Here is a 57519-nt window from a genome sequence, read left to right on the forward strand (position 1 = left end):
GGCCAGAAGCGCCGGTATTCAATCACGAATCCGCCAATTGAGCGCGAAAGATACGTTCTTGCGGTCAAGCGGGAAATCAATGGCCGCGGGGGGTCCGTAAGCCTCGTTGACGAAGTCGCAGAGGGCGATCACATCGATGTTTCTCCTCCTGCGAATAATTTCGAGATGTCGGCTCGCGAACCCAGGAGTTACCTTTTCGTCGCCGGAGGCATCGGGATAACGCCGATACGATCGATGATCTACCATCTCCTGGCCCAGGGTAAGACGAACTTCCGCCTGTACTATTTCACCCGCTCTCCTGATCTCACTGCATTTCGTGAGGAATTTGCCGATCATCGCTTCAAAGGCAAGGTTGTCATCCATCACGACAACGGCGATCCGGAGCAGGCCTTCGATCTTTGGCCGATACTCGGCGAACCGAGAGGGGCGCACCTCTACTGCTGCGGTCCACAACCACTGATGAACGCCGTAAAGGACATGACAGGGTTCTGGTCTGATGACGCCCTGCACTTTGAAGACTTCGGGGCAGTGGCAACGGCCCGTGCTGACGATACCGCATTTACCATCCGCCTTGCCGCAAGCGGCGAGTGCTTCAATGTCGAGCCGGGAGTCTCTATTCTCGATACGCTGCGGCTCAATGGACATCGTGTCCCAAGCTCTTGCGAGAGCGGTACGTGCGGAACGTGTCGCGTGCGTTTCCTCGCTGGCGATCCGGAGCATCGCGACCTCGTTCTATCCGAGCAGGAGAAGAAGACGGAGATCATGGTGTGCGTTTCCAGGGCAAGATCCGACGAGATCGTCCTCGATATCTGACGAATTACTTAGGTCACGAATTATCTGGATCGAAACTGGGTCCGAGGTTAAAGTAGGCAGCATTATCGGCGGAAAAAATCGAGAACCCAAAGAGGAATGGAATGGACAGTAGCGAACACCTTCGAAACGGCAGTCCGGCGTCGCTGCCATTCGAGGAAAGTGTGGGATATCAGATCAGGCTGACCCACAGGCTGTTCCAGCGGAATCTCCAGCAAAAGATTGAGCCGTATGGGGTGACCCTTGGGCAATGGTACTTCCTTCGCGCGCTCTGGGATCAAGACGGACTTACGCAAAAGGAACTTTCGGTGGTCGTCGGGACCATGGAACCGACCACGCTTTCGGCGATTAAGTCGATGCTCGAGGCCGGGTTCGTGCGTCGGATTCGCAATCCCGAAGACAATCGCAAGATGAACGTTTACCTCACTGATCGTGGCCATGCGCTCAAGCACGAACTGCTGCCGTTCGCCCGGGAGATTACTGAAGATTCCTTTGACGGTTTCTCCGCCAGGGAACGTGAGTCTCTTCTGACACTGGTCGGCCTCGTACAGGACAATCTCAGACGACGGCTTGGCGTTGAAAGCGGACCGGGTCAATCGGACATGGATCCGACATTCTGAAAATCTGTTCTATGAGATTGCTATCGTGAGTCTTGCAGCCATCCGGTCGCTGCGCTCTGAAGAAACAGATGCACCGGTTCCCACGCCAAGGTATCGTTCGGCGATATCCGGAGACTCTGCCAAGGTTGCCGCCAGGCCCGAAATGGAGATCGCGCCGTTTTCCAGGACATAGCCCCGGTCGGCGATGCTGAGCGCTTGCCGCGCGTTTTGCTCGGCAAGCAAGATCGAAATTCCCTGGTCGCGGAGTTTCTTGATCAACTCAAATATTTCCGCGACCAGAAGAGGCGCGACGCCCAAAGAGGGCTCGTCCAGAACTAGAAGGCGCGGTTTCGACATAAGACCCCGCGCGATGGCAAGCATCTGCTGCTGCCCACCCGAGAAATTTCCTGCGATATCGCTTAGTCGCGGCTTCAAGACCGGAAAGAGACGGAAGACGAATTCCATTCTCTCCTGCAATGCTGTTTGGTCGGTCGCCGCCAGGCTATGCGCCCCGAGCATCAGATTTTCCGAAACAGACATTCCGCTGAAGATTTGTCGCCCTTCAGGTACATGCGCGACTCCGAGGCGGAGGCGTTGTGCGGCCGTCATACCCGCGACAGATTTGCCATCAAGCAGGACGTCGCCACTTAGAGGTCTGACGATACCGGAGACGGTTTTGGCGATAGTGCTTTTTCCAGCTCCGTTGGCTCCCACTAAAGTGACGATTTCACCTTCGTCCAGGTGAATGGATACCTGTTCAAGCACTGCGGTGCGCGCGTAGCCTAGCGAAACCTTCCGTAGTTCAAGCAACGGCATGTTCTTGCCTCCCCAAGTAGGCTCCTATCACCTTCGGGTCTTGCTGTACCTCCCCAGGCGAGCCTGCCGCGATCACCGAACCGGCATCAAGCACGACGACGTGGTCGGCGACGTTCATGACCAGCGACATGTTGTGTTCCACCACCAGAACGGAAATGCCTGCAGTCCGTACAGCCCTTAGCAGCGTGGCAAGTTCTTCGGTTTCGCTGTCGTTGAGACCGGCTGCCGGCTCGTCCAGGCAAAGAAGCTTGGGCTGACCCATCAACGCTCTGATAACGTCGAGAAGCTTCTGATTGCCCATCGGCAGGTCTATAGCATGCATGTCAGCCAAGCGAGCCAACCCAACGAGGTCCAGCAACTCGATCGCCTTGCCGCGAAGGCGATGTTCTTCTCGACGGCTCGACGGCGTCCAGAACATCTGACTGAAGCCGGAATGCCTAACCAGCCGATGCCGACCGACGAGCACGTTCTCAAGAACGGTCAGTCCGGGAAAAACTCGTGCCGACTGAAATGTCCTTATCAGACCCAAATCGGCGATTTTCGTAGCGCTGCGGCCGCGAATATCTATCCCATCATACCGTACCTCGCCGGCGTCGCTCGGAAAAATGTTGGTCAGCAGATTGAAAACCGTGGTCTTCCCGGCTCCGTTCGGACCAATCAAAGCCGTGATGGTTCCGGCAGGAACCACGAAGCTGATGTTATCGGTTGCTTTCAAGCCGCCGAACCGCTTCGAGAGCCCTCGAACCTCGAGGATGTTTCCATTGGCTTGAGGGTAAATGCCTCGTCTATCGCCGGTCATTTGCAACTCCACTCAGCAGCGCTTTGCCGCGAAAGCCCACCTCGAAGAGCCTCGCGGCCCGGTTCAACGCATGTACGATCGAGCCGTAGATTCCTTGAGGTAGGTAAAGGAAGCATATGATCAGCAGCGTCCCGCTGAAGAATGTCTTGTAGATCGCCAGCGGCTGGAACAGGGTCGGAAGCAATGTCATCAAGATGCTGCCGAAAGCTGGTCCAACAAGAGTGCCTTCGCCTCCTATAACCAACATCGCAACCAGCTCCAATGACCTTGCGCTGCCGATCATCTCCGGAGCCAGGAAATTGAAAGAGAATGCCATCAGACTTCCCGACAGAGATGCCAGGGCCGCGCTGATCAGGAACACGACAAGTTTGTATCTGACAATGTTGATACCAAGTGCGCTTGCCGCCATCTGGTCGGTGCGGATAGCCTGAAGCGCCCGCCCGAAGCTCGAACGCAACGCTCCGAACAGAACGAAGAGGATGACAATGTTCACGCCGGCAACAAGGTAGTACATCCGCAGCGGGCTGCTGAAATCGATCGGCCCTATCGAGAAGCTCGGGATGCCAACCATTCCAGATGGGCCTCCGGTGATATCGACGAGCCCGATGGCGAAGGAGTCAATCAGAAGGCCGAAGGCGAGAGTTGCCAGCGCAAGATACAGTCCTCGGAGCCTTAGCGTGACCAACGAGAGCACGAGCGCGCAGAGTAATGACAAGGCGATACCGACCAGAATGCCAAGTATCGGTTCTACTTCGTAGTTGATCGTCATATACCCGGCGACATAGCCACCAATAGCCATGAACCCTGCCTGGCCGAGGCTAACTTGACCAGTATAGCCCATCAGCAGGTCCAGTCCGATCAACGCGATGAATATGATCGCGGCCATTGTCAGACTGGAAATGACTGTCAGATCGATCATCCAAGGCAGAGCGATGACGAATGCCACGCCGAATGCCGCCGCCGGCCACACGATCTGCGGAGCGAGCCGGGTGATGTGGTTCGTCACCCTATTGTCGTCCCGCACGTCCTGACGACGCACGACCCGGGAAGGGATGATTCCTGTGGGGGCATAGATCAGGACGACGAGGAGGATGAATAGTGCGACGGCGCTGCTGAAGAGGGAGGATACGTATGCTGTTGCCAGTTGGGTGATGAGGCCGAGTAGAATTCCGCCCGCAATCGCGCCTGGGAATGATGAGACCCCGCCGATTACCACTGCGATGAATCCGGAGATGGTAAAAAGCGATCCGGAATTGAATTGCAACGTTGTCGTCGGCGCGACCACCACACCCGCGACCGAAGCGATCATGGTCGCCAGTCCAAAGCTGAATATCGCCATCCGGGGGACGTCGATACCCACCAGCGTGGCGGCATTCTGGTGCTCCGCACAGGCACGCAGTGATCGGCCAAGTCGCGTTCTGTTGACCAGGAACCACAGGCAGAGGACGACGACGATCGCAGTGCCGAAGATCCAGAACGCCTGACTGGGGACATGGATCTGTCCAAAACCGAATGGTTCTTCTCCTGTAAACGGTGGCAATGTGTAGGGCTGGCTTCCCCAAGCGACGAGCACGAACCCTTCGAGCATCGTGAGGATGCCGACGGTCAGCATAAGAAGGTTGGCGTTGGAGAGTGAGCGTAAGGCGGGGACGAATGTGAAGGCACCGAGCAACGTTCCTGCCGCCGTGGTCGTCAGCACGGCGGCGACAAGAGAAATCGCCAGAGGAAAGCCCAGAGACTGATTGAATGTATAACCGATCAGTGCACCGACGAGGGCGAAGCCGCCCTGGGCAAGGTTGATCGCACCTGTCACGCGGTGGATCAGAGAGAATCCGAGGGCGATCAGGGCATAGATCGTGCCGACCAGCAGGCCGCCAATGCATATCTGGAGAAACTCAGCCATTGGTGAGATCCTTTGATTTAAGGTTCATTACTTGAGCGGGATGCCACCCAAGTCGCTAACCGCCTTCCAGTTCTTGATGCCCGGATCCCAAATGGTCACGACTACGTTTGATTTGTCGAGACCACGTTGCGGGTCCTTCTTAAAATCGTAGACTCCATTAATGCCGCCGATACCCTGCATGCTGTTGATATGGTCACGCAACTGCTCCGCGGACGCGCCTTCGGGAAGTTGACGTAGCGCTTCAGTCACGACAAGCGCCGGATCCCATGCAAACGTCGCGGAGCCGTCCGGAACGAGGTTCGCGTCCTTAAATGACCGGAAGAACGCGTGCTTTGCCGTGACGGCCTGCTCTGATTGACCAAGGGTATTCGCTTCAAGCCACTGCGGCGCAGGAATATAAAGCTCTTTCGGCATGAACGGCGCATATTGCGTCATCTGCGCGAAGGTCATGTTGCCGTCCGTGGTGCCAATAGGCTTGTCCAGTCCTGCGTCCCGAATAGCCTTGAGAACGGTTCCGACAGGGCCGCCTGTCGTCCAGACTATAACAGCGTCCGGATCAGCACCCTTAATTCTCTGGACTTGGGCCGAGGCGCTCACATCGGTGGGGTTGAACTTCGCGTCTTCAACGATGGACATGTCGGCATAGTCGCCCTTCCCAGCAAGTGAAGTGATGATCTTATAAGCATCCTGACCGGAAGCGTCGGTCGATGTGATCAGGCCGATCTTCTTCCAGCCACGCTCACCAAAATAACGCAGCAATGCTTCACTCAGTCCAACCGTCGAAACGCTGGAGCTAAAAACGAAACCTCCCGTCTGAGGCCGAAGGGCCGGGGACAAACAGTACATTACCGGACCCTTCTTGACCAATGGTGCCATCGCATTGCAAATGCCGGCCAAGGTGGAGCCTATGATTACTGGCGGGCTTGCGGCCTTGATCTTGTTTGTAAGCTGAACCGCAGTCTGCGGATTTGACTGGTCGTCGTGAAAGACGAATTTAAGGGGCTTTCCATGTATGCCCCCGCTTTCCGAAACAAGTTTCTCATAGAGCATGAAGGCTTCTTGCTCGGCCTTGCCGAGAAAGGATGCTCCCCCGGTCAGCGGAAGGACAACATCGATCTCGAATGCGTCGGACGCCCGCGCTTGACCCGTTGAAAGACAGTGCACGGCGATGATGGCAAATCCAGCGATTCGCAACAGCTTGGCGATCATTAATGGTCCTCCCCTTTTCTTGTGAGTGACCTCCCCATAGCCTCCTCGCCTGGAACAGATCACGAAGCCAAAAATACTTAGGCTTCTAATTGATGCATTATGACGAGGTTTTGATTGATGTCGAGGAAAAAAATGCAGAAGTCAGCAACTCGACCTGAAACTGGAAAATTGAACGTTTCACTCCAGCGGATGGTGGGACGAAGCGGAGGGGATATCCATGTGTTTGCCGGCTTTTAAGCCTAACAACCACCGCGTGCCAATGGTTAAAACATCAATTTCTGGCTTGCCGTCCCAACGCGGCGCACCAAACGGCATCAGGGCGAATTCGAGCTTGAATACGCCATTAAGTTAGGAGCCTAAGTAAATGTGATTCTCCTTTCGAGTGCCGACGGAGGACATATCGCGAGGTTCCTACCCTGTAACGCGATGAGTTGGAATCTGCTTGCCGAGATCATCATCCATGAACTGCCGCCGCCGTAAGTCACTGAAAATTCGTTCTCATTGTTGGAAAGCCTTTCGACCGCTTCCGAAAGTGGCCTCCGGAGGCCGAGCCTTTGCGACAAGGCAAAGCGCGGCAATCACGATTGCAGGAAAAGTTCTCTCCTCTCAGGGCTTTCACCTTCTCAAGTCGCTCGTAACGATAACAGCATGCCTCGCTTCTCTTTAAACCGGTCAGACGGAAGTCCTTCGCCAGGCGCCGATGTTTCTGTGGAACGACAAGAAACCAAGCAGTATCCATCTGGGGATCCCAACGGCCCGGTCGCCTCTCATTGTGGGCAGTCGCGTGCTGTGAATGTTGTTTGTTACAAAGCCGTGCGACAGGCTCTGCGAAAATGGGGAAAACTTTCGTTAGCGCAATACAATCATCCCGACGGCGACAAGCATGACCAGCGCGGCAAAACAGCTGTTGAGGATCGATCGACGATGTTTGAGCACATGCACTGATCTGCATCCGCCAAACGCGCCCAAAGCGCCACCCGCGACGAAGGCTGCTGCCAGCGCCCAGTCGACAAGGCCAGACAGGGAATAGCTCAGCGCCGTCGTCATTCCGAAGGCCACGATCGCGACAAGCGAAGTGGCAACCGCGTTGATCGTTGCCATGCCGGTTGAGATCATCAACCCGGGAACGATCAGGAAACCGCCGCCAATGCCAAAGAAACCCGAGACGGCTCCGGTTCCGGCGCCCATGGCGAGGATCTTGGGCAGGTTACTCACCGAAAAAGGGGCGACGGGCTCGCACACCACGTTACGGCGCCGAAACATGGTAATGCTGACAAGGATCATCAAGCCGCCAAATAAGATCAACAAATGTCCGCCTTCAAGAGCCTTGCCGAGCGACGCACCGATCCACGCGCCAACGACACCAGTCACGCAATAGAGGCCGGCATATTTCCATCGGACGGTCCCGTGCCGCGCGTGCATCATCAGGCTGATAAACGCGTTTGCCGACACAGCGACGGCACTCGTTGCGATGGCCACATGAGCGTTTCCAACCCCCACCAGATGGACGAGCAAGGGTACGGCGAGGATCGAGCCGCCGCCTCCGAACAGACCGAGCGTAAAACCCACCACGCTTCCCGAAAAAGCGCCAAGAACATAGTGAAGCAAGTCGAGCGACATCGCGAGAGACCTGGCCAATGAGCGAGTTCAACGTTACGTTCCGCGTATGGGCGAAGCGCGAGGGTCACAAATTCGGGGTCTGAATTGAGACCCTCAGCCCCAGGCGACCTTGCCGAGCGCATTCAAGGGAAAACGGAGGTACCGCTGGCCATTGGATTCCGGTTCAGGGAGCCTGCCGCCGTTAATGTTGATTTGAAGCGCGTGGAGGATCAGTTTCGGCATTGGAAGGGTTTTGTCTCTTGCCTCCCGCAAAGTGACGAATTCGCTGACGCTGGCGCAACGCGACAGATGAATATTGGTGGCCCGTTGCAAGTGAACCGTGCTTTCCCATTGTGGTTCCCTTCCTCCCGGCTGGTAATCGTGGCCGACGAAAATACGCGTGTCGTCAGGCAGCGAGAGGATTCTCTGCATGCTTGACCAGAGACTCTTTGCACTTCCACCGGGGAAGTCGGCTCTCGCCGTCCCGCTATCGGGCATGAACATCGTATCGTGGACGAAGGCGCAGTCGCCGATGCAATAGGTGACCGATGCGAGCGTGTGGCCAGGAGAAAAAAGGACCGTAGCTTTGATATTGCCGACGCAGAACGCTTCACCATCGGAAAACAGATGATTCCACTGCGATCCGTCAGTTGGAAAATCGGGCAAATTATAAGTGTCCCGCCACAGTTTTTGAACATCGACCACGTGCTCGCCTATTGCGGTCGGCGCCCCGGTCTTGTCCTTCAGATAGGCGGCGGCTGAGAAATGGTCGGCATGGGGGTGAGTGTCGAGAATCCACTGAATATGCAGTTGCCGCGCGGCAACGTAATCCAAAATGACGTCCGCACTTTCGGTTGCTATGGAGCCGGATTTCTCGTCGAAATCCAGCACCGGGTCGATGATGGCGCAGGCTCCCGTCTCCGGATCGCTGACGACATATTGCACAGACGACGTTCGCCGATCAAAAAATGCCGCTACGTCTGGCTTTTGCATGATCATGCCTCGACCGAAGCGCGACGAGGAAAGAAAATTGCCCTCGAGGGATCGAAATCGTAGTCGGGCGCGAATGTTAGTGCATCCTTGGCCAACTGTGCCACCGACCGCAGTATGAAGCCCACTTTGTCCTCCGACAGCAGCACGCTGAAGTTCAAGCGCGTGAAGCCTGGCTTCTTGATTTCATCCCCGGAAAGGATGGCCTGCCGCATGAGGTCCGATGCCTCGTCATCGATGGACAATAGCCTGTGAACATAGGGGCCTGCGCAGGCGCATCCGCCACGGGCCTGGATGCCAAAACGGTCGCTGAGCATCCGGGTCACCAGTTGCTGATGCACGTAACCGCCCTTGCCATCGATGACACGGAACGAAAATATCGGCAGCCGATCTTGCTGCTGCAGGCCTAACAATTCCAACTGCGGAATCGACCTCCACGCGTGGAATGCAGCGATCGTCAAATCTTGATTGCGCAGCCGCATTGCGTCAAGCCCGATTGCATGCTTGACGATGAAGGCGAGAGCCGATCGTATATCGCCGATGACATTCGGCGTCCCGGCCTCTTCGCGAGACTCCAGGCTGTCGCTGTAGTCGTGGGAAGTGGGCGAAACGAATTTTACGGTTCCGCCGCCTGGCCATGAGGGTTTGCCGGATACGACCGCATCGCGACGCACGATCAGGATGCCGGACGAGCCAGGGCCTCCGATGAACTTGTGGGGTGACACGACAATAGCATCGATTTCAGCCTCTGCGCTGGGCGACATGGCGATTGGCAGATAGGGGCCGCCGCCGGCATAGTCCCAAATCACTTTGGCTCCTGCTTCCTTGGCCTGTTCGGTAATGGCTTTCACGTCGGTGACGATGCCAGTGACATTCGAAGCAGCCGAAAATGCGCAAATGATGAGATCCGGCGTCCCCTCACGCAATGCCTCTTCCAGCCGGACAGGATCTGGCCCACCGGTCGGTGCCTCCGGTATTTCGATGATGTCAGCACCGCTTTCGCGCCACGGGAGAATATTCGAGTGATGTTCGTAGGGGCCGATGATGACGCGAACGGATTTATCCGCTGCCACGGCCTCCGAGACGCCGAATAGCGTCACCAGGCGGTTGATGCCGGCCGTCGCTCCAGAACCGGTGAAAATCACGGCATGGCGTGCGTCTGCCCCGCAATACTGAGCAATCAGCACGCGGGCTTCCCCCCGAAGTCTGGTCATAAAGCTCCCGCAGTACGAGGCCTCGGTATGGCTATTAGCGTAGTAGGGCAGGACCTCTTCGAGGATAAATTGCTCGACCTGACGCAACGCGCGCCCTGACGCGACGTAATCGGCATAAACCAGGGGCTTGCTGCCATAGGGGCCGGTGATGGTCGCCGATGAACCGACAAGCCCGTCGCGGAGGTTGTCGATCAGATCCCGGCCCACCAGGCTTTTACGGAAGCGGCCAAGCGGACTTGAACTGTCGCTCGCTTGATAGGCAACTGCGGACATGATCGTCTCCCTGCATTAAGCGTTGACAGGGAGCTTATTGTGCCTCACTTGTGGAAACATCACCTATATTTTCGCATTTTTGGCAGTCTATGTGTCAAATGATCACGAAATCTGAAAAAATCGACATTTTTGATCTGAAGATTTTAACTTGCCTTCAGAACAACGCGAATTTGTCGCAGCGCGATCTCGCCGAAGAGGTCGGACTGTCACAGAACGCCTGCTGGCGTCGGCTCCAACGCTTGCACACGATCGGCATGATCCAGGGGTCTTACGGCAAGATAGACCTGCCGGCTCTTGGATTGGATTTGACGGTCTTTGTTATGGTTCGCACACGTCACCACTCGAAAGAATGGGCTGATGATTTCCGTGCCCACGTCGAGCGGCTTCCCGAAGTCATCGATTTTTACCGGATCGGCGGTGATTGGGATTATCTGATGAAGGTCGTCACGCGGGGCATGTCCGGATATGACGCCTTTTACCAAAAGCTGATCACTAACTTCGATCTAGCGACAGTGACTGGCTTCTTTTCGATGGAAGCGATTATCAATAATCGAGCCGTCGATCTGAACCGGATAAGATAATCGCTTGCCGCCGGACGACGGCAAACCCGTCAGACGAGACGCAGCAAGCCCCATCTCGACAGCAAGGTCCTTCGAGTCGCGGACCGGAACTCCATCAGGGGAACAGCATGTCGGACCGACGTAATCGAAAGCGCCTCGACTATTAAGCAAAGACGAGGTAGCGGCCTGACCCAGCTCATCGATTGGTCGATCATCGACATCGCCGGGTTAAGATCACAATGACCAGCAACATGAACGGGCCGGGACGCTCGCCGTTCCCGGCTGGGCGATTTTCCCTCCTTGAAGAACCGCTGTAGCGTTTGAGGATCCAGTCTATAAGTCCCAGTCGCGCGCCCGGCTCCGACGCCAATGTCGCCACCGAAACCGGAGTGCCGACCCCCTGGCTGGCCTGGGCGCGCCGCGCTCAAGATCCGCAGCAGACGAAAAGCCGGATTGGTCTCCTCGGTTACGATCAGGGAGCGATTTTCGCCGGGTGATTGGCGCTGCCGCACAGGGCGCATGCCGCCCTGGTCGAAGTCTGAGGGACAAGATCCGTTTGAAATTCCAAAGTCGCCCGCGAATCGAACGCCGCCTTTCGACGGCATTCGATCTTCTGCCTTTCGCGGCTTCGACGCCTAGCTGAGCGCGATGACTGCCTCTATCTCGACCTTGGCGCCGCGGGGCAAGGCAGACACCTCGTAGCAGGCGCGAGCGGGGTAGGGCGCGGCGAATGCCCGGCCGTAGATTTCGTTGAACTCCGAGAACCGCGACAGGTCAGTCACTAGCACCGTCGTCTTGACGGTCTTTGCAAGACTCGTGCCGGCTGCGATGGCGATCGCTTCGACATTGGCGAGGCACTGGCGCATCTGCTGCAGCATGTCCTCCGGCAGCTCGCCGGTCTTCGGGTCGATCGGCAATTGGCCTGAAACAAAGAGCAGCCCGCCGGCGACGATGCCTTGCGAATATGGCCCCACCGCTGGAGGTGCCTTGTCTGTTGTTATCGCTGCCATTCTCATTCCTTTCTACTCATTGATTGGGAGTGGTCTACTTCACCACGCGGATGAAATGATTGTACCAGGGAGCGCTGGGCTTCAGACGCCCGCTCTCGTCCCAATCGCTCCAGCCGTTGAATTTCAGCGGTTCCTCGTTTGATACCCTCTGCAACTTCTGTCGGAGCGCCTCGGCGCAGGCCGACAGACCCTCAGGAGGTCCTAACTTGGCATCAACGCCGAACACGGCGTGCTGTGGCAGGACGCTGTAGCCCATGTAGTGTAGGGTGAAGTTGACCGGCCACAGCACGAGATCGATGTCGCCATTTCTGCCGTCGTGCCGAAACGAGGTCTCGGGACCTCCTGCCGTGACCGACACGAACGCCTTCTTGCCCTTGAACAAGCCGGCGTCATAGCGTCGGCGACTTGAATAGAGACCGTACACGAAGACACGATCGAGCCACCCCTTCAGGATCGCGGGTGCCGCGAACCACCAGATCGGAAACTGAAGGATCAAAAGATCGGCTCTGCTGAGCTTGTCGATTTCGGCTTGCACGTCGGGCGCCGTCCTTCCGGTGTCAAAAGCGTGCCTTTGCTCCGATTGGACATCGAACCTGTCCCTCGATACCCTGTCGGTGAAATGGCGCGGCGCCTCGACAGGATCGAAGCCCGCCGCATAAAGATCAGAAACCTCGACCGTGTAACGAAGGCGCCTCAGCTCTTCGATCGCCACATCCTTCAGATGGCCGTTGAGCGAATGCGTCTCAGGATGGGCGAGAACAATCAAAGCGTGCATTAACTCCCCCCAATATCAGTTGGCTCGACAAGGCCTAGGCTGCGTCGTAGCCGCCTTGGTCATTGTGCCGTTCCCCACCTGCCAAGGGCGGATTGAAGACGCAGATCAGATGCAGTTCGCCCTTTGTCGCCCTCAGCACATGTTGATCGTGCTTATCGAGTGCGTACATAGATCCGACGCCGATTGTGTAAGTCTTGCCGGTCGCCACATCGAAAACCTCGCCTTCGCCGGCGATGCAGTAATTGGTCTCGAGATGATCCTTGTAATGACAATGGATCTCAGTGCCTTGCGGCACACGCGTGTGGTGGACCGAGTAGCCCATACCGTCATTCTTGACGATCAACCGTGTGCTGATGAACTTCTCCGTGGCGACAAACTGTTCGCTGTCCTTCAGGTCATCGATATGACGAACGATCATGGCTGTTGCTCCGCTGTTGGCCGTGTATTGCGAAAAACTGCTTCGATTGCTCTGGAGACGGCCAGCAACCTGGCATCTCGGCCCCGATAGCCCGTCGTCATGAAGCCGACGGGTCTCGACGGATCCGGCGCGATTGTGACACTCGGTGCATCCACCCTGTTTGCCACTTCCGTGAGCCGGAATGTCAGTCGGTTGAAGCGATAATATGACTCGTCGGCTTCGACATCTTTGACGCGAGGAGGGATGATCGGGACAGTGGGCGTCAGCAGTGCATCAAAACTGTCGAGACGGCGATGATAGGCGTCCGCCGCCTTGGCGAGCTTGTCCAGGGAAGATGCGTACGCGCTTGCCCGTACATCGGCGCCGAGCTGGATGCGTGGCCCGACACGGGGGTCATAGAGATCCTTAGACTGCTCGAGATAGGGCCGATGCCAGGCATAAGCCTCGGCGATGATAATACCTCCCTCGACTGCAATGGGACCGTAGGTTGAAAGTTCGGGGAACTCCTTTTCGACGATCGTCGCCCCAGCAGCCCGCAAAGCTTCCAGAGAGGCGCGGAACGACGATGCGATCTCCTCGTCGGTATCTGCGTAGGCGAATTGAACGGGAACCAAAAAACGCATGCCATCGACCGCGAGGGTTTCGTCGGGATGGTGCATTCCTGTGACCGCCGCGTCGACGCGTTGGAGCATCGACACGTCCCGCGCGATGAAGCCAGGAATGTCGAACGTTGGCGAAAGAAACAGCATGCCGTCCCGGTCGTAGCGATGGTGACTGGGCTTGAAGCCGGCAAGTCCACAAAAGGCTGCCGGGATACGGATGGAGCCGCTTGTATCGCTTCCGAGCGCGACATCGGCGAAGCCGAGCGCTACAGACACCGCCCCCCCAGACGTGGATCCTCCGGCAGTGCGCTCGCGGGCCGGATCAAGGGGTGAGCGCGGCGTTCCGAACGAAGCGTTGATCCCCAGAGCGCCAAACGCGAATTCGGTCATGTTGGACTGATTGACGATGACCGCCCCCTGACGGCGCAACGCTGTCACGAGACCTGCGTCCCTTTCAGCCGGCGGGGCCTTCTCCATCACACGAGACGCTGCCGTAGTGACCCAGCCGGCAACGTCGAAGCAGGCCTTTACGCTGAGCGATATCGGCAGGGATGGACACAAGCCGGTCGATGCAAGTGCTTCCCAGGCCTGAGCCTCCGACAACGCCTGCTCGTCCCGCCGGTGGAAGACCGCAAGTCGTGCATCCTCGGCGCATTCGTCCATCCGCTCCAGCTGGCCACCGATCCGGCGCCGGAACCCCTCGATCATCGGCTTTCGATTGGTTTGCATGTCGATCTCCAGATTCAGCTAAGGTGCACGGCGCGCAGGAAGGCGCGGGTGCGCTCATTCTTGGGCTGCGAAAGCAAGGCCTCGGGCCCCCCTTCTTCGACCACCCTGCCGCCTTCCATGAAGCAAACGCGGTCGGCAATGGCCCGCGCCACACCCATCTGATGGGTAACCACCAAGACGGTCAGATCGCGAGCGCTCGCAAGATCACGCATGACGCCAAGGACCTCGCCGACAAGTTCCGGATCGAGAGCAGAAGTTGCCTCGTCGAAGAGCATGACCTTCGGTTCGAGCGCCATGGCACGCGCGATCGCGACTCGTTGTTGTTGCCCGCCCGACAGCCTCGACGGATAGTCGGAAAGCTTTCCGGACAGCCCGACCCGGGCCAGCAGCGCAGAGGCTCGCGCCTCCGCTTCCTTTTTCGACAGGCCAAGCACATGACGTGGCGCCGCTGCAACATTTCCGAGTGCGGTCAAGTTGGGAAACAGGTTGAAGTTCTGGAACACCATACCAGTCAGAGACCGCATCTCACGCAGATGCTGGCGCGTCGGCTGGACCAGATGTTGTCCGCGATTGAGGTGCCAGAGCGGGCGACCGCCAACCGATACTTTGCCGTGGTCGATGTCCTGCAGCGCCATAATGATACGCAGCAACGTCGACTTGCCAGAGCCACTGGGGCCGATAATAGCGACCTTCTCGCCCTTCATTACCGTGAAGTTGAACTCATCCAAGATGACGGTCGGTCCGAACCTTTTGCAGACGTTCTCGAACGTAATCATCTCGGTCATTTGTATCTCCCCAGATTGTTCTGCAGCAAGTGAATGAAGCTGGCAGCAATACAGCTCATGATCAGGTAGCCGATCGCAGCCAGCGTTATGGGTTCAATGTAGCGGAACGACTGTGATCCGACGTCATTGGCTTCGAACATCATTTCGGGGACGGTGATCGCCGCCAGGATCGGCGTGTCCTTCAGCATGGTGATGAAAGTATTGCCCAAGGCCGGGATCAACGGGATGATCGCCTGGGGAAGGATCAGATGACGGAGGGCGGCATAGCGCGAGAACCTCAAGCTTTCCACCGCATCCCACTGTCCCCGCGGGATACTGTCGAAGCCGGCACGATATGCTTCGGCGACGTAGGCACCGTGGTAAAGACCGAGCGCCACTATGCCCGTAACAACCGGGTCCAGAACGATGCCTGTTTCCGGCAGAACGAAAAACAGGAAATAGATCTGGATTAGCAACGGGGTGGATCGAAGGAGCTCGACAAGGCTCCTGCCGAACAAGGCAATGGGCGCTGCCGAGGATCGGCAGAAGCCGAGGAGGACGCCTCCAACGATCAGGGATGCTGCGAAACCGCCAACCGTCGCCAGGAATGTTACGACCGCCCCTCTGAGCAAGGGGGGCATCACCTCCAATGCGAAATCCCAGGAAAACAATTCGGTCATCTCACACCTCTCACCACTCGGCCGTGTGAGAGCGCTGTCTCGATTCTCTTCATGCCGGTCGATGCGGCCAATGAAATGGCGAGATAGATTGCGAGGGTGACGAGCAGGACATTGCCGGAGCTGTAGCTTTTGGAAATAATTGCCTTTGCCTGAAACGTCAGATCAGGAATGGTGATGAGAGAGACAAGCGACGTGGCTTTGATCAGTTCGATCAACAGGTTTGCAAAGAGCGGCATCATCATGATGAGCGCTTCCGGCAATATGACGATCCGCATGGTGTGGAACCAGCTGAAGTTTAGCGCGGCGGCCGCATCGATCTGGTCTTTTGGAACCGCGTCAATGCAGCCGCGCACGACCTCCGCGCCATATGCGCCAAAACACAGACCGAGCCCGAGGGTCGCGCACTGTGTCGGTGACAAATTCACTCCCAGATAGGGCAGCACGTAAAACAGCCAGAACAGCTGGGCAAGGGCTGACGTACCTCGGAAAAATTCAACGTATATTGACGCGGGGATCCGCACGAAGCTATTTCGTGAAGCCCGACAAATACCCGCAAAGATCGACAGGACGAAAGCCAGTGCCGCAGACATGACGGATAGCTTCAGCGTCCAGAGAATCCCGATCAGAAAATCAAACCTGTACTGCCAAATGAGCGCCATAACGCAACCTCCCCAAGACGCATCTATTGCAAGGGTGGTGGCTTACTTGCACAGGTCTTTGGTTGTCGGCTTTCCGGCGGGGATATCTTCCCTGGTGAAGCCGTAGGGTTCGCCGATTTTGGTGGCCTGGTCGGAAGTGAGTATGGCCAGGAGCTGCTTGTCGAAGTCGGCGACGAAGTCCTTGTCCTCCAGACGGAAGGCATAGCTTCCGATCCCCATCGCTGTCTTTCCGTCGACGACCGCCTGCTCGAACGGCATCGCGCGTTCTATGGCGGGATCGTTGGCCGTCTTGACGGTCGACTGAATGGTGACGCCGGTGTTTAGGAAGGCATCGATCCGGTCGGTTTTGACGGCTGCCAGCAGCGAGGCGATATCGGGAAGAGCGACGAGCTGCTCCTTCTTGACCCCCATTGCCAGGGCGTGATCGGCGATCGGGCCACCTCCGACGAGATAGCCCATCTTCAGCGACGGGTCTTTGGCGACATCCTGGAAGCTATGAATGGCCTTCGGGTTTCCAGCCGGCACGATCAGACCGTCATTGACGAAATGGGTCGGCTCGGCAAAGGCCACGAGCTTGCATCGGTCCGGGCGGATATAGAGATCGGATGCGATGATGTCGAAGCGCTTAGCCTGCAGACCTGGAATGAGGGCGCCGAACTGGGTGGGCACGGCCTCCAACTGGGCATCGATGCCCATCTTGGCCAGGACTGCCTTGAGCAGATCAACCTCGTAACCAGTCAACTGGCCGTTCGGACCGGTGACGATGAATGGTTCCTGCTCGGCAAAGCCGACCCGGACGGGCTTGCCTGCTTTGGCATCGTCCATCAGGCCGGCCGAGGCGCCGATGGCGGTCGACGCAAGCACAACGATGGTCGCCATTGTTTGTTTGAACATGTGAGTTCCCCTTTTTTTCAGCAGGGGAACCATACACTCTGTCGGATGCTTTTCAAGTGAGTGTATGATTTTTTGTATGCCGTTTATCGCTTTTATGTCATACAAAGTCTGAAAGCTGGTATAATACCTTGGTGGAGTCTCGTCGCCTTGTCGGGCTTTGTGTAAAGACCTTATTGTGGGCGACGGAAATCGGAGCGGCGGTGAATATTTTGGACGATTATAAAGCAGGCGGAGCAAACTGGACACCGCGCCTGGAAAAAGGCGCGTCGTCCAAACATCAAGCGATATTTGAAGCCCTCGTCGCTGACATCGCCAGCGGGCGCTTGCGCCTTGGCGATCGACTGCCTCCGCAGCGTGCTGTCGCCGCAGCGCTCGGAGTCGATCTGACAACGGTCACGAAAGCTTACTCTCGGGCAAGAAGCGAAGGCATTATCGAAGCCTCGACAGGCCGGGGGTCCTTCGTCGCTGTCGGGAGTGTTGAGAACCGTGTGTCGGCAAGCAGCGTCGCTCCGCTTGATCTCAGCCGTAACAGTCCACCAAGATGCAAGGCGGTCGACACGGCGTTTTCGCGCGAGCTCGATCATGCACTCTCCACGCAAGACGACACCGATGTCCTCAACTATCAGGATACGGGCGGGAACTGGACGAACCGCACGGCAGGTGCAACCTGGCTTTCGCGGCGACTTGGCTTTTGTCCGCCGGACCGCGTCGTGTTGACGTCTGGTGCCCAGAGTGCGCTTTTTGCGGTTTGCCATCTTCTTTCGAGGAAGAATAGGCATGTTGCGGTCGGCCAGTTCTCCTATCCGGGGATCCACACCGTTGCCTTTCAGCAGGGGCTGCAATTGATACCACTGGCAATGGACGGCCATGGGATCGCTCCGGATGCATTTGCGGAGGCGTGTGATCGAACAGAGATCGGGATGCTATATATTACTCCCACCGCCGACAACCCGACGACGACGACCATGCCGAGCGAGCGCAGGGAAGAAATCATTCAGATCGCCCGTCGTCACGGGGTTTCGATCATTGAAGACGATCCCTACCACGACCTTGTCACGAACCCTCCTCCACCGATCGCTGCCCATGCTCCGGATCTGGCCTGGCACATCGCCACACTGTCAAAATGCACGAGCCCTTCCTTGCGTCTGGGCTACGTCGCTGCCCCGAATGCCGAGTCAAGCGCACAAATCGCCGCAACCTTGCAAGCCATGACTATGATGGCCTCGCCACTGTTTGCTGCGGTCGCATCGCGTTGGATTTACTCCGGTTATCACCAGGAGGCAGCCCTGTTGATCGCCGAGGAGAATGTCAGGCGCCAAACGATCGCTGCAAACCTCTTCCAAGACTGTGAATTCGAGGCAGACAGGCGAACACCACATATGTGGCTTCGTCTTCCTGCGCCCTGGCGCGCCAACGACTTCGTTCATCAATGTGAACGGCTTGGCGTAATCGTTTTGGGAAGCCCAAGTTTTTCGGTGAACTCGCCCATTTCGGAGGCAGTGCGAATCTCGGTTGGGGCAGCGCCGTCGCAAAAGGCTCTGGAGGATGCGCTCAACACGCTGAGAGCCGTTCTCACAAAAGGGCATTTGACCGCCAACCGAGCCATGGTTTAACGCCGGGAAGCCGGCTCCTCCTTTGCAAGGGAGCCGGGATTGGTGCTCAGTCGACGATAAAGCTTTTGGCGCCAGTTTTGGTGTGCGACCGGTGCGCTGCGTCGCCGAAGTCCGATACTTCGTAGCTCATTCCAGGCGTGAAGTGGAATTCTCGCCCATCCTTCAGCTCAATCGTAATCTCGCCTTCAAGGATATAGACGACGTGACCTCGGTCGCACCAGTGATCGGCCATATAGCCCGGCGAATATTCGATGATGCGAACACGTAGCTCGCCATTGTTGAAGGTCCTCCAGTCACAATGACCCGTCTCGCCCGCGTGGCGGACAGGCTCGACCTTCGACCAATCGATGGATTGGAATGTTAGCGGCGGAATTTTCATTTTCACTCTCTGGTTCTCGCCCCCTGGTGCAGGCGCCGGTGGCTTACTTGCACAGGTCTTTGGTTGTCGGCTTTCCGGCGGGGATATCTTCCCTGGTGAAGCCGTAGGGTTCGCCGATTTTGGTGGCCTGGTCGGAAGTGAGTATGGCCAGGAGCTGCTTGTCGAAGTCGGCGACGAAGTCCTTGTCCTCCAGACGGAAGGCATAGCTTCCGATCCCCATCGCTGTCTTTCCGTCGACGACCGCCTGCTCGAACGGCATCGCGCGTTCTATGGCGGGATCGTTGGCCGTCTTGACGGTCGACTGAATGGTGACGCCGGTGTTTAGGAAGGCATCGATCCGGTCGGTTTTGACGGCTGCCAGCAGCGAGGCGATATCGGGAAGAGCGACGAGCTGCTCCTTCTTGACCCCCATTGCCAGGGCGTGATCGGCGATCGGGCCACCTCCGACGAGATAGCCCATCTTCAGCGACGGGTCTTTGGCGACATCCTGGAAGCTATGAATGGCCTTCGGGTTTCCAGCCGGCACGATCAGACCGTCATTGACGAAATGGGTCGGCTCGGCAAAGGCCACGAGCTTGCATCGGTCCGGGCGGATATAGAGATCGGATGCGATGATGTCGAAGCGCTTAGCCTGCAGACCTGGAATGAGGGCGCCGAACTGGGTGGGCACGGCCTCCAACTGGGCATCGATGCCCATCTTGGCCAGGACTGCCTTGAGCAGATCAACCTCGTAACCAGTCAGCTGGCCGTTCGGACCGGTGACGATGAATGGTTCCTGCTCGGCAAAGCCGACCCGGACGGGCTTGCCTGCTTTGGCGTCGTCCATCAGGCCGGCCGAGGCGCCGATGGCGGTCGACGCAAGCACAACGATGGTCGCCAATGTTTGTTTGAACATGTGAGTTCCCCTTTTTTTCAGCAGGGGAACCATACACTCTGTTGGATGTTTTTCAAGTGAGTGTATGCTTTTTGTATGCCATTCATCGTTTTTTGTGTCATACAATTTGCGGTAAGTATTCGCGATTTGTATGGCGCCACTAAGAAGGAAAGAACAGAAGTTGCATCTGAACCCCTCCGACCCCTCAAGATAGGTAAGGCCGCATGCGGGGCAAGGCAGTGACGTCCCAGATCAACGGCGTCAACAAGACCACGGAACAGCGCAGGACCATCGAAAAAATGCAGACGGGCCTTATCTCATCATCAGCTACTACGAAAGAATTGCGCCATCCGGCGAGAAGCTGCTGAAAGAAGCGGGATGGCCGCGACCATCAATCGGTCTGAGCGTTGGGCCATCTGAGATGAAGCTTCGGTGAGACAGGCGCATGAATCAAGTTTTATCGATGTGTTTCAACCCATTTTAAATTCATGAGCCCATAGGAGTATCACTTCGTCACGGTGGTATTGATGCGTCGTATTGTCGAAAAGTCTATGTTAACTGGATTGCTGTCAGTGTTCGCCTCGCTGGCTCTTTCGTTCATCATTGTTCCGCTGTTGGGCGGACAATTGGCAGGCGCTGGCCTATTCATGACCATTTTTTGCCCGTTGGTGATATCGATCCCGGCTTCGGCGCTGCATTTTACTCAGTCAGAAAAAATCCGACGCGCTGAAGCTGTGACAAAAGAGGCCTTGAACAAGCTCGCGGACGCTTATGACGCCCTTCGCGTCCAATCTCGCACCGATAGCCTGACGGGTATTCTCAATCGCAGCGCCTTCATGGAAGAGCTAGGCGCGGTCAGTCAACGCGGTATGTCCGGCGCCTTATTGTTTCTGGACCTAGACTATTTCAAGTCGATCAACGACCGATATGGTCATGCAACTGGCGATGAAGCTCTTCGCTGCACCGGTCGTTTCCTCGCCCGTTACCAAAGTCAATCAGATTTCGCAGGACGCCTCGGGGGCGAGGAGTTCGGTCTGTTTCAAAGCAATTTGACTGCGGCCGAAATGCTCGTGCGTTGCGAGGAAATCCGGGAAGGGGTCGCGCGTATCGATTTGCGATCGCCCTCGGGTTCGAAAGTGCCAATGTCAGCGAGCATCGGTGTGCTTCACTGCCAGCCAGGGTTTCATCCCCACTCGTGTTTGAAAGCTGCGGACGAAAATCTCTATCGGGCAAAAGCCTCGGGTAGAAACATGGTCATCGGGTAGGTGTCGATCACTTCCGGAGCGCTTAGCAACTGCTATTTCAGGCAGCGCGATGCAGGAAGGGGAGGGTTGCGCCGACCACGATGAGCAAGGCGCCGATGAGAAGCCCGCTGTAAAGTGAGCCCGATTCATCCGTAAATAGCCCGATGCAGAACGGCCCTAGCATCTGACCGATGCCGAAGGCGAAAGTGAAGGTCCCGATGGCGGCGGTATGCTGGGTGCTGTCAACATGGCGCCCGACGAATTCGTTTGTGGCGGCTACAACTGCAAAGAATGTCGAGCCAAACAGCAGCGCCGACAAGATCGCACCGGGAAAGGATGGTATACAAAGGGGGAGGAACGCCCCTATCCCGTTGATGAGGACCAGCGTCGAGAAGGCGAAAGCCTTGCGCGTGCCACACAGAAGACGCGGCCAGATCAACGGTGCTACGGTGGAGGCGAGGCCGATGGCCGTCCAGAAGAAGCTGACATGGTAAGCGGGCTGGCCATCGGATTTGAGATAGGCCACCATGAAGGTCATGTACCCGGTAGAGCCTGCCCCGAACGCGCAATAGCCCAGCAGAACCCACTTGTGGCGAAGCGGAGCGTAGCTCGACCTTTCATTCCCCCGGTCGCGGCTGCCGCTATCTGCCGCCCGAGCAGCGAGCTAGCCGGCGACGCCAAAGATCGCCCCCACGGCGGCAAGCAACAGCCAGACGCCCCGCCAATTCTCCCCGCCAAACTTCTCCAGCCATTGCGGGACTAGCACGCCGGTGCAAGCAAGGCCAAAACCGGCGCCGGCATAGAATAGACCGATCGCGACGCTGCTATGGCGCTGGCCCGCCGCGAGAGCCATTGTCATTACGCCGCCCGTCACGAAGATCCAGGCGCCTGATACGCCCGACAGCAGCCGGAAGAAGCTAAGCACTGCGAAATTGTTGGTGAACCCGAGAGCGAGCACGCAGGCGACGGTGACAAGCGAGCCTATGCCGTAGGTCCGCGCCGAGCCGAGGGTGCGGGCCGCTGTCGTCGCCGTCGACGCGCCGACGATATAGCCGATCGCATTGACCGTGTTAATCCATCCGGCCTGCGAATAGCTCCAGCCCAGGTCGCTCTTCATCATCGGCAGCAACAGCCCGTAAGCGAAGCGAGCGATGCCGAGCCCAAGCGCAGGTCCAAGCGCCAGAAGGCAGATCCTGACGAGCGCTAATCTCACCGCCGGCCGCCGGCAAGTCTGACGGCCGAGGGCGAGCGGCGCAACGTGAGCATCGCCCAGGCACCGACCAACGGTCCGGGCGCCAGGAACGCGAAGGTCCAGTGCCAGCTCCCGGTCAAGGCCGTGATCTGCGGCATCAGCCAAATCGCGAAGACGGTTAGCGCGAAACCAAGGCCCATCTGCAGGCAGAGCGCCGTTCCGACGAAATCGCGGTCGCAGAGCTCGGTGACAGCGGCCGAGAACAATGGCGAATCGCCGATGATCGAGACGCCCCAAACGGTCGCGATCAGCACCAGTAACCAGCTAGGGCCGTCGAAGGCGAAGCCGATCGAAAGCGCGCAAAGACCGGAAACGACCATGAAGCCCGCCGTCGTCGTCGTTCGCCCGAAGCGGTCAGAAAGCAGGCCGCCGGCGATGCAGCCGAACAGACCGGAACCGATAGCTAGGAAAGTGACCAGCGATGTCTGGGCAAGCGAGAGCTTTTCGCCGAACGCGGTGCGCACGAAGACCAGCAGCCATGCCCACATAGCATAGAGCTCCCACATGTGGCCGAAATAGCCGATATTGATCAGAAGCAGATCCCGGTCCCTCAGGACGCGGCCGATCTGGCGAGGATTGAAGACTGCCCGACCGAAGGGATAGGGGCCTTCTTTGGCAAAGAGGAAGAAGCTGAGGCCAGCGGCCAGCGCGGCCGCGCTGGACAGCGCGATCACAAGATGCCAGTCGATCTTCTGGGTGACGGCGCGGAAAAGATGCGGCATGGAGGAGCCAAGCGTCAGTGCTGCGACGATCGCACCCAGCGCAAGCCCGCGGTTGCGCACGAACCAAGTCGAGACCAGCTTGAGTGCCGGCGGATAGACGGCGGCCAGCGATAGGCCGGTCAGGAAGCGGCAGAGAACAGCGAGCGACGCGCCGGGCTCAAGCAGGAGCATGGCGTTGACCACGGCCGCCAGGATAGAGGCAACAGCCATCAGCCGGTTGAGCTGGACGATATCAGGCAGATTGACAAGGCTGGAGGCCAGCGCGCCGATCACGAATCCGATCTGGACGCCATTGGTCATCCAAGCGACCTGACCGTCCGTCAGCGCCCAGGCTGCCTTCAGTTCGGGTGTGACGGCGGTGGCCGAAAACCATGTCGTCATCGACAGCACGACTGACATGCAAAGCATCAGCAGCACCGGCCACGGGCTTCGTGGCGCGATGCCGCCGGCGCTGTCGCGCATGATGTCAGATGCGTCCAAGGCCGTCAGACCTTTGCGAGCGCGACGGTATAGACGGTCGCGGTACCGGAGAGGCAGATTTCCCCGGCCTCGTTGCGCACGCTGGTCTCGATCTTGCAGATCGGCTTGTCGTCCCGCACTTCCTTGATCTCGACCCGGCCGGTGATCGTCTCGTCGACACCGACGGCCTTCACGAATTTCCATTCGACACCGAGAAAGACGGTGCCGGGGCCTGGCAGGTCCTCAGCAACCAGCGCATTCAGGATGCCCGACGTTACGCCGCCCTGGACGATCAGCTTGCCGAAGATGGAGGCCTCGGCCAGCTCGCGGTCGTAATGCAGCGGGTTGCGGTCGCCGGTCATCTCGGTAAAGGCTTCGATGTCCTTCATGCCGGTGCGTCTCGAGCGTTCCGCGACGTCACCGACTTTCGGCTTGCCATTGATGATGCCCGCCCAGCCGTCCACTTTCGGTTCACTCATATCAGGTCCTTTCTTGAGATCGTGACTGCTTGAAAGCCGGCATGTTCCGCCCGCTTATGCGCGTTGGCACCACGTGAACTGCTGCGCCCACGCCAAGTTCGTCGCCGGCATCTCGCAGAATGAAGGTGAGCATGGTTGGGCCTTCCTCAAGTTCGACCACGCCGACGGTATAGGGAACAATCGGAAGCCATCCCGGATGACCGGGCTTGTGAACCTCCGAGAAGGCTTTCAGCGTGGCGCGACCCGAGGCGTCTTTCCAGACGAGTTTGTCGCTCCAGCATTGCGGACATATCGGGCGTGGATAGAAGACATGGGTGTCGCATTCCTCGCAATACTGGATGGAAAGCCGTCCTTCTTCGGCAGCCTTCCAGAAGGGTGCGGTAAGCGCGGTAATCGTCGGCGCGGGTGTCTTTAAAAGATCAAGGTCCATCAATCTGCCCCCAGCACGAGTGCGGTCGCCTCGCTGACGGTGGCGCCGTTGCCGGTGACAAGCGCAAGCTGAGGATTTCTGATCTGTCGGCCGGTCGCCGAACCGCGAAGCTGACGCACGGCTTCCACGATATGTGTCATACCGCCGGCGAGATCGGGCTGACCGAAACCAAGTTGACCGCCGTGTGTGTTAAGCGGCGTGTCGCCGCTGAATGAGAGATCGCGGCCGTTTAGCCATTCGCTAAAGCCGCCCGGCCGGCAAAGGCCGGCGTCCTCGATCGTCAGCGCCACCATGACGGTATAGCAGTCGTAGAGAGACAGAAGGTTCATGTCCTCGGCACGCGTTCCCGACTGAGCCAGTGCGCGCGCGATGGCCTGCTTCAGTGGGCCGGTGGTCAGGTCCGGAGCCTGGGATGCGGCCCTATGGGTGATCTTTTCGCCGGCACCCAGCAGATGGACCAGGCGCTGCTGTCGCTCGCGGGCGCGGCGCACCGAGGTCACGATAACGGCCTCGGCACCAGCGACCGGCATCACGATTTCGAAAAGGTGGAGCGGTGAGGCGATCAGCGGTGAGGTAAGGATTTCCTCGACGCTGGCCGGCTTGCCGTAGAAGATCGCATCCTCGTTGAATTGCGCATTGTGCCGTGCCCAATGCGCTATCGCCGCGTAGTGCTCCGGCTTGGTGCCATAGCGGGCCATATGGGCCTGCATGAACAGCGCGTAGGAGATGTTGGCGCCAGACGCGCCGAACGGCACGTCGAATTCGCGGATCGGGTTTCGATTGGGAGAACGCGGAGGATCGTCGTCTCGCGCGTTGCCGAGAATGCAAAGGACGGTCTCGCACATGCCCGCTTCGATGGCTGCGGCCGCTCGCCAGACCATGCCGGCACCCGAAGCGCCGCCAAGATCGACGACGTTGCCCATCGAGGGGCGCAGCCCCAGATATTCGGCAATGGTCGCCGGCACATGCTGCGGCGTTTCGCCGACTTGCGGGCCGACCATAAGGCCGTCGATTTCGTAAGGCTCGATCCCTGCGTCCGCAACGGCTGCTGCGGACACCTTCGCCAGCATCTCCAGCGTCGTGACGCCCTCGGTCCGGCGCGTAGGCTTCAATTCGCCGATACCGATGATTGCGCCTTTTGATCCCTGCTGCCTCATGCGGCTTTGCTCCTGTCGAGCGCCCGATATTCTTCGAGGCATTCGGGATTGGCCAAGGACCCCAAATTCTTGACTATGCCGCCTTCAAGTACGGTACGGGCGGCACCCTCAACGCGCTTGCCGTTCAGCGTGTAGGGAATGGCACTGACCAGGTGAATGCGATGGGGGACATGGCGCGGCGAGGCCATCTCTCTAATGCATTGGCGAATCCGCTTGGCGAACGAGTCCGTCAGCGACTGCGCCTCCTTCAGCTTGACGCAGAGGACGATCTCTTCGTCCCCGGGGACCGGCGCTCCGAAGACAAGGCAGTCCTCGATCTCGGGGAAGAGCTCACAGGCCGCGTAAATCTCCGCGGTGCCGATGCGCACACCCCCAGGCTTCAGCGTGGTATCCGAACGGCCATAGATGACGGCTGAACCATAGGGTGTCATTTCGGCGATATCGCCGTGTGTCCAGATCTCGCGGCGATGAGCAAAATAGGTATCGTGATAGCGTTGCGTGCCGCCTTCACCCCAGAAGGTAAGCGGCATGGAAGGAAAGGGTTCGGTGCAGACGAGATCGCCTTGACGGCCGAAGACCGGCGCATTGCGATCGTCCATGACCGCGACGGCTAGCCCGAGGCCCTTGACGGTAAGATGGCCGCGGCGGACCGGATGCAGCGGCGAGCCGAGCATGAAGCAGCCGATGATTTCCGTACCGCCAGAGATCGATGCAAAAACCATGTCCCGCTTGATGTGGTCGTAGACCCAGTCGAACTGCTGCGGTGAGACGGGCGCGCCCGCCGAGAGGACTGAGCGCAAGGCGGAGAGATCGTGATGCACCGCGGGGTAATAGCGCTCGTCGGCAAGTGTCGCCAGATATTTTGGGCTCGTGCCGAAATGCGTGACGCCTGCAGCCTCGCATGCTTTCCACAGTGGCGTGACGTCAAGGCCTTCGGGCGTCTTCAGGATTGGGGCACCATCATAAAGCAGAATGGCGGCATCGCAGGCGAGCGCTGAGATAAGCCAATGATACATCATCCAGGCCGTGTTGGTGTACCAGCTGACGACGTCGCCCGGCCTGACATCACCGTGCAGGCGGTGTTCCTTGACGTGCTGGAGGATGACGCCGCCAGTCGAATGCACGATGGCTTTTGGCGCCCCCGTCGTGCCGGATGTATAAAGAACATAAAGCGGATGCGAGAAGGCGACACGCTCGAAGGTCAGCGGCGCCGTGCCGCCGAAGCTTTCATAGGAGTGGACCGCGAAACTCGCGGCGCCGCTTTCCGGCACCGGTCCCGATGTCACGATCAGATGCTCGACGCTCGGCATGCCGGTGGCAATATCCGAAACACGGGTAGCGATATCATGATCCCTGCCGCCATAGCGATAGGAGGTGGCTGCGAACAGGACTTTCGGGCGGATCTGTCCCAGCCGGTCGAGAATGGCAGTTGTGCCGAAATCGGGTGAGCAGGAAGACCATGTCGCGCCGATCGACGCGGTGGCGAGCAGGGCGACGAGCGCCTGCGTCCTGTTCGGCAGGACGCCCGCCACGCAGTCGTTGCTGGTGACACCCGCGCGCCGAAGACCGTCGGCTACACGGGCGACCATTGCCCGCAGCTCGCCGCGCGTCACCCGCGCGGCATGGCCCGTCTCGTCGGCCTCGTGGATGGCGACAGCATCGTCGGCGCCACGAAGAAGGTTTTCGGCAAGATTGATGCGGGCGTCGGGAAAGAAGGACGAGCCAGTCATGGGCCGATCGGCATTCTCGACGAAATCGACGTTGCCAGGCGATCCTATGATGCCCGCATCATCCCAAACCGCACGCCAGAAATTGCCCTTGTCGGCGACAGACCAGCGATGCAGCGTGTCGTAGTCGCGCGGATCGAAGCCGTTGGCGAGGGCGAAACCGGCAAGATTGCTGCTTTCAAAACAGCTGTCCTCAGGCTTCCAGATGATATCGGAACGCATCTTCTCTCCCATGGCCGGCGCAGACATTCGGTATTGCAAAAGTACCGACCGATCGGTACAATTTCGCAACTCGATGCGAGTGTCAATCGATTTTCGTATGCGGGCCAGCCGGAAATGGATTATCAAGGCGGCGTTCGCTTGTGGCGAAGTCAGAGGGAAGAGATGGACGAATTGCAGAGCATGCTGAAGCCGGGCGACCTTTCCGACAGCAAGCGAATGATCATGGAAGTCGCGGCAAAACTCTTCGCCGACAAGGGCTATGGTGGCGTCGGCATCAGCGAGGTTGGTGACGCGGCAGGCTTCGGCAAGGGTGCCCTTTACTACCATATCAAGTCTAAGGAAGACCTGCTCTTCGACATCATGACCGTCTACATGGTGGAATTGATCAACGCCGCCCGGACCATCGAAATCAGTGGGGCGAACGTTACAGAGCGTATCCGCGCGCTTAGCGAAAGCTTCATGGATATCATGTTCGCGAGCCGCCCCGAGATGACCGTCTGCTTCCGCGAAGTGCATGCGCTGACAGAGGCGCGGCGCAGGGGTGTGATGGCGCTGCACGCTGAATATCAGGACATCTGGATGCGGGTTTTCGCCGATGGCGCGCGCCTGGGCATCTTTCGTTCGCTGTCCAAGGTCGAGGTTAAGGCGATTCTCGGCATGTATTTCTACAGCTTCCTGTGGATCCGCGGCGATGGTGCCATGAGTGTGCAAGCCATTTCTGAAAATTTCGCGGGCATCGCCTTGCGAGCGGCTGCGAGGGACTAGCGCAGATGCGAGATGACGTCTTCATCGTCGCGGCGAGGCGGACGGCCATCGCACGGCTGAACGGCAGCCTTGCTACCAAGACGGCAGCAGATCTAGGCGCGGTCGTGATCCAGGCGCTTCTCGAAGAGGCGGATATCGCCGGCGACGCCGTCGATGAGGTCATCATGGGGCAGGTGCTGACGGGCGGAGCGGGGCAGAACCCGGCACGGCAGGCAGCCCTGGCCGCTGGAATACCGGTCAGCGTTCCGGCGATGACCGTCAACAAAGTCTGCGGCGCCGGCCAGAAATCCATCCACCTTGCGGCGCAGGCGATCCGCTGCGGCGATGCGGATATCGTCATCGCCGGCGGCCAGGACAGCATGAGCCGTGCGCCTCATCTGCTGTACGGCCTGCGCAGCGGCATCAGGGCTGGCGATCAGACGATGAAGGATTCGATGGTGGTCGACGGCCTGTGGGACGCCTTTCATGATGTCCACATGGGCGAAACCGCCGAGCATCTGGCGCGGCGCTACCAGGTCGGCCGCGCAGAGCAGGATGCCTTTGCCCTCGCTTCCCAACAAAAGGCGGCCGTAGCTGCCAGTTCGGGACGCTTTTCCAGCGAGATCGTGCCCGTCACGCTGACGGGTCGGCGCGGAGATACGGTCTTCGGCGCCGACGAGCATCTGAACCCGGCGACGACGCTAGAGAAACTCGGTGGTCTAAGGCCTGTTTTCGATGCCGAAGGTACGGTGACGGCCGGCAATTCATCGGGACTGAACGACGGCGCGGCTGCCGTTCTTGTTGTTTCGGGCCGAAGGGTCGCGGAGCTCAACCTGACGCCGGTCGCACGCATCGCCGCCTATGCATCTGCCGGAGTCAAGCCGATGGATATGGGCCTCGGTCCGGTCGCGGCGTCACGCGCGGCACTGAAGAAGGCCGGCTGGCGTCATGACGATCTCGATCTGATGGAGATCAACGAAGCATTCGCGGCCCAGGCGATTGCGGTCAACCGCGAGATGGGATGGGACGGCGGACGCATCAACGTCAATGGCGGCGCCATTGCGCTTGGGCATCCGCTTGCCGGCTCCGGTTGCCGAATCGTCACCACGCTCGTCCATGAAATGTTGAAGCGCCAGGCGGGCAAGGGGCTTGCCTCGCTTTGCATCGGCGGTGGGCTCGGCGTCGCGATCTGCCTGGAGGGCGTATGACGAGGCGAGGGGGCAGCTGCCCCGCTTGACCTTTGCTCAAAAGAGAATGAGTTTGGGACAATTCTAGATATAAGCAGATTGCCCCATGAACACGAAAATCCGCCCGGTCGGCCGTCCGCGCTACGACCATTCAGACGATAGTGCCAACGACGCCTTCAGGGCCATGGCCCGCGAGAATCTCGACCGGGGTGAAAGCGCTCCGCTCTGGGTTCAACTGAAGAACCGCATCCAGGACGCAATCGTCGCGCAGCAACTCAGCCCGAATTCGCGCATGCCCTCCGAGCAGGCGCTATGCGAGATCTTCGACGTCTCCAAGCCAGTCGTCCGTGCGGCGCTCAGTGCGCTGGCTGCAGAAGGTCACGTCATCAAACTGCCCCGCAAGGGCATGTTCGTTGCCAATAGCCGGCAGGATGTCGACTTCATGACGTCGAACCTCGGCGTCTTCGGTGATTTGACGGCAAAGGGGCACGTCGTCACGACGAAGACCTTCGAATTCTATCGCGCCAGCGCCGACGAGGATGAGCGACGCGTCTTCGGGTTACCGGGCGAAGGTGATGTAGTGCGTATCACGCGCGTGTACTATTGCGACGGCGAACCGATAACGCTGACGCATATTTCTTTGCCGGGCCACAAGGTGCCTGGGATGGAGAAGCTCGACATCCATAATCGCTCCGTCTTCCAGACGATCAAGGAACAGTATGGACTGACCGTTCAGCGCGCGGAACGCTGGTTCACGGCTGCGATGCCCGACAAGCATGCGGTTGAGCGCATGGGAATTGCCGCCGATTCGCCGCTGATCGCGATTGAATCGATCGCTTACGACCACGATGGGGCGGCGCTGGAATATTATAAGGCTTTCTACAATTCAGCTGTCGCGCGAATCCACGTCCGCATTGATCCTTAGCCTTGGACCATTCGGTACAAAAAATCGATTTCTGGTTATAACCAGATTGACAAGCACCGAACTGCCCCGTAGTCTCCTTTCATAAGGCGTGGGAGCGCCGGAGGAATTCACAGGACGAGAGCTTGAAGAGCGCGGAGCCATGCGGCTCCACGCACGGTCTCTCTTGCGCTGTGGTCAGGCATTCGGGAGGCAGGAATGGATTATCGCAACCAGTTCAACCTTGAGGGGCAGGTCGCCGTCGTGACCGGCGGCGCCAGCGGGATTGGCCTGGAGACGGCGAGAGCCCTTGCCAGTGCCGGGGCCGATCTGGCGCTGATCGATCTCGGCGAGGATGCCTTGGCAAAGGCCGCCGGCGAGATCGCCGCATCCGGCCGGAAGGTTTCGACGCATATAGTCAACGTCACCGATCCCGCTCCGGTCAACGCCGCAGCCGATGCGGTTATGGCCAGTCACGGCAAGGTCAGCATTCTCGTCAATAGCGCCGGTATTGCGCGGCTGCATTCGGCGCTCGAGGTGTCCGACGAGGAATGGCGCCTGGTCATGGATGTCAACGTCAACGGTACCTTCTGGGTCTCGCGTGCCTTCGGCCGCTTCATGGCGGAGGCTGGTACCGGAAGCATCGTCAATCTCGGCTCCATGTCGGGCCTCATCATCAACCGCCCGCAATTTGCGGCCTCCTACATGGCCAGCAAGGGCGCGGTCCATATGCTGACCAAGGCGCTCGCGGTGGAATGGGTGGACAAGGGCGTGCGCGTCAACGCCGTCGCTCCCGGCTATGTCGGCACGGAGATGACGCTCAAGATGCGCGAGCAGCCCGAGCTCTTCAATGTGTGGATGGACATGACGCCGATGAAGCGTTGCGGCGAACCCTCCGAAATCGCCTCCGCCATCCTCTTTCTCGCTTCCCCCGCGAGCAGCTACGTCACCGGCTCCATACTATCGGTCGACGGCGGCTACACAGCTCTTTGATATTGATTGGAAACCAAAATGTTTAGCTCTACCGAACTTGAGAAGCGACAGGCGATCATCAGCGCCTGCCTGGAGATGAACCGCCTCGGCATCAATCAGGGCACATCCGGCAACATCAGCGTACGCCACGACGACTTCATCCTGATCACGCCGACGAGCACCCCCTACGAGCGGCTGACGCCGGAAAGCATCGTGCGGCTGGAACTCGATGGCTCAACCAAAGGGCCGCTACAGGCCTCCAGCGAATGGCGTTTCCATCGCGACATCATGATCGCGCGCCCCGATGTGAACGCGATCGTGCATGCCCATCCGATCTATTCGACGATCATTGCCATCATGGGCCTCGACATTCCGTCGATCCATTACATGGTCGCGGTTGCCGGCGGAGAAGACATCCGCTGCGCGCCCTACGCCACATTCGGGACGGACGAACTGTCCCGCAACGCGGTCGTGGCACTGGAGGGCCGCAAGGCGTGCCTTCTAGCTCATCACGGGATCATTGCTGTCGGCGACACCCTCTCGAAGGCCCTCTGGCTTTCGGTCGAGGTTGAGACGCTCGCCCACCAGTTCCACGGCACCCTCCAGCTCGGCAAGCCACCGCTTCTGCCGAAGGAGGAGATCGACCGCGTGATCACCAAGATGGGAACTTACGGCCTCAAGGAGTAACGGCTCGACGGGGGCCGGGAGGCCGTCTGCGTGCCGATGCAAGACAGATATCAACGGACAGACCTCGGGAGGAAAAAATGTCCAGATCGAAGAGCAGCAATATTCACCGCAACATCTTCCGCGCCGCCGTCGCGGTCTGCGCCCTGTTTGCCGGCATGCATGCCGCAACGGCCCAGGACGCCGGCGACGAGAAGCTCTCGCTGAAGGGCAAGAAAATCGGCATCTCGGCGGTCGGCACCGATCATGACTGGGACCTGAAGGCCTATCAGGGCATTATCGACGAAGTGAAGGCTTTGGGCGGCGAACCGATCGCGCTCGACGCCAAGCGCAACGATCAGACGCATGTCTCGCAGCTCCAGACGCTGATCGCTCAGAAGCCCGACGCCATCATCGAACAGCTCGGCAATCTCGACGTTCTCAATCCCTGGCTGAAGCGCATTCGCGACGCCGGCATCCCGCTCTTCACCGTCGATACGGCAACGCCCTATTCGCTGAACAACAGCACGTCGAACAACTACGCGCTGGCATCGGAAGTCGCGCTGCAGATGGTTGCTGACATGGGCGGCAAGGGCAATGTGCTGGTCTTCAACGGCTTCTATAGCGTTCCGGTCTGCAAGATCCGCTACGACCAGCTGAAATACGTGCTGCAGTCCTTTCCCGATGTGAAGATCATCGAGCCGGAACTGCGTGACGTGATCCCCAATACGGTGCAGAGCGCCTATTCCAACGTCACCGACATGCTGACCAAGTATCCCAAGGATGGCGACATCTCTGCGGTGTGGGCATGCTGGGATATCCCGCAGATCGGCGCGACGCAGGCGATCGAGGCCGCAGGCCGCAAGGGCATCAAGACCTACGCGATCGACGGCAGCCCTGAGGTGGTCGAAATGGTCGCCAATCCCGAATCCGTTGCCGGCGCAGTCGGCGCCCAGCAGCCCTACGAGATCGGCAAGTCTGCGGCCCGCAACGCCGCAAAATACCTTGCCGGCCAAACGGTCAGCCCGTTCACTTTCGTCCCGGCGGTGTTGATTACGAAGGAAAACGCCGCGCAGACCGCGGCGCCCTTCCTCGCCAAGAAAGAAAATTGATTGAGCGCGGCACGCCTTCCTCCAGGGGAAGGCGTGCCATAACCTAACGATGACGGGGAGGGGTTCTGATGACCTCCGGAAATGACCTTGCGATCGACATGCGCGGAATCTCGAAGAGCTTCGGGGTTGTAAAGGCATTGGCCGACGCGGATCTCAAAGTTCGGCGCGGAACCATCCATGGTCTCGTTGGCCAGAACGGCGCCGGCAAGTCGACGATCATTAAGGTGCTCGCCGGAATGCTGAAGCCCGATGCCGGAGAAATCGTCATCAACGGTCAGTCCGTATCGCGCCTCACCCCCGCCAATGTCGAAAAGCTCGGCGTTCATTTCATTCACCAGGATCGCCTGCTGGTTCCGACCGCAACCGTCGGCGAGGCGATTTTCCTGAAGAATGAACCTGGCTTCGGCTTTTTTGTCAATCACCGCAGCATGGCGCGGCGCGCCCGCGAAATGCTGCGGCAGTATTTCGATCTTGAGATTCCGGCTGGCACCCTCGTTCAGGACCTGACGACCGCGCAGCAGAAGATCGTGCAGATAACGCGCGCACTGGCTCACAATGCATCCATACTGGTGCTCGACGAGCCCACCGCGGCGCTGGTCAAGCGCGAGGTCGACAGCCTTTTCCGCGTCCTCAGGCGGCTGCGCGACGACGGCATCGCGATCATTTTCATCTCGCACTACATGCAGGAAATCGAAGATCTGTGCGACGAAGTTACGGTCATGCGCAACGGAACCGATGTCGGCGTTATCGTGCCCCGCGAGACCGGTATAGACGAAATCGTCCGCATGATGATCAACCGCGATGTTGGCGATATGTTCCCGAAGCGCAGCGGCGCGATCGGCGAGCCGGTGCTCAAAGTCTCGAACCTTTCGCTTTCCGGCCATTTCGAGAACATCTCGTTGCAGGTCAATGCCGGTGAAGTCGTCGGCATCACCGGCCTGCTCGGATCCGGCGTCAAGGAGCTCATCCATTGCCTCTTCGGCCTCGATAAGACCGATGGCGGTGACATTGCCATCGAGGGCAGACCCGCCCGCTTCGCGACGCCTGTTTCTGCTGTCTCCCAGGACGTAGCCCTGGTACCGGAGGACCGGCGCGCGCATGGCGTTGCGCTCGGTCTTTCGGTCCGGGAAAACATTTCTCTGGCGAGCCTCAAGCGATACAGCCGCAACGGTTTCGTCTCGCGATCGCTGGAAAATGAGGCCGTGGACCGTTTCATTCGCGAGCTTTCGATCAAGACGCCGCAGCGCGACGCCCTGGTCAAGACCCTGTCGGGCGGCAATCAGCAGAAGGTTGCTCTGGCCAAGTGGCTAAGCTGCCGGTCCAAGGTCTATATCCTCGACGAGCCGACTGTCGCCGTCGATGTCGGGGCCAAGGTCGAAATCTACAATCTGCTGAACCGGCTTGCGGCAGAAGGTGCTGCGATTCTGTTCATGTCCTCGGATTTGCTGGAGCTGATCGGCGTCTGCGATCGTATCCTGGTGATCTATCGCGGCGAACTTACCCATGAATTTAAGGCCGGCGAGGTCGATAGCGACCGGCTGCTCTCGGCAGCCTCGGGTGCACGTGGGCCGGCAGACAGGAGTGCGGCATGAGCGCGGTTCCGGCCAACAGGGAATTGACAATGAACGCCAGCGATAAAACGTCCGCGAAAGCTGGGTCCGGCAGAAAGGCGCTCATCGCATGGGTGGTGCGGCTTGGCGCGATTGGCTGCTTCGTCCTGATCCTGCTTTATTTCGCCATCATGGCGCCGGGCTTCCTGTCTTTGTACAACGCAATGAACGTTGTGGAGCAGTCGGCGATCCTCGGCATCCTCGCCTTCGGTATGTCGACCGTCATCATCGGCGGCGGCAGCGACGTGCAGACCGGGGGCATCGATCTTTCCATGGCGGCGGCGACCGGCCTTTGCGCTGCGGTCTTCGCCAGTATGCTGAATGCGGGCTTCCCGACGCCGGTGGCATTTCTCGCGACACTGGCAACCGGCCTGCTGGTCGGTTTTCTGAACGCCATCGCTATCGTCCGGCTCAACATCCTGCCGCTGCTCGCGACGCTTGCGACGATGAATATCGTTGCAGGTGCCGAGCTGATCCTGACGCAGAATACCGTTCTGCCCGTCACCTCGGATTTCACCGCCGAACTGGCGATGGGGTCGGTGGCCGGCGTCTCCTTTCTTGCCTGGTCGCTGATCGGCTTCACGATCCTGATGCTTGTCGTGCTGCATTTCACTGGCACCGGTCTGCGGCTCTATGCCGTTGGCGGGCATCCGGAAGCCGCGCGTGCCGCTGGTATCGGCGTCGGACGATACCTGACGGGCACCTACCTGTTCTCGGGCGCCTGCGCCGCCATGGCGAGCGTTCTGCTGATCTCACGCCTCAGCGCCAGCACGCCTGGAACCGGCGAACTTTTGCTGTCGATTCTTGCTGCGGCGCTGCTCGGCACCGTCTTCTCGCGGCGTTTCGTGCCGACGGCCGGCGGTACGCTGCTCAGCACGCTTTTCATCGGCTTTCTCGCCAACGGCTTCCAGCTGCTCAACGTCTCCAGTTATTGGGTCAATGGCGTCCAGGGCGCGCTGATCCTGCTCGTTGTTGCCGCAACCTCCTTTGCCAAACCTTCGGAGCGCTGATCATGCAGATTTCCTCAAGACTTCCGCGTTTCGACGTTGCCGGCATATCGCGCTATGCGGTTGCTGTGGCTTTCCTCATGCTGCTGGTGTTCTTTTCGCTGGCCAGCCCGAGCTTCCTGACGCCGGCCAACCTGTTCAACATCCTCGTCAACAATGTCGTGCTGCTTGCCATCATCGCCTTCGGCATGACCATCGTGATTTCCGCTGGTGGCATCGATCTCTCGGTCGGCGTCTCGGTCGATATGGCGAGCATGGTCTTCATCATGCTGCTGGCGGCGGGATCGGGGCCGGTCGTCGCGATCCTCGTCGGTCTTGCCGCCGCGCTGGCCGTCGGCCTGGTCAATTCCGTGCTGATCACCCGGCTGCGCATCAGCCCCTTCCTCGCGACGCTCGGCGTCCTGTTCATCGGGCAGAGCGTGCAGCAGATCGCAACCGGCGGCGGCCAGCCGATCTATCTCGTGACCGGCGACGTGGTGAAGCTGTTCACAGCGATCGTGCGCACCCCCGTTTTCGGCGTGCCGATGTCCGTCATCATCTTCGCGCTTTGCGGCGTCCTGGTCTATTTGCTGCTGCACAAGTCGGTATTCGGCCGCTATGTCCGGGCCTTCGGTGCGCAGCCAGGCGTCGCCTGGTATTCCGGCATCCGCGTGCCATTCAACATGTCGCTGGTCTATATCGCCTGCGCCCTGCTTTGCGGCGTTGCCGGGATTATCCTGTCCTCCACCGTCAGGTCCTACGTTCCTCTTTCCGGCAACGCTTTTCTTCTCGATGCCATCGGCGCCACCTTCATTGGCACGACGATCAGCGTCGAGCGCCGTCCGAGCGTGATCGGCACGCTTCTCGGCGTGGCGCTGCTCGCGGTCGTCAAGAACGGCCTGCTGCTGATCGGCTGGAATTTCTACTGGCAGCAGGTCGGGATCGGCGTGCTCGTCTTCCTCGTCCTCGCCCTCAGCTTCGGCCTTCGTGGCCGCGACCACTAATCGAAAGCATGACCATGACACGTTTTGATGTGAGCTCCATCGGCTTCTATGTCCTCGATATCCTCGGACGCCCTGTGACGCGGATACCCGACGGCGGACGCGCGGATTATATCGATGAGATCCGCATGACCGTGGCCGGCACTGCCGGCGCCACAGCAGTTGACTGCGCGATTCTCGGCTTGAATACGCGGGCGGTCACCACCGTCGGCGACGACGAGATGGGGGATTTCCTCGAGGCGAAGATGCGCAAGTTCGGCGTCGAGTGCTCGCTGGTGCGCCGCACCCGCGATGTCCAGACGTCCGCTACCATTCTGCCGGTCCGGCCGAACGGTGAACGCCCCGCCCTCCATGTGCCGGGTTCGGCCGCCGTCTTCAATGTCGCTGCCGAGGATATGGATGCAGCTCTCGACGCCAATGTCGTTCATGTGGGCGGCACCGGACTGTTGCGCTCCTTCGACGGCGAGCCGACGCTGCGTCTGTTCCAGAAGGCCAAGGCGCTCGGCCGCATCACCACCTTCGACCTGATTCAAGCCAATCCCGAGACCTTTGCGCTGGTCGAGCCCTGCCTTCCCTATATCGACTATTTCGTGCCCAGCATCGAGGAAGCGAGCGAGATGGCCGGCCGCAAGGACCCCCGCGAGGTGGCAGCTTTCTTCAAGCGGCGCGGCGTCAAGAATGCGATCCTGACGCTCGGCGCGGATGGCGTCTTCGTCTCGGCGGAGAATGGCGAGGAGTTCCACCTTCCGGCCTTCGAGGTCAAGGTATCGGACACGACCGGTTGCGGCGACAGCTTCACCGCCGGCGTCATCGTCGGCATCATCAAGGGATGGGATTTGCGGACGACAGCGAAATTCGCTTCGGCCGTGGCGGCAAAGGTCGCCATGGGCCTCGGTTCCGACGGCAAGCTTGTCTCGTTCGATGACACGATCGAAGCCATGAACAATCTCCCCGTCAAGCAGGCCGCGGCCGCGTAATAACTTTAAGCAATAAGGATATCGAGACCATGATGCGCCCAACAGGCAAAGTCGCCATCGTCACCGGAGCAAGCCGCGGCATAGGCCGTGCGATCGCCGTCGGCCTGGCGGAATTCGGATATAATGTCGCCGTCCTCGATCTGGCGTCGCAGCAGGGCGAACTCGCCGAGACAGCCCGGCAGATCACCGCGGCGGGCCGGGTCGCCCACCAGTACGCGGTCGACGTCACCGCCCGCGGCGAGATAGACGCGGTGGTGACCGACGTGATCGCGAAGGAAGGCAGCGTCGATGTGCTGGTCAACAATGCGGGTATCCTGAAGCCCTCCACACTGGAAAATCTTTCCGAGAAGGACTGGGACGCGCATTTTGACGTCAATGCCAAGGGCGTGCTCCTGATGTGCCAGGCCGTGCTGCCGCAGATGCGCCATCAGAAGTCCGGCCGCATCATCAACATCGCCTCGATCGCCGGCCGCCAGGGCGTCGCTACCCAGGGCCACTATGCCGCAACGAAATCGGCGGTCATCACGCTGACGCGCGTGCTCGCCCAAGAGGCTGGCATGGACGGTATCACTGTCAACGCCATCTGCCCCGGCATCATCCTGACCGAGATGGGCAAGAACAATCTCGGCAGCGACGAAGCGATCCGTCACTGGGAAGCCGTCGCCTCGCTGAAGCGGCTCGGAAATCCCGAGGACGTTGTCGGTCCCGTCCGGTTCTTCGCTTCCAGCGAATCCGATTTCGTGACGGGGCAGGCCCTCAACGTCTGCGGCGGCATCTATTTCCACTGAACCTTTAGGGTTCCGCATCATCGGCAGCACTTGAAGCACGGCGCACGAGCGTCGGGGAGGAAATGTCATGTCTGGAAACGAACTCAAATTCTTGATCGGCGGCAACTGGGTGGATCCTATCGGCAAGGGACGCCACACGCTGATCAATCCGGCGACGGAAGAACCCATTTGCGAGATCGCCATGGGTGACGAGCGTGACGTCGATCGCGCCGTCGCTGCGGCAAAGGCCGCCTTTCCGGCCTTCTCGACAACGCCGGTGAAGGAACGGCAGCATCTCCTCAGGCGGCTGCTTGACCTTTACAACCGCGACTATGAGCTGATCGCCGACATGATGACCGAGGAGATGGGCACCACGTCAGCTTTCTCGCGATCGGCACAGGGATGGTGTGGTCGTTCTCACCTCGAAACAATTATCGATGTGCTTGATCACTATGTCTTTGAGGAACTGCGCGGCGACATTCTGATCTCACGGGAAGCGGTCGGCGTCTGCGCACTTATCACACCCTGGAACTGGCCCATGAACCAGCTGGTGGTCAAGGTCGTACCGGCATTGGCCGCGGGCTGCACCATGGTCGTGAAGCCGAGCGAGTTTTCGCCGCTAAGCTCCATCCATTTCAGCGGCCTCATCAAAGAAGCCGGCTTCCCCGACGGCGTGTACAATTATATCAACGGCGAGGGCCGGGTCGTGGGTGAAGCGCTATCGCGTCATCCTGATGTCGAAATGGTCTCTGTCACCGGCTCTGCCCGGGCGGGTGTGGCTGTTGCGCGTGCTGCGGCAGACACGATCAAGCGGGTTCATCAAGAGCTTGGGGGCAAGTCCGCAAACATCATTCTCGATGATGCCGATTTCGAGGATGCTGTCAGCCGTGGCGTTCACGGATGCTACGGAAACACCGGGCAGTCCTGCAAGGCGCCCACCCGAATGCTGGTGCCGCGGGCGCGGATGAAAGAAGCTGCGGCTATCGCCGCTCGCACAGCTGACTCCGTCAGAACTGGTCCGCCGACGGAGGCGATGTCCGACCATGGCCCCGTCGTCAACCGTCAGCAGTACGAGCGCATTCAGACGCTCATTGAGGCCGGCTTATCGGAAGGTGCGACACTGGTTGCGGGAGGTCTCGGGCGGCCAAAAGGTCTCAACCGGGGGTATTATGTGCGACCGACGGTTTTTGCCGATGTGACCTCTGAAATGACCATCGCTCGGGAGGAGATTTTCGGACCCGTTCTGTCCATCATGGCCTATCATGATGAAGAAGATGCGGTAAAGATAGCCAACGACACGGTTTATGGTCTCGCTGGCTATATCCAGACGCGGGACAAGGATCGGGCTCGTCGAATTGCGCGGCAACTGCGTGTCGGTATGGTCTACATCAACGAGTCCGGCTGGGATGCCAAGGCACCATTCGGCGGCTACAAGCAGTCAGGCAACGGGAGGGAACACGGCGAGTTTGGTCTTTCGGACTTCCTGGAGATCAAGGCGACGGGGGGGTGGAAGTAGGGCAGTCGACACCCGCGATCGCATCAACCTTGAAATGCTGCACTGGTCTCAGGGTGGGCAGGTGCGAACTTCGCGGTGATGCCAGTTACCCCCTTAGCCGGATTGCGGGGCGCCGTGCTGACGCCACTGTATTGGCGACGGTGATCTTCCTTGCTTCCAACGCCCCGGTAGCGCAATTAGCCGCTCAACGTTGATTGCCTACTTCCGGACGCGATCGATTTTGGCGCGACCGATCAACGGTCGCGTTTCGGTTCCGGCCTGTGCTGGCCGAGATGATCCTATTCCGGCTCGCGTATTCGGACACACCATTCCCTCGCCCGACCGGGTGACGCTGAGCCACAACAATAGCGCAGGTCAGACGATAATGATTACGCCGCTGCTGACCTCTCTGGCATGGCCCTACGCCCTCGTGTTGATAATTCCAGGTCCGAACCTACTCGTCGTACTAAGAGCCGCCGTGAACCCCTCGTGGTACCGGAGCCTTAGCGTAACCGCAGACTCGCACGGGCGCCGCCTTCGCCTCCCCAGCGTATCGCTGGATCAGATCAGAAGCCGCGCTTCTTCTCATATCGCTCACGGTATCCACCACGGTTTGCGGGAACCGTGATGTCCCACCATCCTGTCATGTGCATGTTGCTCCAGGGCCGCTCCAGCGAGCAGATCACCTCGACCACATAGGGCTGAGCGGATGCGAGCGCCCGCTTCAGGGCGTTGCCGATCTCGGCGGGATCGTCGACGCGCTCGCCTGCCGCGCCCAGCGACTGCGCGAAGCCGGTACAGTTGGCCATCCAGGATGCGCCATCCGGCGTCTTGAAGTTCGTGATGAGCTCACGGTCCTCGCCGAACAGGTTGAGCTGCAGATTGCGAATGCCGCACCAACCACCGTTGTTCAGGATCAGGAAGACGGCCGGGATACCCATCATAACCGCGGTCGCGAGCTCCTGTCCGGTCTGAAGGAACGCGCCATCGCCGCAGATGCAGACGACCGGCTTGTCCGGTGCGCCAAGCTTTGCACCAATCGCCGCCGGCAGTGCGAAGCCGATGCCGGAGAATCCGCCGGCCGTAATATGCTGCTTGGGTCCGTAGACCGGGAATTCATTGTAGACCTGGTTCTGCGGGCAGCTGGAATCGGTGACGACGATCGTGTCGCGCGGCAGCACCTTGCGGGCTTCTGCGAGCGCCTGGGAGATCGTTATCGGTGCATGGTTTGCCTCCTGCTGCGGCCGCAGGTGCTCGACCCACTCCGCCTTCAGCTGCTGGAAGCGCTGGAAGTACTCTGTTCCCCGGTATTCCTTCGCAGGAGCCCTTTCGAGCTCGATCAGCAGCGCCGACAGGACGGCATGGGCATCGCCGAGGATGCCGACTTCAGCGGGATAGTTCTTGCCGATCTCGAAGCCGTCGATATCGACATGGATCAGCTTGGTCTTCGGGATGTCGAAAGTAATGCCCGGGGCATAGGAAGAGGTGACACGGTCGCTGAAGCGGCATCCGAGTGAGAGGATCACGTCGGCTTCGCGGGTCATGGCGTTGCCGGAGAAGGAACCCATGTCGCCACAGGGCCAGGCGTAAAGTTCGTGATCCTCGGCAATCGCACCCTTGCCGTTGAAAGAGGTCGTCACGGGAGCACCGAGACGTTCTGCCACCTTTACCAGCAGGTCGGTCGCTTCGGCCGCGATCACGCCGCCGCCTGCGAGAATGACCGGACGCTCTGCAGACAAGAGGAGCTGGGCAGCGCGGGCAATCTCTGCCGGGTCACCGTGCAGCCGGCCGCGGGGCCGGCGCTGCTCGATCGGCGCGAGCTTGACCTCGGCTTCTTCGGCCTGAATGTCCTGAGGGAAGTTGATCAGAACGGGTCCGCGGCGGCCTTCAAGCATCGAGTTGAACGCGTGGCTCATTACTTCAGGAAGCTGCTCGACGTGAGACGGTTGAAACCACCGCTTGACGACGGGTTCGGCCATCCTCGGGAAATTGTCGGCATGCGGGCGGTCGATTTCCTGAAGGACGCCTTTTCCGGTGAAATAAGTGTGCACCGCACCGGTGATGACGAGTTGCGGCATGGAATCCATGAATGCCGTGGCAATACCTGTCAGCGTGTTGGTGGCGCCCGGTCCAATGGTCACACAGACGGCCGCGACCTGGCCGCTGGCCCGATAATAGCCATCGGCCATATGCGATGCGCCCTGTTCGTGCATCGCCGGAATGACCGTCAGTTCGTCCTGCCGGTCGACAAACGCATCCATCAGCGCAGTGTTGCCATGGCCGGGGATCGCGAAGACATATTTCACGCCTTCCCGGACAAGGTATTCGGTGACGATCTGGCCGCCTGTCAGGCGTTGGGTGGGCTGGTCCATGTGTTCCTCCTCAGTCTTTGGTGACGGTCTATCTCGCGCCACCTCGATCCAATGATAATAGGCATGGGCCGGAACGTGTCCGGCCCGCTAGATGATGAAGGTGACCTATTCCGCCTTGCCGCCGTAAGGCACGTTCTTGCCTCCGTAACGGCGAACCCGGATGTTCGCCTGCTCGCCATGCCCGGTGAAACCTTCCAGCGCACAGAGGCGCGAGCAATATTCGCCGATCAGCGTCGAGGCCTCGTCGGTGAGCACGCGCTGGTAGGTGCAGGTTTTCAGGAATTTCCCGACCCAGAGGCCGCCGGTGTAGCGGGCCGCCTGCTTGGTGGGCAGCGTATGATTGGTGCCGATCGCCTTGTCGCCATACGCGACGTTGGTCCGCGGTCCGAGGAACAGGGCTCCGAAGTTGGTCATGTTCTTCAAGAAGTAATCCGGATCCTTCGTCATGACCTGCACGTGTTCGAACGCCAGCTCATCGGCGATCCGCACCATCTCCTCGTCGCTGTCGGCCACGATCACCTGTCCGTAGGCGGCCCAGGACTTCGCGGCGATTTCGGCAGTTGCCAGGATCGTCAGGATACGCTCGATTTCAGCGATGGTGTCACGCGCGAGTTTCTCGGAAGTCGTGAGAAGAATTGCCGGCGAATCCGGTCCATGCTCTGCCTGGCCGAGAAGATCGGTCGCGCATATCTCGCCATCGACGGTATCGTCGGCAATGACCAGGGTTTCCGTCGGGCCGGCGAAGAGATCGATGCCGACGCGGCCGAAGAGCTGACGCTTGGCTTCGGCGACGAAGGCATTGCCGGGGCCGACCAGCATGTCGACGGGGGTGATCGAAGCCGTACCAAGCGCCATGGCGCCAACAGCCTGGATGCCGCCGAGGCAGTAGATCTCATCAGCACCTGCCATATGCTGGGCCGCGACGATCGCCGGAGCGGGCTTGCCCTTGTAGGGTGGTGCACAGGTGATGATGCGTTTCACACCTGCGACCTTCGCGGTGATCACCGACATATGGGCGGAGGCGAGAAGCGGATATTTTCCGCCCGGCACGTAGCAGCCCGCGGCGTTGACCGGAACGTTCTTGTGTCCGAGAACGACGCCCGGAAGTGTTTCGACCTCGATGTCCTTCAGGGCGGCGCGCTGGTGCTGTGCGAAGTTGCGGACCTGCGTCTGCGCAAACTCGATGTCCTTCAGGTCGCGGTCCGAAAGCTGGTTCATGCACGCCTGGATCTCGGCATCGCTCAGGCGATAGTCATCGCGCTGCAGCCCGTCGAATTTGATCGATAGGTCGCGGATCGCGGCGTCGCCGCGCGCTTCGATATCCGCAAGCGTCCGCTCCACAGTTTCGCGCACACTGTTGTCGGCGGCACGAACAGCCTCGGCAGTCGCGCCGCGTTTCAACCAATTTGCCATCGTCTTGTTCTCCTCAAGCGGCGCCCGGAAGCGCCGTCCTTTTCACGCATTTGAAATTCTAGGCGGTTTTCCTGTTCGCCAGGATCATGTCGGCACCCTTCATGGCGATCATCGCAGTCGGGGTGTTGGTGTTGCCTGAGACGATCAGCGGCATCACCGACGCATCGACAACCCGCAGGCCGTCGAGGCCGATGAACCGCAGACGGTCGTCCACCACCGCATCCGGATCCGACCGCAGCCCCATCCTCGCCGTGCTGGTCGGATGGAAGATTGTCGTGCCGATATTGCCGGCTGCCTTCGCCAAGGACTGGTCATCGTCACCGACAGTGGGGCCGGGGAGATATTCTTCCGGATGAAGCGAGGCGAGGGCGGGCTGGCGCATCAGTCGCCGGGTCACGCGTATTGCATCGGCCGCCACTTTCCGGTCCTCGTCGGTCGACAGATAGTTCGGCTTGATGAGCGGCGGCTTTGTCAGGTCGGTCGTGATCGTCTGAACGACGCCACGCGATGTTGGCCTGAGGTTGCATGCGGCAACTGTGATTGCGGAAAACCGGTGCAGCGGGTCGCCGAACTTGTCGAGCGACAGCGGCTGGACATGGAACTCGATATTGGCGCGCTGCTGATCGGGATCGGATTTGGTGAAGATGCCGAGCTGCGATGGCGCCATGGTGAGCGGCCCCCGGCGGCGGATCAGGTAGTCCAGCCCCATCAGTCCCTTAGAAATGGGATTGTGATAGCTGTCGTTCAGGGTTTTGGCGCCTTTGACACGGTAGATCGCGCGCTGCTGCAAATGGTCCTGAAGGTTGCGGCCGACCCCGCGCCGCTCAAGGATCGGCTCGACGCCCATCTGCGAGAGCCATTCGCCTGGCCCGATCCCGGAACGGTGGAGGATCTGCACGGAGCCGATGGCGCCAGCGCTCAGGATGACTTCGGCCTTCGCATATGCAGCCTGGACGGAATCGCCGGCACGCCGGTAGGAAATGCCGATCGCACGTCCATCTTTGACAATCAGCTTATCGACCAGGACGCCCGTTTCGAGCGTCAGGTTCTTCCGGTGCAGGACCGGCTTTAGAAAGCCGCGAGCCGATGACCACCGGCGTCCGCGCTTCTGGTTCACATGGAAATATCCGGTGCCGTCATTCTGGCCGAGATTGAAATCGTCTGTCGGCGGCACGCCGATTTCTCCCGCGGCCTTGCGCACGGCATCGAGCACGGGCCAGGATATGCGGGGAGCTTCGACCCGCCACCCGCCACCGGCACCGTGAAAAGGGCCTTCGCCGAGAAAGTGGTCTTCCATCTTCTTGAAGGTGGGCAGGACGTCGTCCCATCCCCAGCCTGTCAGGCCGAGGTCTTTCCAGCTGTCATAGTCGGCCGCCTGACCGCGCATGGCGATCATGGCGTTGATTGATGAGCACCCGCCGATGACCTTGCCGCGCGGGTAGGCAAGCGAACGGCCATTCAGTCCGGGTTCGGCTTCAGTGCGGAACATCCAGTCGGCGCGCGGGTTGCCAATCGCGAAAAGATATCCGACCGGGATATGGAACCAGATCCAGTTGTCGTTACCGCCAGCCTCCAGCAGCAGCACGCGGTTGGCGGGGTCTTCCGAAAGCCGATTGGCGAGGATGCAGCCGGCCGTACCAGCTCCCACAACAATATAATCAAATTTGTCCATCATATTGATTATTCCTCTTGTGAAAGGAATGCTTCGATATGCCCGAGATGACAACGATCAATATTACACATACAATGTGCAAAAACGGGTTCTGAATGGACTGGGACGACCTGCGCGTATTTCTCTGCATCGCCCGGACGGGGCAGATAACCGAAGCCTCAAAGCTGCTCGGCCTGGATCATTCGACGATCAGCCGCCGGCTGGCGCGGCTCGAAAGCGGCCTCGCGGTGAAGCTGTTCAATCGGGCGGGGAGGAGACTGAAGATCACTTCCGCGGGGGAGAACCTCGTGGCGGTGGTCACGCATATGGAATCGACCCTGCTCAGCGAGATCGGCTCGGTTGCGGGCGACCGGGAGGAGATTTCGGGAACTGTTCGTATCGGCGCTCCCGAAGGGCTCGGCGCGGCATATCTCAGTGCACATCTCAACGAGCTGCGCGCCGAGTACGCGTCGCTGGATATCGAGCTTGTCGCCCTCCCGCAGAACTACTCGCTGGCCTCGCGTGAAGTGGATATCGCCATCACCCTTGATCGCCCAGGTACCGGAAGCATCGCGACCCGGCGATTGACAGACTACGAACTCGGATTTTTCGCGTCAGACAGCTACATTCGCATCCACGGAGAGCCATCTGCGCTCCAGGATATCGATGCTCACATATTGTGCGGCTACATACCCAGCCTGCTGCATACACGGGAACTCGACTACCTCGACGCGCTCGGTTTCAAACAGAGGCCTGCGCTTCGAAGCACAAGCATTATCGCGCAGCGCCATATCGTGGAGACCGGACAGGCCATCGGTATCCTGCCGTTCTTCATGGTGCCCGAAGATGCGGGGCTCAAGCCACTGCTGGAAGACTTCCGCCTGACGCGCAGCTACTGGCTCTCCGTTCACGAGGATCTCAGGCATATCCGACGCGTCCGGGTGACCGTTGATGCTCTTGGCGCGCTGTTTCAACGGCACCAGTCGCTCTTTCGCCGCTTGCCGGCTCAGGCTGCGGTCACTTCTTGAACAGGGCCGAGTAGCGAGGCGAGAAACTCCGGCCGATCGGCTCCGATGCAGCGCCGCGGGCAGGCGCCCAGATATCCGCGAGGCCGCGCATCATTCGTGGACGGTCGCCGGTCAGCCCCGGCGCCTTGAGGCGTTCAAGCAGGTCGTCGAGCAGAGCCTCCGGCGCGCTGCCGCAGAGCACGATCGCCTCCGGCGCGAAGACCAGTTCCGTCATCGCGAGGAGCCATCCGATTTCCCGGGCGGCTTGGGATAGCCAGGCCTGATACTCGGGGCCGGATTTTTCGGCGATCTGGGTGATCACCGTGGAGAACTCGGGGTCGGCGGGGTCGAGATCCAGAGACTCGCTCAGCGCCGCGAGCGTGGCGAGCCGTTCCAGAAGCGGCCTCGGCTCGCATCCGGGCTGGGCCGGGATCAGGCCGACATCGCCGGCGTTGCCGTTGCGACCATTGTAGAGTTCGCCGTTGATAACGATACCGGCACCCAGGCCGTATCCGAGATAGAGGCAGACGGCATCCCTGACGCCGTGCAATCGCCCCGCGATCATCTCTGCCATCGTAGCCGCAGCCGCGTCGTTTCGCAGGCTGACGACCAATCCGGTTTCCGATTCCAGGCGGGAAACGAGGGGGAAACTCTGCCAGCGCGCCATGCTGTAAACGTCCGCCGTGACGCTGCGCGCCTCGTCGATACCGAACGGACCCGGCATTGCCACGCCGAGACCGACCAGACGGGCTTCGAGGTCAGGGCGGAGAGCGGCGGCGTCCTTGCGGGTGCTGGACAGCAGATTGAGCAGGTCCTTGAAGCCTTGGTCGGGGTCCTCGGCATGCAAGCGCGCGCGCTGGCGCACCAGAACATCGCCACACAGATCGACAATGACCGCTCGTGCTTCATGTCTGTCGATGTGAAGACCGATGGCATACGCCCCGTTGGGAGCCAGCACATACGGAACCGCGGGGCGGCCGGGCACTTCACGGGCGACAGTATCCTGCGCCATGATCACGCCTTCGCGTTCCAACTCGTCGACGATGTTGGAGACGGCCTGCTTCGACAGCTTGGTCGCCCGGGCAAGATCTGCCCGGGACATCGCCCGATTGACGCGGATCGCGTCGAGGATGACGCGACGGTTGTGCGCATTGGCACCTTCGACATTCGTGCCGAGTATGGCCCTCGGAGCCCGTCCACCAGTGTTTTCTGGTCCGTCTGCAAGCATTGAAAATTCACTCATAAAAAAGGATTGACATGCAACGAAACTCTTTGCAAGTATTAGTCCATCAAGTGGACAAATAGGCCGAAAGAGCTGATCCCTTGAGATGCTGGCAAGCGGCTTGTCAGTTATCGGATCGTCAGACGCAGCGGATCTGCTTGTGGCTGGCGCGTAGAATGGGAACAAAGCGGGAGACCGTCACACAATCAATTTCCGGGCGTGCAGCCTGGGCTTCGCGACCCCGTAGCGGTGGCTGCGGAGAGCTTTCGAACGTCGAATCTGATTTTGGCTTAAGCAGACGGCGCATCCGCCCTGCGATCCAAGCCTGCAGGAACACCATTTATGAGGGATGAAGGACCATGACGACGCAATCAGACAGCAATCTCCCGGCATTGCTGAAATCGGCACTCGATCACATGATCATTCCGATCGTGAGCCAGTCGGAAATTGCAACGAATGGCCTTTCCATCTACGCCCGGGGCGAGGGCTGCCGTCTCTGGACCGAGGATAATCGCGAATACCTAGACATGCTCGGCTCGCCGACCCGGGCAAACACGTTGGGATACGGCAATCAGGAGATTGCCAAAGCCGTCTACGACCAGCTGGTCAACGTCCATTTCGTCGGTACCGCCGCCAATACGACGGAGCCTGCCATCAGGCTTGCAGAGAAGCTGTCGGAAATTCTGCCCGGGGACCTCTCGCGTATCTTCTTCGTCAGCACCGGATCGGAAGCGGTCGAAGGCGCCCTGAAGCTTGCGAAGCAATACCACCAGGCCAAGGGCAAGAAGCCGCGTGCCTACAAGGTCATCTCGCGTTGGAATGCCTATCATGGCGCCACGATGGGCTGCCTTTCGGTAACCGACTGGCTTCCGGTGCGTAACATCCCGGATCCGCGTGTCCCCGGCAACAGCTTCATCCCGAGCCCGACGCGCTACAGAAACCCGTTTGGCGTCACCGATGAAGTGTGGGCGGAGATGTGCGCCACCTATCTCGAGAAGCAGATCGAGCTTGAGGGCCCGGAAAATATCGCCGCCTTCATCGGCGAGCCGATCATGCAGGCTCATGGCGTTCAGATCCCGACGCAAAACTACTGGAGACGTGTCCGCGAGATCTGCACGAAGCACGACATCCTCCTCATCTGCGACGAAGTCATCACTGGCTTCGGCCGTACGGGCACATGGTTCGCGTCCGAGCAGTTCGGGATCGTGCCTGACATTATCACGATGGCGAAGGCCATGAGCGCTGGCTACGTCCCGGCCGGCGCCGTCGCAACGCGTCCCGAGATTGCTGACGCCATTCCGATGTATCGCAACGTCCACACCTATAGCGGACACGCCGGTGCCATGGCCGCATCACTCAAGGTGATCGAGATCAAGGAGCGGGAAGGGCTCCTTTCGAAGGCACGGAACAACGGTGTCTATCTGCAGGAAGCACTGCGCTCCGCGCTCGGCAGCTCTCCGATCGTCGGCGAAGTCCGGGGCATCGGCCACTGGCACGCCATCGACTTCACAAGCGACAAGGCGACGAAGGCCCCCTTCGAGGACGAAACCGTCAAGGCTGTGATGAACTCGATGCATGAAAAGGGCGTATTGGTAACGGCGATCGGTCACTCCATCGAGATGTCGCCTCCGCTGATCGCCAGCCGGGAAGAGCTCGACAAGGCTGTGGAGGTCGCGGCCGCGGCGATCGATGAGGTTTCCAAGGCGCGCGGCTTCGGCTGAGTGCAGATGAGTTCCGGTCGCAGGCAGGGCCTGCGACCGGCCGGACTGCGGGTATGGCAAGGGTAAGGAATCGAAGTGACAACGTTGGGCAATCTCACGAAAGACGACCGGATCCTGATCCTGTCACCTCATCTTGACGATGCCGTGCTGAGCGCGGGCGGTCTGATCGACCGTGCGGTGAAGCAGGAGTGCCCGGTCGTGGTTGGCAACATTTTCACCGCGGACACACACATCGAAGGCGAACCGTCACCGGTGGTGAAGGAATTGCATGAATGGTGGGGTCTGGGAGCGAGCCCTTATCAGGTTCGCCGCGACGAGGACGCCGCATCGCTTGCACTGCTCGGCGCGGAAATCGTTCAAGGCAGGTTGTTGGACTCCATCTACCGCACAGGCCCGGCCGGAAAATTTTTGTATCCGACCCGCAAGGCTGTCTTCTCTGCGCCTATGGCAGATGACCCGGCCTGGAAGGAATTGAAGCTTCTTCTCGCGTCATGGCTGGAGTCGATCCGCCCGAATATCGTCCTGTGCCCGATGGCAGTCGGGCGGCATGTCGACCATGTCGTGACGACCGAGGCGTTCAGGCAGGACGCCGGCCAATGGGCCGCGGATGTGTATCTCTATGAAGACATTCCATATTCTGCGGGATTTTTTCCTCCGAAATTTCCGGACAACGTGCCTGCCGCACGCGAGCGGAGCGGATGGGAGATTGGCGATCACGTCGATGTCGCGGTCGACTTTACAGCCAAGTTTGCGGCCATCCTGAAATACAAGTCACAGATTGCGGAGATCTTTCCCGGACGTGATCCCGAAATGGAGCTGCGCCGCTACATGAGTTCCGAAGAGGACGGAGCCTACCGGGAGCGTTTCTGGATAGTTCGAAGGAATGAGGAGGAGAAACCATGAGCGATTTCAACAAACGCCGCGCGCTCGCGTTCGACGGCAAATTCGTCCGTGCGGAGCTGATCGAAAATGCCCGCGATGTTGCGGTGCACGGTGTTGTCACCAATCTGTCCAACGAAAAGATGGTTGTCGGCGGTGACGTTGCGGGCATTATCCCGCCCTGGAAGTCGACGATCCTTCGGGGCGGCGTGATCGCCAGCGCCGAACGGGTTTCCGTTGTCGATATTCCCACGGCCACAAATCTCGGCGGCGTGGTCTTCGACGGTTGGGACTGGTTCGGCGATCGGATGTCGGAATTTCCGCGCCATACGCCGCTTTATATCTCTCCAAAGGATGTCGCGGGTTCGGTGCGGGTCAATCCCTGGCATTTCGCGAATGCGCCCCAACCGCGAGAGGAGAGTTCCGATTTCGAGATCCGACTCAATCTCTGGTGGGCGCCGCCGAAGACGGATGCCGGCATCCACAACACCCACGATTTCCTTGAGATCCACACACAAATCTCCGGCAATGGCCGGATCCAGATCTTCCGCGATCAGGCTGGCGCAGATCTCTACCGCGAATTGTCCACGGCGCCCGGCGATACGCACGACCCGATCCTTCAGGTCGAGGGCGTGGATGCGTTCCGCTACCCATGGCACCGCGGTTGGACGGATGAAGGCTGTATTTGGATGGCTATCGAGCTGCATCCAAAAAGGTAAGCAGGACGGTCGTCCAGCCAAGGTTCGCTGGGGACGTGTTCCGGCGAAATGAAGAGTGACATCTCTGACGTGAAGCAAATACGGACAGGCAGCCTGTCCGGGTGGGGGAACTTTTGCGCCCTGGCGGGCCGTCAGGGAAAAGCGTGCAGGCATCAACGCGGCGTCAGGATGACGCTAGAACAGAGGGGCAAGGCATATGAAGTACACGGCTATTTTGCTGACGGCGACGGCACTTGGAGGCTTCGCTGCAAATGTGCAGGCGGCAGACGCAACGGTGACGATCGAAAGCTGGCGCCAGGACGACATCCAGGTTTGGCAGGAGAAGATCATCCCGGCTTTCGAAGCCAAGCATCCGGGAATCAAGGTGGTGTTCGCACCGACCGCCCAGACGGAATACAACGCTTCGCTGAACGCCAAGCTCGATGCTGGTTCCGCAGGCGACATCATCACCTGCCGTCCGTTCGACGCTTCGCTCGAGCTCTTCAAGAAGAAGCAGCTGGCCGATCTTACCGACCTGAAGGGGCTGGAAAACTTCACGCCGGTCGCCAAGGCCGCCTGGTCCACCGACGACGGCAAGTCGACCTTCTGCGTGCCGATGGCCTCCGTCATCCACGGCTTCATCTACAACAAGGATGCCTTCGACAAGCTCGGTATCTCGATCCCCAAGACGGAAGACGAGTTCTTCGCGGCCCTCGACAAGATCAAGGCCGATGGCACCTACATCCCGATGGCGATGGGCACGAAGGAAATGTGGGAAGCCGCAACCATGGGCTACCAGAACATCGGTCCGAACTACTGGAAGGGTGAGGAAGGCCGCGCCGCTCTGATCTCCGGCAAGCAGAAGCTGACGGACGCCGACTGGGTCAAGCCTTACGAAGAGCTGGTGAAGTGGAAGCCTTACCTCGGCGATGGCTTCGAGGCCCAGACCTACTCCGATAGCCAGAACCTCTTCACGCTCGGCCGCGCAGCGATCTATCCTGCCGGTTCGTGGGAAATCGCGCTGTTCAACAGCCAGGCGCAGTTCAAGATGGGCGCCTTCCCGCCGCCGGTTCCGAAAGCTGGCGACCAGGGCTACATCTCCGACCATCCGGATATTGCGGTCGGTCTGAATTCCAAGAGTCCCCATGCGGCAGAGGCGAAGACGTTCCTTGAATGGGTCGCGTCTCCTGAATTCGCAAGCATCTACGCCAATGCACTGCCGGGCTTCTTCAGCCTGAATTCCAGCCCGGTGAAGATGAGCGATCCGCTGGCTCAGGAATTCGTTTCCTGGCGCGGCCCATACAAGTCGACCGTCCGCTCGACCTATCAGATCCTGTCGCGCGGCACCCCGAACCTCGAAAACGAGACCTGGGTTGAATCGGCCAACGTCATCAACGGCACGGACACTCCGGCCGTCGCTGCCGAAAAGCTCCAGAAGGGCCTCGACAGCTGGTACAAGCCGGGCGCTGCCAAGTGAGCCTAAGGAGGCTGCCGATCCATTGGCGGCCTCCTCGACTAACTAAACATCGCCGGCGGCGACGCGGCTGCCGATGTTCCGCTGCGAGGAATTCACCGATGTATACTCGACCTGGTCAGGGAAGAGGACGGTTCCTAACGTCAGGAAACCAGCCAGCACTTGCGTCTTCGCCGGCTTCCTGGAGTTTGTTTGAAATCCATGGGGAAACCGCGATGAACGATAGCATCGATGGCGGCGCGATCGACAGCGCAAAAAAGCCGATCGGATGGCACATAGGCGTGTTTCTTCTTCCGGCATTTCTCGTCTACTCGGCGGTGATGATCCTTCCGCTCGCCGAGACGCTTCGGCAGTCCTTCTATAACGATGTCGATGGCGCGCTCACCTTTGTCGGCCTGGCGAATTACAAGGTTCTCTTCGGTGACGCCCGCTGGTCGCACGATCTGTGGAACGCCTTCCGCAACAACCTCGTCTTCTTCGCCATCCATATGTGCGTTCAGAACCCGATCGGGATCGCGCTTGCTGCACTTCTTTCGACACGAAGGCTGCGCTTCGCAGCCCTCTACCGGACAGCCATCTTCCTTCCGGCTCTCCTCTCCTTCGTCATTGTCGGCTTCATCTGGAAACTGATCCTGTCGCCGATCTGGGGCGTTGCGCCATATTTGCTGGATCTCGTCGAGCTGAAGTGGATATTCGCTCCCTGGCTTGGGCGCACGGATTCCGCGTTGGTGGCTCTCTCCCTGATCTCGGTTTGGCAATGGATCGGCGTGCCGATGATGCTGATCTACGCGGCACTTCTCAGCATCCCGGACGAGGTGATCGAGGCTGCCGAGTGCGACGGGATCACCGGATGGAGCCAGTTCTGGAAGATCAAACTTCCGCTGGTGCTGCCGGCGATCGGCATCATTTCGGTCCTGACCTTCGTCGGAAACTTCAACGCCTTCGACCTGATCTACACGGCGCAAGGTGCTCTTGCCGGCCCTGACGGATCGACGGACATCCTGGGCACATTCCTTTACCGGACGTTCTTTGGATATCAGCTGCAGCTCGGCGACCGGTCCATGGGTGCGACAGTGGCGACGGTGATGTTCCTGATCATTCTCGCCGGGGTTTCGCTCTATCTGTTCACCATCCAACGGCGTCTTCGCCGCTACCAGTTCTGAGGGGCGGCGCATGTCGAAAACTCGAACGTCACATTTCCGCACCGGCTTCGTCCACCTTGCCTTGATCTCCTATACGATCATCGCGCTGTTTCCGGTGTTCCTCACCGTCATCAACTCCTTTAAGGACCGGGCGTCGATCTTCCGGTCACCGATGGCCCCGCCGAACCCAAGCAGCTTCAGCCTCATCGGATATGACACCGTTTTGGCTCAGGGCAATTTTTGCCTGTATTTCTACAATAGTGGCGTCGTGACGGTCGCATCGATCTTCTTCGTCCTGCTGTTCGGTGCCATGGCAGCTTTCGCGCTGTCGGAATACCGCTTCCGCGGCAACTGGCTCATCGGCCTCTACATGGCGATCGGCATCATGATCCCGATCCGTCTCGGCACGGTCGCCATCCTGCAGGGCATGGTCGCGACCGGTCTCGTCAACACGCTGACGGCGCTCATCCTGGTCTATACAGCGCAGGGCATCCCGCTTGCCATCTTCATTCTGTCGGAATTCATGCGCACCGTGTCCGACGACCTGAAGAATGCCGGGCGCATCGATGGTCTCTCGGAATACGCGATCTTCTTCCGCCTCGTCCTGCCGCTGGTGCGGCCTGCGATGGCAACGGTTGCTGTCTTCACCATGATCCCGATCTGGAACGATCTATGGTTTCCGCTGATCCTGGCGCCTTCGGAAGCCACGAAGACCGTAACGCTTGGCTCGCAGATCTTCATCGGCCAGTTTGTCACCAACTGGAATGCGGTTCTTGCGGCGCTATCGTTGGCGATCCTGCCGATTGTCACCCTCTACGTGGTCTTCTCGCGTCAGCTGATCCGCGGCATTACAGCGGGGGCGGTCAAGTGAGCTCGCCAGGCGAACCCGTCCGCGTTCTCGTTGCCGGGCTTGGCAAGATGGGGCGCAGCAATGCGCTGGCCTACGCTGCGAATTCCGGATTCGAGGTGGCGGGGCTCGTGAACCGCTCGAATGTCGAGCTCCCCGCGGCACTTCGCCATCATCGGCTCATTCCTTCCTTCAAGGATGCCTTGGCGGAACTGAGACCGGAACTCTGCTCGATCAACACTTACGCCGACAGCCATGCCGAGTTTGCAGTCATGGCCATGGAAGCAGGCTGTCACGTCTTCGTCGAGAAGCCATTGGCGACCAACGTCGAAGATGCCGAGAGCGTGATTTCCTGTGCCCGGGCCAATGGCCGGAAGCTGATTGTCGGCTACATTCTGAGGCACCATCCGTCCTGGCAGCGCCTCATCGCCGAGGCGAGGGCGCTTGGCGGACCGTTTGTCTTCCGCATGAACCTCAACCAGCAGTCCTCCGGACGGGGATGGGACGAGCACAAGGCGCTGCTCAAGTCCACCTCTCCGATCGTCGATTGTGGCGTCCACTATGTCGATGTCATGTGTCAGATCACCGATGCCGCTCCATCCTGGGTCCGCGGGATGGGACTGCGGATGTCTGACGATATCGCACCCGGCATGTACAACTACGGCCATTTCCAGGTTGGCTTTGCCGACGGTTCCGTCGGTTGGTACGAGTCTGGATGGGGGCCGATGATCTCGGAGACGGCGTTCTTCGTGAAGGATGTGATGTCGCCGAAGGGTAGCGTCTCGATCGGTGCGGATGCGGATGGGAAGACGGGCGATGTGGAGACAGCGATGCGCGCCGCGTCCATCCGTGTGCATCGGTCGTCGCTCACCTCCGGAGGGACATTAGCGGAGCCGGACGAACTGATCGAGATGGGGGACGTGTCGGGCCCTCAGGAACTGTGCAATCGCCAAGCGGAGTTCGTCCGCAAGGCAATCCGCGACGACATCGATCTTACGCGCCACATGCAGGATGCCTACCAGTCGCTGCGAATATGTCTTGCGGCGGACGAAAGCGTTCGCACGGGTGCCGTCATCAATGTCTGAATTGTCAGGGGAATAAAGTTGGGAAATCTTCACCTCGCATCCGTGCGCAAGTTCTATGGAACACACGAGGTCCTCAAGGGTATCGACCTGAAGGTCGACGATGGAGAGTTCGTTGTTTTCGTTGGTCCATCGGGATGTGGCAAGTCTACCCTCCTGCGGGCGATTGCCGGTCTGGAGGACATCTCGCAAGGCTCGATCCTGATCGACAATGCCGATGTCTCCCATGCGCCGCCCGCCAAGCGCGGGATTGCCATGGTCTTCCAGTCCTACGCGCTCTATCCGCATCTCAGTGTGCGGGACAATATGGGGTTGGGCCTGAAGCAGGCGGGTACGCCAAAGGCCGAGATCGACCAGCGCGTTTCGCACGCCTCGTCGATGCTCTCGCTCGAGCCGTATCTTGCCCGCCGCCCCGCTGAGCTCTCGGGCGGCCAGCGCCAGCGCGTCGCGATTGGGCGCGCGGTCGTTCGCGAGCCGAAGCTTTTCCTGTTCGACGAACCGCTCTCCAACCTCGATGCCGCGCTGCGCGTGCAGACCAGGCTCGAAATCGCCAAGTTGCATCGCCGCCTCAAGGCAACGATGATCTATGTTACCCACGATCAGGTGGAGGCTATGACGCTCGCCGACAAGATCGTTGTCCTGAGCGCGGGCAAGATCGAACAGGTCGGATCGCCCATGGAGCTGTACAACCGGCCAGCCAACCTCTTCGTTGCGGGATTCATCGGGTCGCCCCAGATGAATTTCATCGAGGCAGGCCGGCTCGACCTTCAGGGCATAAAGACGTTCGGTGTCAGGCCGGAGCATGTCAAGCTTTCACGGGACACGGGTGATTGGGCAGCGACAATCGTGTATGTCGAGCATCTTGGCGCGGATACGATCGTCTACATGGAGGCCGATAAACTCGGACCCGTGACTGCGCGCCTGTTCGGGCAGCATGCCTATGCTCCGGATGAGCGAGTGTTCGTCAAATTTCCGGAAGGTCAGACGCACCGTTTCGACGAGAATGGCAACGCGGCCCAGTGACCTGGAACCAATGCTACTGGAAAGCCGCCATTCGGGAGCATAGCCAAGACATCTCCTGCCGAAAGAAGGTCTCGATGAACCAGCGCCTCGGCTACTACGAGGCGATCAGCTATCTACCGAGGCCATCAGATTCCAGAAGGTTTTCGGTTTATATCCGCATACGTATGCTTGCTGCCGTTGACGGCGGTGCTTCGCATGGGAGGCTGTCGCGCGTGTTAGCGTCAGCGCGACCAGCGCGAGCCGCTGGGGTAACCTGCGAATCCGAAGTACCCTTCGTCCTGCTCCTCTTGGCGGCGTCGCCCCGTGAGAATCAAAACTTTGCCAGCAATCTCAACACCTATGGTGACTGCCGAAACCCAAGTAGATCAAGACGGTCGCAAAGCGTGCGGCCATTCAAGTGCAGCGCCAATCGAAGATCTTGTCTACCAAAAAGGGAGTCCTGATTTGATCATGTTTCCGTACCTCTTAGACGAGGGGAGGCTCGCTGCCGAGCTCCCCGATCCTTAGTTCCCTGGTAGCCGCTCTCGTTCGGTCGACTTGAGCCAATGAAACGAACTTGCGCCGCGACGGCTCTAACCAAGCAATATTCACGACACGCATGAGAGCTTACAGAGCGTCGGTTACTTGACGTTCCAACTGAACATGCCGCCTTTGAATACGGGACCTGGGAATCGGTGATAAAGAGACTATGTCAGAATCCGTGATTGCCTCG

52 protein-coding genes and 1 pseudogene (1 of these 53 cut by a window edge) are annotated in these 57519 nt (G+C 59.5%); 26 read left to right on the forward strand and 27 right to left on the reverse strand.

Features of this window, described 5'->3' with window-relative positions; genetic code table 11:
- On the forward strand, window positions 1-813 hold the 3' portion of the coding sequence (locus KQ933_RS33015) for a PDR/VanB family oxidoreductase (RefSeq protein ID WP_216761104.1). It extends 159 nt beyond the left edge of the window; only the last 813 of its 972 coding nucleotides appear in the window; its start codon lies beyond the left edge, outside the window; it ends in the stop codon at window positions 811-813.
- 101 nt (window positions 814-914) lie between these two features.
- Entirely contained in the window at window positions 915-1430 is a 516-nt protein-coding gene (locus tag KQ933_RS33020; RefSeq protein WP_216761105.1) for a MarR family winged helix-turn-helix transcriptional regulator, read from the forward strand.
- A 9-nt stretch (window positions 1431-1439) separates the two neighbouring features.
- Here KQ933_RS33020 and KQ933_RS33025 read toward each other — a convergent pair whose 3' ends face one another.
- From KQ933_RS33025 to KQ933_RS33055, 7 genes are all read right to left on the reverse strand, one after another.
- Window positions 1440-2225 carry an ABC transporter ATP-binding protein gene (locus tag KQ933_RS33025; protein WP_216761106.1) on the reverse strand — a complete coding sequence of 262 codons (786 nt, stop codon included), beginning with the start codon at window positions 2223-2225 and terminating at the stop codon, window positions 1440-1442.
- Window positions 2212-3024, reverse strand: a complete 813-nt coding sequence (locus KQ933_RS33030) for an ABC transporter ATP-binding protein (protein WP_216761107.1) — start codon at window positions 3022-3024, stop codon at window positions 2212-2214. Before KQ933_RS33030 ends, KQ933_RS33025 begins: the two co-directional genes overlap by 14 nt.
- The gene (locus tag KQ933_RS33035) at window positions 3011-4927 is read right to left on the reverse strand and encodes an ABC transporter permease (protein WP_216761108.1); all 1917 of its coding nucleotides are present in this window, start codon (window positions 4925-4927) and stop codon (window positions 3011-3013) included. Before KQ933_RS33035 ends, KQ933_RS33030 begins: the two co-directional genes overlap by 14 nt.
- Window positions 4928-4954: 27 nt before the next feature.
- Entirely contained in the window at window positions 4955-6136 is a 1182-nt protein-coding gene (locus tag KQ933_RS33040; RefSeq protein WP_216761109.1) for an ABC transporter substrate-binding protein, read from the reverse strand.
- An 849-nt stretch (window positions 6137-6985) separates the two neighbouring features.
- Window positions 6986-7756, reverse strand: coding sequence for a sulfite exporter TauE/SafE family protein (locus KQ933_RS33045; RefSeq protein ID WP_216761110.1), 771 nt, complete (start codon window positions 7754-7756; stop codon window positions 6986-6988).
- A 93-nt stretch (window positions 7757-7849) separates the two neighbouring features.
- A complete protein-coding gene (locus KQ933_RS33050) occupies window positions 7850-8734 on the reverse strand; it encodes an MBL fold metallo-hydrolase (protein WP_216761111.1) in 885 nt (294 codons plus the stop codon).
- On the reverse strand, window positions 8731-10212 hold the full coding sequence (locus tag KQ933_RS33055; RefSeq protein ID WP_216761112.1) for an aminotransferase class V-fold PLP-dependent enzyme: 1482 nt from the start codon (window positions 10210-10212) through the stop codon (window positions 8731-8733). Before KQ933_RS33055 ends, KQ933_RS33050 begins: the two co-directional genes overlap by 4 nt.
- Window positions 10213-10310: 98 nt before the next feature.
- Here KQ933_RS33055 and KQ933_RS33060 point away from each other — a divergent pair, with 98 nt between their 5' ends.
- Complete coding sequence (locus KQ933_RS33060) at window positions 10311-10793, forward strand: Lrp/AsnC family transcriptional regulator (protein ID WP_216761113.1); 483 nt, start codon at window positions 10311-10313, stop codon at window positions 10791-10793.
- A 614-nt stretch (window positions 10794-11407) separates the two neighbouring features.
- On the opposite strand, the gene KQ933_RS33065 is transcribed toward KQ933_RS33060, so the two are convergent.
- From KQ933_RS33065 to ehuB (KQ933_RS33100), 8 genes are read right to left on the reverse strand one after another with little or no spacing between them, the layout of a single operon-like run.
- A complete protein-coding gene (locus KQ933_RS33065; RefSeq protein ID WP_216761114.1) occupies window positions 11408-11782 on the reverse strand; it encodes a RidA family protein in 375 nt (124 codons plus the stop codon).
- 34 nt (window positions 11783-11816) lie between these two features.
- Window positions 11817-12557, reverse strand: coding sequence for an NAD(P)H-dependent oxidoreductase (locus KQ933_RS33070; protein WP_216761115.1), 741 nt, complete (start codon window positions 12555-12557; stop codon window positions 11817-11819).
- A gap of 34 nt (window positions 12558-12591) precedes the next feature.
- Complete coding sequence (locus KQ933_RS33075) at window positions 12592-12975, reverse strand: ectoine synthase (RefSeq protein WP_216761116.1); 384 nt, start codon at window positions 12973-12975, stop codon at window positions 12592-12594.
- Complete coding sequence (locus KQ933_RS33080; protein WP_216761117.1) at window positions 12972-14306, reverse strand: amidase family protein; 1335 nt, start codon at window positions 14304-14306, stop codon at window positions 12972-12974. Before KQ933_RS33080 ends, KQ933_RS33075 begins: the two co-directional genes overlap by 4 nt.
- Window positions 14307-14320: 14 nt before the next feature.
- Window positions 14321-15091, reverse strand: coding sequence for an ectoine/hydroxyectoine ABC transporter ATP-binding protein EhuA (ehuA, locus tag KQ933_RS33085; protein ID WP_253958481.1), 771 nt, complete (start codon window positions 15089-15091; stop codon window positions 14321-14323).
- Complete coding sequence (ehuD, locus tag KQ933_RS33090) at window positions 15088-15750, reverse strand: ectoine/hydroxyectoine ABC transporter permease subunit EhuD (protein WP_216761118.1); 663 nt, start codon at window positions 15748-15750, stop codon at window positions 15088-15090. The genes ehuA and ehuD overlap by 4 nt, the downstream gene beginning before the upstream one ends.
- Window positions 15747-16409, reverse strand: a complete 663-nt coding sequence (gene ehuC, locus KQ933_RS33095) for an ectoine/hydroxyectoine ABC transporter permease subunit EhuC (protein WP_216761119.1) — start codon at window positions 16407-16409, stop codon at window positions 15747-15749. The genes ehuD and ehuC overlap by 4 nt, the downstream gene beginning before the upstream one ends.
- Window positions 16410-16451: 42 nt before the next feature.
- On the reverse strand, window positions 16452-17303 hold the full coding sequence (gene ehuB, locus KQ933_RS33100; protein ID WP_216761120.1) for an ectoine/hydroxyectoine ABC transporter substrate-binding protein EhuB: 852 nt from the start codon (window positions 17301-17303) through the stop codon (window positions 16452-16454).
- 200 nt (window positions 17304-17503) lie between these two features.
- On the opposite strand from ehuB (KQ933_RS33100), the gene KQ933_RS33105 reads away from it, so the two are divergent.
- Window positions 17504-18916: a PLP-dependent aminotransferase family protein gene (locus KQ933_RS33105; protein ID WP_216761121.1), complete on the forward strand. Its 1413-nt coding sequence runs from the start codon at window positions 17504-17506 to the stop codon at window positions 18914-18916.
- A 46-nt stretch (window positions 18917-18962) separates the two neighbouring features.
- On the opposite strand, the gene KQ933_RS33110 is transcribed toward KQ933_RS33105, so the two are convergent.
- Together KQ933_RS33110 and ehuB (KQ933_RS33115) are read right to left on the reverse strand one after the other, a co-directional pair.
- Entirely contained in the window at window positions 18963-19295 is a 333-nt protein-coding gene (locus tag KQ933_RS33110) for a DHCW motif cupin fold protein (RefSeq protein ID WP_216761122.1), read from the reverse strand.
- Between the two features lie 43 nt (window positions 19296-19338).
- On the reverse strand, window positions 19339-20190 hold the full coding sequence (gene ehuB, locus KQ933_RS33115; RefSeq protein ID WP_216761123.1) for an ectoine/hydroxyectoine ABC transporter substrate-binding protein EhuB: 852 nt from the start codon (window positions 20188-20190) through the stop codon (window positions 19339-19341).
- Between the two features lie 506 nt (window positions 20191-20696).
- On the opposite strand from ehuB (KQ933_RS33115), the gene KQ933_RS33120 reads away from it, so the two are divergent.
- Window positions 20697-21434 (forward strand): GGDEF domain-containing protein, encoded by a 738-nt coding sequence (locus tag KQ933_RS33120; RefSeq protein ID WP_216761124.1) that lies wholly within the window; start codon window positions 20697-20699, stop codon window positions 21432-21434.
- Between the two features lie 37 nt (window positions 21435-21471).
- On the opposite strand, the pseudogene KQ933_RS33695 reads toward KQ933_RS33120, so the two are convergent.
- The 6 genes and pseudogenes from KQ933_RS33695 to KQ933_RS33155 all read right to left on the reverse strand — a co-directional run bounded on the left by KQ933_RS33695 (window position 21472) and on the right by KQ933_RS33155 (window position 27861).
- A pseudogene (locus KQ933_RS33695) lies at window positions 21472-22533 on the reverse strand (YbfB/YjiJ family MFS transporter).
- Between the two features lie 89 nt (window positions 22534-22622).
- Complete coding sequence (locus KQ933_RS33135) at window positions 22623-23849, reverse strand: nitrate/nitrite transporter (protein ID WP_216761126.1); 1227 nt, start codon at window positions 23847-23849, stop codon at window positions 22623-22625.
- Window positions 23850-23872: 23 nt separating this feature from the next.
- On the reverse strand, window positions 23873-24325 hold the full coding sequence (locus KQ933_RS33140) for a MaoC family dehydratase (RefSeq protein WP_216761127.1): 453 nt from the start codon (window positions 24323-24325) through the stop codon (window positions 23873-23875).
- Window position 24326: 1 nt separating this feature from the next.
- Entirely contained in the window at window positions 24327-24755 is a 429-nt protein-coding gene (locus KQ933_RS33145; protein ID WP_216761128.1) for a Zn-ribbon domain-containing OB-fold protein, read from the reverse strand.
- Entirely contained in the window at window positions 24755-25912 is a 1158-nt protein-coding gene (locus KQ933_RS33150) for a thiolase family protein (RefSeq protein WP_216761129.1), read from the reverse strand. Before KQ933_RS33150 ends, KQ933_RS33145 begins: the two co-directional genes overlap by 1 nt.
- On the reverse strand, window positions 25909-27861 hold the full coding sequence (locus KQ933_RS33155) for an acetoacetate--CoA ligase (protein WP_253958482.1): 1953 nt from the start codon (window positions 27859-27861) through the stop codon (window positions 25909-25911). Before KQ933_RS33155 ends, KQ933_RS33150 begins: the two co-directional genes overlap by 4 nt.
- A gap of 162 nt (window positions 27862-28023) precedes the next feature.
- Between KQ933_RS33155 and KQ933_RS33160 the strand changes: the two genes are divergently transcribed.
- The 12 genes from KQ933_RS33160 to KQ933_RS33215 all read left to right on the forward strand — a co-directional run bounded on the left by KQ933_RS33160 (window position 28024) and on the right by KQ933_RS33215 (window position 40297).
- On the forward strand, window positions 28024-28626 hold the full coding sequence (locus KQ933_RS33160) for a TetR/AcrR family transcriptional regulator (protein ID WP_216761131.1): 603 nt from the start codon (window positions 28024-28026) through the stop codon (window positions 28624-28626).
- A gap of 5 nt (window positions 28627-28631) precedes the next feature.
- On the forward strand, window positions 28632-29813 hold the full coding sequence (locus KQ933_RS33165; protein WP_216761132.1) for an acetyl-CoA C-acetyltransferase: 1182 nt from the start codon (window positions 28632-28634) through the stop codon (window positions 29811-29813).
- Between the two features lie 85 nt (window positions 29814-29898).
- A complete protein-coding gene (locus KQ933_RS33170; RefSeq protein ID WP_216761133.1) occupies window positions 29899-30717 on the forward strand; it encodes a GntR family transcriptional regulator in 819 nt (272 codons plus the stop codon).
- Between the two features lie 195 nt (window positions 30718-30912).
- The gene (locus KQ933_RS33175) at window positions 30913-31686 is read left to right on the forward strand and encodes an SDR family NAD(P)-dependent oxidoreductase (protein ID WP_216761134.1); all 774 of its coding nucleotides are present in this window, start codon (window positions 30913-30915) and stop codon (window positions 31684-31686) included.
- A gap of 18 nt (window positions 31687-31704) precedes the next feature.
- Window positions 31705-32352, forward strand: a complete 648-nt coding sequence (locus tag KQ933_RS33180; protein WP_216761135.1) for a class II aldolase/adducin family protein — start codon at window positions 31705-31707, stop codon at window positions 32350-32352.
- A gap of 155 nt (window positions 32353-32507) precedes the next feature.
- On the forward strand, window positions 32508-33440 hold the full coding sequence (locus KQ933_RS33185; RefSeq protein WP_253958504.1) for a sugar ABC transporter substrate-binding protein: 933 nt from the start codon (window positions 32508-32510) through the stop codon (window positions 33438-33440).
- A 68-nt stretch (window positions 33441-33508) separates the two neighbouring features.
- The gene (locus KQ933_RS33190; RefSeq protein WP_253958483.1) at window positions 33509-35032 is read left to right on the forward strand and encodes a sugar ABC transporter ATP-binding protein; all 1524 of its coding nucleotides are present in this window, start codon (window positions 33509-33511) and stop codon (window positions 35030-35032) included.
- Window positions 35033-35061: 29 nt separating this feature from the next.
- Window positions 35062-36060, forward strand: a complete 999-nt coding sequence (locus KQ933_RS33195; RefSeq protein WP_253958505.1) for an ABC transporter permease — start codon at window positions 35062-35064, stop codon at window positions 36058-36060.
- 2 nt (window positions 36061-36062) lie between these two features.
- A complete protein-coding gene (locus KQ933_RS33200) occupies window positions 36063-37040 on the forward strand; it encodes an ABC transporter permease (RefSeq protein ID WP_216761138.1) in 978 nt (325 codons plus the stop codon).
- A 14-nt stretch (window positions 37041-37054) separates the two neighbouring features.
- A complete protein-coding gene (locus tag KQ933_RS33205) occupies window positions 37055-38014 on the forward strand; it encodes a carbohydrate kinase family protein (protein WP_216761139.1) in 960 nt (319 codons plus the stop codon).
- A gap of 29 nt (window positions 38015-38043) precedes the next feature.
- Entirely contained in the window at window positions 38044-38802 is a 759-nt protein-coding gene (locus KQ933_RS33210) for an SDR family NAD(P)-dependent oxidoreductase (RefSeq protein ID WP_216761140.1), read from the forward strand.
- Window positions 38803-38869: 67 nt separating this feature from the next.
- Window positions 38870-40297 (forward strand): aldehyde dehydrogenase family protein, encoded by a 1428-nt coding sequence (locus KQ933_RS33215; RefSeq protein WP_216761141.1) that lies wholly within the window; start codon window positions 38870-38872, stop codon window positions 40295-40297.
- A 545-nt stretch (window positions 40298-40842) separates the two neighbouring features.
- Here the strand turns inward: KQ933_RS33215 and KQ933_RS33220 are convergent.
- The 3 genes from KQ933_RS33220 to KQ933_RS33230 all read right to left on the reverse strand — a co-directional run bounded on the left by KQ933_RS33220 (window position 40843) and on the right by KQ933_RS33230 (window position 45736).
- Window positions 40843-42648, reverse strand: a complete 1806-nt coding sequence (locus KQ933_RS33220) for a thiamine pyrophosphate-binding protein (RefSeq protein WP_216761142.1) — start codon at window positions 42646-42648, stop codon at window positions 40843-40845.
- A gap of 105 nt (window positions 42649-42753) precedes the next feature.
- Window positions 42754-44061, reverse strand: a complete 1308-nt coding sequence (hisD, locus tag KQ933_RS33225) for a histidinol dehydrogenase (RefSeq protein ID WP_216761143.1) — start codon at window positions 44059-44061, stop codon at window positions 42754-42756.
- Window positions 44062-44119: 58 nt separating this feature from the next.
- Entirely contained in the window at window positions 44120-45736 is a 1617-nt protein-coding gene (locus tag KQ933_RS33230) for a GMC family oxidoreductase (RefSeq protein ID WP_216761144.1), read from the reverse strand.
- A 92-nt stretch (window positions 45737-45828) separates the two neighbouring features.
- Between KQ933_RS33230 and KQ933_RS33235 the strand changes: the two genes are divergently transcribed.
- Window positions 45829-46740: a LysR family transcriptional regulator gene (locus tag KQ933_RS33235; RefSeq protein ID WP_216761145.1), complete on the forward strand. Its 912-nt coding sequence runs from the start codon at window positions 45829-45831 to the stop codon at window positions 46738-46740.
- Here KQ933_RS33235 and KQ933_RS33240 read toward each other — a convergent pair.
- Window positions 46730-47962, reverse strand: coding sequence for an ROK family transcriptional regulator (locus tag KQ933_RS33240; protein ID WP_253958484.1), 1233 nt, complete (start codon window positions 47960-47962; stop codon window positions 46730-46732). The genes KQ933_RS33235 and KQ933_RS33240 overlap by 11 nt on opposite strands.
- Window positions 47963-48300: 338 nt before the next feature.
- Between KQ933_RS33240 and KQ933_RS33245 the strand changes: the two genes are divergently transcribed.
- From KQ933_RS33245 to KQ933_RS33280, 8 genes are all read left to right on the forward strand, one after another.
- Window positions 48301-49662 (forward strand): aspartate aminotransferase family protein, encoded by a 1362-nt coding sequence (locus tag KQ933_RS33245; protein WP_163990046.1) that lies wholly within the window; start codon window positions 48301-48303, stop codon window positions 49660-49662.
- Between the two features lie 75 nt (window positions 49663-49737).
- Window positions 49738-50565, forward strand: a complete 828-nt coding sequence (locus KQ933_RS33250; protein ID WP_216761146.1) for a PIG-L deacetylase family protein — start codon at window positions 49738-49740, stop codon at window positions 50563-50565.
- A complete protein-coding gene (locus KQ933_RS33255) occupies window positions 50562-51260 on the forward strand; it encodes a hypothetical protein (protein ID WP_216761147.1) in 699 nt (232 codons plus the stop codon). The genes KQ933_RS33250 and KQ933_RS33255 overlap by 4 nt, the downstream gene beginning before the upstream one ends.
- A gap of 196 nt (window positions 51261-51456) precedes the next feature.
- A complete protein-coding gene (locus KQ933_RS33260) occupies window positions 51457-52716 on the forward strand; it encodes an ABC transporter substrate-binding protein (RefSeq protein WP_216761148.1) in 1260 nt (419 codons plus the stop codon).
- A 212-nt stretch (window positions 52717-52928) separates the two neighbouring features.
- The gene (locus tag KQ933_RS33265; protein WP_216761149.1) at window positions 52929-53876 is read left to right on the forward strand and encodes a carbohydrate ABC transporter permease; all 948 of its coding nucleotides are present in this window, start codon (window positions 52929-52931) and stop codon (window positions 53874-53876) included.
- Between the two features lie 10 nt (window positions 53877-53886).
- Window positions 53887-54726 carry a carbohydrate ABC transporter permease gene (locus tag KQ933_RS33270; protein ID WP_216761150.1) on the forward strand — a complete coding sequence of 280 codons (840 nt, stop codon included), beginning with the start codon at window positions 53887-53889 and terminating at the stop codon, window positions 54724-54726.
- A complete protein-coding gene (locus KQ933_RS33275; protein ID WP_216761151.1) occupies window positions 54723-55787 on the forward strand; it encodes a Gfo/Idh/MocA family protein in 1065 nt (354 codons plus the stop codon). Before KQ933_RS33270 ends, KQ933_RS33275 begins: the two co-directional genes overlap by 4 nt.
- Window positions 55788-55805: 18 nt before the next feature.
- Window positions 55806-56807, forward strand: a complete 1002-nt coding sequence (locus tag KQ933_RS33280) for an ABC transporter ATP-binding protein (RefSeq protein WP_216761152.1) — start codon at window positions 55806-55808, stop codon at window positions 56805-56807.
- The last annotated feature ends 712 nt before the right edge of the window (window positions 56808-57519 follow it).

Origin of the sequence: Rhizobium sp. WYJ-E13 (assembly GCF_018987265.1) — a bacterium.
Classification (GTDB): domain Bacteria; phylum Pseudomonadota; class Alphaproteobacteria; order Rhizobiales; family Rhizobiaceae; genus Rhizobium.

Bases quoted from the DNA above. Each gene is read 5' to 3' on its own strand.
- KQ933_RS33020 (WP_216761105.1), top strand. From the start codon at position 915: ATGGACAGTAGCGAACACCTTCGAAACGGCAGTCCGGCGTCGCTGCCA.
- KQ933_RS33025 (WP_216761106.1), bottom strand. From the start codon at position 2,225: ATGCCGTTGCTTGAACTACGGAAGGTTTCGCTAGGCTACGCGCGCACC.
- KQ933_RS33030 (WP_216761107.1), bottom strand. From the start codon at position 3,024: ATGACCGGCGATAGACGAGGCATTTACCCTCAAGCCAATGGAAACATC.
- KQ933_RS33035 (WP_216761108.1), bottom strand. From the start codon at position 4,927: ATGGCTGAGTTTCTCCAGATATGCATTGGCGGCCTGCTGGTCGGCACG.
- KQ933_RS33040 (WP_216761109.1), bottom strand. From the start codon at position 6,136: ATGATCGCCAAGCTGTTGCGAATCGCTGGATTTGCCATCATCGCCGTG.
- KQ933_RS33045 (WP_216761110.1), bottom strand. From the start codon at position 7,756: ATGTCGCTCGACTTGCTTCACTATGTTCTTGGCGCTTTTTCGGGAAGC.
- KQ933_RS33050 (WP_216761111.1), bottom strand. From the start codon at position 8,734: ATGATCATGCAAAAGCCAGACGTAGCGGCATTTTTTGATCGGCGAACG.
- KQ933_RS33055 (WP_216761112.1), bottom strand. From the start codon at position 10,212: ATGTCCGCAGTTGCCTATCAAGCGAGCGACAGTTCAAGTCCGCTTGGC.
- KQ933_RS33060 (WP_216761113.1), top strand. From the start codon at position 10,311: ATGATCACGAAATCTGAAAAAATCGACATTTTTGATCTGAAGATTTTA.
- KQ933_RS33065 (WP_216761114.1), bottom strand. From the start codon at position 11,782: ATGGCAGCGATAACAACAGACAAGGCACCTCCAGCGGTGGGGCCATAT.
- KQ933_RS33070 (WP_216761115.1), bottom strand. From the start codon at position 12,557: ATGCACGCTTTGATTGTTCTCGCCCATCCTGAGACGCATTCGCTCAAC.
- KQ933_RS33075 (WP_216761116.1), bottom strand. From the start codon at position 12,975: ATGATCGTTCGTCATATCGATGACCTGAAGGACAGCGAACAGTTTGTC.
- KQ933_RS33080 (WP_216761117.1), bottom strand. From the start codon at position 14,306: ATGCAAACCAATCGAAAGCCGATGATCGAGGGGTTCCGGCGCCGGATC.
- ehuA (WP_253958481.1), bottom strand. From the start codon at position 15,091: ATGACCGAGATGATTACGTTCGAGAACGTCTGCAAAAGGTTCGGACCG.
- ehuD (WP_216761118.1), bottom strand. From the start codon at position 15,750: ATGACCGAATTGTTTTCCTGGGATTTCGCATTGGAGGTGATGCCCCCC.
- ehuC (WP_216761119.1), bottom strand. From the start codon at position 16,409: ATGGCGCTCATTTGGCAGTACAGGTTTGATTTTCTGATCGGGATTCTC.
- ehuB (WP_216761120.1), bottom strand. From the start codon at position 17,303: ATGTTCAAACAAACAATGGCGACCATCGTTGTGCTTGCGTCGACCGCC.
- KQ933_RS33110 (WP_216761122.1), bottom strand. From the start codon at position 19,295: ATGAAAATTCCGCCGCTAACATTCCAATCCATCGATTGGTCGAAGGTC.
- ehuB (WP_216761123.1), bottom strand. From the start codon at position 20,190: ATGTTCAAACAAACATTGGCGACCATCGTTGTGCTTGCGTCGACCGCC.
- KQ933_RS33120 (WP_216761124.1), top strand. From the start codon at position 20,697: ATGCGTCGTATTGTCGAAAAGTCTATGTTAACTGGATTGCTGTCAGTG.
- KQ933_RS33135 (WP_216761126.1), bottom strand. From the start codon at position 23,849: ATGCGCGACAGCGCCGGCGGCATCGCGCCACGAAGCCCGTGGCCGGTG.
- KQ933_RS33140 (WP_216761127.1), bottom strand. From the start codon at position 24,325: ATGAGTGAACCGAAAGTGGACGGCTGGGCGGGCATCATCAATGGCAAG.
- KQ933_RS33145 (WP_216761128.1), bottom strand. From the start codon at position 24,755: ATGGACCTTGATCTTTTAAAGACACCCGCGCCGACGATTACCGCGCTT.
- KQ933_RS33150 (WP_216761129.1), bottom strand. From the start codon at position 25,912: ATGAGGCAGCAGGGATCAAAAGGCGCAATCATCGGTATCGGCGAATTG.
- KQ933_RS33155 (WP_253958482.1), bottom strand. From the start codon at position 27,861: ATGCGTTCCGATATCATCTGGAAGCCTGAGGACAGCTGTTTTGAAAGC.
- KQ933_RS33160 (WP_216761131.1), top strand. From the start codon at position 28,024: ATGGACGAATTGCAGAGCATGCTGAAGCCGGGCGACCTTTCCGACAGC.
- KQ933_RS33165 (WP_216761132.1), top strand. From the start codon at position 28,632: ATGCGAGATGACGTCTTCATCGTCGCGGCGAGGCGGACGGCCATCGCA.
- KQ933_RS33170 (WP_216761133.1), top strand. From the start codon at position 29,899: ATGAACACGAAAATCCGCCCGGTCGGCCGTCCGCGCTACGACCATTCA.
- KQ933_RS33175 (WP_216761134.1), top strand. From the start codon at position 30,913: ATGGATTATCGCAACCAGTTCAACCTTGAGGGGCAGGTCGCCGTCGTG.
- KQ933_RS33180 (WP_216761135.1), top strand. From the start codon at position 31,705: ATGTTTAGCTCTACCGAACTTGAGAAGCGACAGGCGATCATCAGCGCC.
- KQ933_RS33185 (WP_253958504.1), top strand. From the start codon at position 32,508: ATGCATGCCGCAACGGCCCAGGACGCCGGCGACGAGAAGCTCTCGCTG.
- KQ933_RS33190 (WP_253958483.1), top strand. From the start codon at position 33,509: ATGACCTCCGGAAATGACCTTGCGATCGACATGCGCGGAATCTCGAAG.
- KQ933_RS33195 (WP_253958505.1), top strand. From the start codon at position 35,062: ATGAACGCCAGCGATAAAACGTCCGCGAAAGCTGGGTCCGGCAGAAAG.
- KQ933_RS33200 (WP_216761138.1), top strand. From the start codon at position 36,063: ATGCAGATTTCCTCAAGACTTCCGCGTTTCGACGTTGCCGGCATATCG.
- KQ933_RS33205 (WP_216761139.1), top strand. From the start codon at position 37,055: ATGACACGTTTTGATGTGAGCTCCATCGGCTTCTATGTCCTCGATATC.
- KQ933_RS33210 (WP_216761140.1), top strand. From the start codon at position 38,044: ATGATGCGCCCAACAGGCAAAGTCGCCATCGTCACCGGAGCAAGCCGC.
- KQ933_RS33215 (WP_216761141.1), top strand. From the start codon at position 38,870: ATGTCTGGAAACGAACTCAAATTCTTGATCGGCGGCAACTGGGTGGAT.
- KQ933_RS33220 (WP_216761142.1), bottom strand. From the start codon at position 42,648: ATGGACCAGCCCACCCAACGCCTGACAGGCGGCCAGATCGTCACCGAA.
- hisD (WP_216761143.1), bottom strand. From the start codon at position 44,061: ATGGCAAATTGGTTGAAACGCGGCGCGACTGCCGAGGCTGTTCGTGCC.
- KQ933_RS33230 (WP_216761144.1), bottom strand. From the start codon at position 45,736: ATGATGGACAAATTTGATTATATTGTTGTGGGAGCTGGTACGGCCGGC.
- KQ933_RS33235 (WP_216761145.1), top strand. From the start codon at position 45,829: ATGGACTGGGACGACCTGCGCGTATTTCTCTGCATCGCCCGGACGGGG.
- KQ933_RS33240 (WP_253958484.1), bottom strand. From the start codon at position 47,962: ATGAGTGAATTTTCAATGCTTGCAGACGGACCAGAAAACACTGGTGGA.
- KQ933_RS33245 (WP_163990046.1), top strand. From the start codon at position 48,301: ATGACGACGCAATCAGACAGCAATCTCCCGGCATTGCTGAAATCGGCA.
- KQ933_RS33255 (WP_216761147.1), top strand. From the start codon at position 50,562: ATGAGCGATTTCAACAAACGCCGCGCGCTCGCGTTCGACGGCAAATTC.
- KQ933_RS33260 (WP_216761148.1), top strand. From the start codon at position 51,457: ATGAAGTACACGGCTATTTTGCTGACGGCGACGGCACTTGGAGGCTTC.
- KQ933_RS33265 (WP_216761149.1), top strand. From the start codon at position 52,929: ATGAACGATAGCATCGATGGCGGCGCGATCGACAGCGCAAAAAAGCCG.
- KQ933_RS33270 (WP_216761150.1), top strand. From the start codon at position 53,887: ATGTCGAAAACTCGAACGTCACATTTCCGCACCGGCTTCGTCCACCTT.